42 protein-coding genes and 1 tRNA gene are annotated in these 46,793 nt (G+C 70.8%); 15 read left to right on the top strand and 28 right to left on the bottom strand.

The genetic code is table 11. From position 1 onward, the window contains the following. Window positions 1-210: hypothetical protein (locus tag A7B20_RS17105; protein WP_216641219.1), on the bottom strand; the 210-nt coding region annotated here is incomplete at its 3' end. 192 nt (window positions 211-402) lie between these two features. On the opposite strand from A7B20_RS17105, the gene A7B20_RS17100 reads away from it, so the two are divergent. From A7B20_RS17100 to A7B20_RS17080, 5 genes are all read left to right on the top strand, one after another. After that, window positions 403-478 (top strand) — tRNA-Thr (locus A7B20_RS17100). A 281-nt stretch (window positions 479-759) separates the two neighbouring features. After that, on the top strand, window positions 760-1,884 hold the full coding sequence (locus tag A7B20_RS17095; RefSeq protein ID WP_102109798.1) for a glycosyltransferase family 4 protein: 1,125 nt from the start codon (window positions 760-762) through the stop codon (window positions 1,882-1,884). Next, window positions 1,881-2,714, top strand: coding sequence for a glycosyltransferase family 2 protein (locus tag A7B20_RS17090; protein WP_102109797.1), 834 nt, complete (start codon window positions 1,881-1,883; stop codon window positions 2,712-2,714). Before A7B20_RS17095 ends, A7B20_RS17090 begins: the two co-directional genes overlap by 4 nt. Before the next feature lie 16 nt (window positions 2,715-2,730). Continuing rightward, complete coding sequence (locus A7B20_RS17085; protein ID WP_216641218.1) at window positions 2,731-4,017, top strand: hypothetical protein; 1,287 nt, start codon at window positions 2,731-2,733, stop codon at window positions 4,015-4,017. Then, window positions 4,017-4,592, top strand: a complete 576-nt coding sequence (locus tag A7B20_RS17080; protein WP_102109801.1) for an LbetaH domain-containing protein — start codon at window positions 4,017-4,019, stop codon at window positions 4,590-4,592. The genes A7B20_RS17085 and A7B20_RS17080 overlap by 1 nt, the downstream gene beginning before the upstream one ends. A gap of 16 nt (window positions 4,593-4,608) precedes the next feature. On the opposite strand, the gene A7B20_RS17075 is transcribed toward A7B20_RS17080, so the two are convergent. The 3 genes from A7B20_RS17075 to A7B20_RS17065 are packed head-to-tail and all read right to left on the bottom strand — an operon-like array spanning window position 4,609 to window position 8,329. Then, window positions 4,609-5,790 (bottom strand): glycosyltransferase, encoded by a 1,182-nt coding sequence (locus tag A7B20_RS17075; protein ID WP_102109796.1) that lies wholly within the window; start codon window positions 5,788-5,790, stop codon window positions 4,609-4,611. After that, the gene (locus A7B20_RS17070) at window positions 5,787-7,082 is read right to left on the bottom strand and encodes a glycosyltransferase family 4 protein (protein WP_102109795.1); all 1,296 of its coding nucleotides are present in this window, start codon (window positions 7,080-7,082) and stop codon (window positions 5,787-5,789) included. Before A7B20_RS17070 ends, A7B20_RS17075 begins: the two co-directional genes overlap by 4 nt. After that, window positions 7,082-8,329: a glycosyltransferase family 4 protein gene (locus tag A7B20_RS17065; protein WP_102109794.1), complete on the bottom strand. Its 1,248-nt coding sequence runs from the start codon at window positions 8,327-8,329 to the stop codon at window positions 7,082-7,084. Before A7B20_RS17065 ends, A7B20_RS17070 begins: the two co-directional genes overlap by 1 nt. A gap of 236 nt (window positions 8,330-8,565) precedes the next feature. Here A7B20_RS17065 and gmd point away from each other — a divergent pair, with 236 nt between their 5' ends. Together gmd and A7B20_RS17055 are read left to right on the top strand one after the other, a co-directional pair. Beyond that, window positions 8,566-9,639: a GDP-mannose 4,6-dehydratase gene (gene gmd, locus A7B20_RS17060; protein WP_102109793.1), complete on the top strand. Its 1,074-nt coding sequence runs from the start codon at window positions 8,566-8,568 to the stop codon at window positions 9,637-9,639. Beyond that, window positions 9,626-10,633: a GDP-L-fucose synthase family protein gene (locus A7B20_RS17055; protein WP_102109792.1), complete on the top strand. Its 1,008-nt coding sequence runs from the start codon at window positions 9,626-9,628 to the stop codon at window positions 10,631-10,633. The genes gmd and A7B20_RS17055 overlap by 14 nt, the downstream gene beginning before the upstream one ends. Here A7B20_RS17055 and A7B20_RS17050 read toward each other — a convergent pair. The 7 genes from A7B20_RS17050 to A7B20_RS17020 form a co-directional block, all read right to left on the bottom strand. Beyond that, window positions 10,614-11,858 (bottom strand): polysaccharide biosynthesis/export family protein, encoded by a 1,245-nt coding sequence (locus A7B20_RS17050; protein WP_102109791.1) that lies wholly within the window; start codon window positions 11,856-11,858, stop codon window positions 10,614-10,616. The genes A7B20_RS17055 and A7B20_RS17050 overlap by 20 nt on opposite strands. Window positions 11,859-11,862: 4 nt before the next feature. Then, window positions 11,863-14,103 (bottom strand): GumC family protein, encoded by a 2,241-nt coding sequence (locus A7B20_RS17045; RefSeq protein WP_102109790.1) that lies wholly within the window; start codon window positions 14,101-14,103, stop codon window positions 11,863-11,865. Between the two features lie 49 nt (window positions 14,104-14,152). Beyond that, complete coding sequence (locus A7B20_RS17040) at window positions 14,153-14,911, bottom strand: LuxR C-terminal-related transcriptional regulator (protein ID WP_102109789.1); 759 nt, start codon at window positions 14,909-14,911, stop codon at window positions 14,153-14,155. Between the two features lie 458 nt (window positions 14,912-15,369). Next, window positions 15,370-16,068 (bottom strand): Crp/Fnr family transcriptional regulator, encoded by a 699-nt coding sequence (locus A7B20_RS17035; protein ID WP_102109788.1) that lies wholly within the window; start codon window positions 16,066-16,068, stop codon window positions 15,370-15,372. Window positions 16,069-16,238: 170 nt separating this feature from the next. After that, window positions 16,239-16,892, bottom strand: a complete 654-nt coding sequence (locus A7B20_RS17030) for a PIG-L deacetylase family protein (protein WP_102109787.1) — start codon at window positions 16,890-16,892, stop codon at window positions 16,239-16,241. Then, a complete protein-coding gene (locus A7B20_RS17025; protein ID WP_102109786.1) occupies window positions 16,889-17,704 on the bottom strand; it encodes a sugar phosphate nucleotidyltransferase in 816 nt (271 codons plus the stop codon). The genes A7B20_RS17030 and A7B20_RS17025 overlap by 4 nt, the downstream gene beginning before the upstream one ends. Beyond that, on the bottom strand, window positions 17,701-18,990 hold the full coding sequence (locus A7B20_RS17020) for a class I SAM-dependent methyltransferase (RefSeq protein ID WP_102109785.1): 1,290 nt from the start codon (window positions 18,988-18,990) through the stop codon (window positions 17,701-17,703). Before A7B20_RS17020 ends, A7B20_RS17025 begins: the two co-directional genes overlap by 4 nt. Before the next feature lie 227 nt (window positions 18,991-19,217). Between A7B20_RS17020 and rfbC the strand changes: the two genes are divergently transcribed. After that, the gene (gene rfbC / locus A7B20_RS17015; RefSeq protein ID WP_102109784.1) at window positions 19,218-19,769 is read left to right on the top strand and encodes a dTDP-4-dehydrorhamnose 3,5-epimerase; all 552 of its coding nucleotides are present in this window, start codon (window positions 19,218-19,220) and stop codon (window positions 19,767-19,769) included. 21 nt (window positions 19,770-19,790) lie between these two features. On the opposite strand, the gene A7B20_RS17010 is transcribed toward rfbC, so the two are convergent. Genes A7B20_RS17010 through galE form a run of 3 tightly spaced genes read right to left on the bottom strand, consistent with a single transcriptional unit; the run spans window position 19,791 to window position 23,344 of the window. Continuing rightward, the gene (locus A7B20_RS17010; RefSeq protein ID WP_102109783.1) at window positions 19,791-21,104 is read right to left on the bottom strand and encodes a DUF4910 domain-containing protein; all 1,314 of its coding nucleotides are present in this window, start codon (window positions 21,102-21,104) and stop codon (window positions 19,791-19,793) included. 2 nt (window positions 21,105-21,106) lie between these two features. Beyond that, window positions 21,107-22,159 carry an NAD-dependent epimerase/dehydratase family protein gene (locus tag A7B20_RS17005; protein ID WP_102109782.1) on the bottom strand — a complete coding sequence of 351 codons (1,053 nt, stop codon included), beginning with the start codon at window positions 22,157-22,159 and terminating at the stop codon, window positions 21,107-21,109. Window positions 22,160-22,195: 36 nt separating this feature from the next. Then, window positions 22,196-23,344 carry a UDP-glucose 4-epimerase GalE gene (galE, locus tag A7B20_RS17000; protein WP_245867047.1) on the bottom strand — a complete coding sequence of 383 codons (1,149 nt, stop codon included), beginning with the start codon at window positions 23,342-23,344 and terminating at the stop codon, window positions 22,196-22,198. Window positions 23,345-23,606: 262 nt separating this feature from the next. Between galE and A7B20_RS16995 the strand changes: the two genes are divergently transcribed. Together A7B20_RS16995 and A7B20_RS16990 are read left to right on the top strand one after the other, a co-directional pair. Then, a complete protein-coding gene (locus tag A7B20_RS16995; protein ID WP_172961047.1) occupies window positions 23,607-25,085 on the top strand; it encodes an oligosaccharide flippase family protein in 1,479 nt (492 codons plus the stop codon). After that, the gene (locus tag A7B20_RS16990; RefSeq protein WP_102109780.1) at window positions 25,082-26,074 is read left to right on the top strand and encodes a glycosyltransferase family A protein; all 993 of its coding nucleotides are present in this window, start codon (window positions 25,082-25,084) and stop codon (window positions 26,072-26,074) included. Before A7B20_RS16995 ends, A7B20_RS16990 begins: the two co-directional genes overlap by 4 nt. Here the strand turns inward: A7B20_RS16990 and A7B20_RS16985 are convergent. Next, window positions 25,987-27,288: a polysaccharide pyruvyl transferase family protein gene (locus A7B20_RS16985; RefSeq protein WP_157937714.1), complete on the bottom strand. Its 1,302-nt coding sequence runs from the start codon at window positions 27,286-27,288 to the stop codon at window positions 25,987-25,989. The genes A7B20_RS16990 and A7B20_RS16985 overlap by 88 nt on opposite strands. A gap of 235 nt (window positions 27,289-27,523) precedes the next feature. Between A7B20_RS16985 and A7B20_RS16980 the strand changes: the two genes are divergently transcribed. The 4 genes from A7B20_RS16980 to A7B20_RS16965 all read left to right on the top strand — a co-directional run bounded on the left by A7B20_RS16980 (window position 27,524) and on the right by A7B20_RS16965 (window position 32,338). Further along, window positions 27,524-28,759, top strand: coding sequence for a glycosyltransferase family 4 protein (locus A7B20_RS16980; protein ID WP_102109778.1), 1,236 nt, complete (start codon window positions 27,524-27,526; stop codon window positions 28,757-28,759). Continuing rightward, entirely contained in the window at window positions 28,756-30,138 is a 1,383-nt protein-coding gene (locus A7B20_RS16975; RefSeq protein ID WP_102109777.1) for a glutamate-1-semialdehyde 2,1-aminomutase, read from the top strand. Before A7B20_RS16980 ends, A7B20_RS16975 begins: the two co-directional genes overlap by 4 nt. Further along, entirely contained in the window at window positions 30,138-31,487 is a 1,350-nt protein-coding gene (locus tag A7B20_RS16970) for a glycoside hydrolase family 140 protein (RefSeq protein ID WP_172961046.1), read from the top strand. Before A7B20_RS16975 ends, A7B20_RS16970 begins: the two co-directional genes overlap by 1 nt. Before the next feature lie 77 nt (window positions 31,488-31,564). Continuing rightward, on the top strand, window positions 31,565-32,338 hold the full coding sequence (locus A7B20_RS16965) for a carbon-nitrogen hydrolase family protein (protein WP_102109775.1): 774 nt from the start codon (window positions 31,565-31,567) through the stop codon (window positions 32,336-32,338). Between the two features lie 12 nt (window positions 32,339-32,350). Here A7B20_RS16965 and A7B20_RS16960 read toward each other — a convergent pair whose 3' ends face one another. The 13 genes from A7B20_RS16960 to ccoN all read right to left on the bottom strand — a co-directional run bounded on the left by A7B20_RS16960 (window position 32,351) and on the right by ccoN (window position 46,168). Beyond that, window positions 32,351-34,018, bottom strand: coding sequence for an amidohydrolase (locus A7B20_RS16960; RefSeq protein ID WP_102109774.1), 1,668 nt, complete (start codon window positions 34,016-34,018; stop codon window positions 32,351-32,353). A gap of 105 nt (window positions 34,019-34,123) precedes the next feature. Next, window positions 34,124-35,143, bottom strand: coding sequence for an extracellular solute-binding protein (locus A7B20_RS16955; protein ID WP_102109773.1), 1,020 nt, complete (start codon window positions 35,141-35,143; stop codon window positions 34,124-34,126). Between the two features lie 31 nt (window positions 35,144-35,174). Next, window positions 35,175-35,981 carry an ABC transporter permease gene (locus A7B20_RS16950; RefSeq protein WP_102109772.1) on the bottom strand — a complete coding sequence of 269 codons (807 nt, stop codon included), beginning with the start codon at window positions 35,979-35,981 and terminating at the stop codon, window positions 35,175-35,177. Further along, window positions 35,974-36,888 carry an ABC transporter permease gene (locus A7B20_RS16945; protein ID WP_102109771.1) on the bottom strand — a complete coding sequence of 305 codons (915 nt, stop codon included), beginning with the start codon at window positions 36,886-36,888 and terminating at the stop codon, window positions 35,974-35,976. Before A7B20_RS16945 ends, A7B20_RS16950 begins: the two co-directional genes overlap by 8 nt. Beyond that, complete coding sequence (locus tag A7B20_RS16940) at window positions 36,885-37,955, bottom strand: ABC transporter ATP-binding protein (RefSeq protein WP_216641217.1); 1,071 nt, start codon at window positions 37,953-37,955, stop codon at window positions 36,885-36,887. The genes A7B20_RS16945 and A7B20_RS16940 overlap by 4 nt, the downstream gene beginning before the upstream one ends. A 160-nt stretch (window positions 37,956-38,115) precedes the next feature. Next, on the bottom strand, window positions 38,116-38,277 hold the full coding sequence (ccoS, locus tag A7B20_RS16935; protein ID WP_102109769.1) for a cbb3-type cytochrome oxidase assembly protein CcoS: 162 nt from the start codon (window positions 38,275-38,277) through the stop codon (window positions 38,116-38,118). Then, entirely contained in the window at window positions 38,274-40,412 is a 2,139-nt protein-coding gene (locus A7B20_RS16930; RefSeq protein WP_102109768.1) for a heavy metal translocating P-type ATPase, read from the bottom strand. Before A7B20_RS16930 ends, ccoS begins: the two co-directional genes overlap by 4 nt. Beyond that, window positions 40,409-40,855, bottom strand: coding sequence for a FixH family protein (locus A7B20_RS16925; protein ID WP_102109767.1), 447 nt, complete (start codon window positions 40,853-40,855; stop codon window positions 40,409-40,411). The genes A7B20_RS16930 and A7B20_RS16925 overlap by 4 nt, the downstream gene beginning before the upstream one ends. Then, window positions 40,852-42,387, bottom strand: coding sequence for a cytochrome c oxidase accessory protein CcoG (gene ccoG, locus A7B20_RS16920; protein ID WP_102109766.1), 1,536 nt, complete (start codon window positions 42,385-42,387; stop codon window positions 40,852-40,854). The genes A7B20_RS16925 and ccoG overlap by 4 nt, the downstream gene beginning before the upstream one ends. Window positions 42,388-42,603: 216 nt before the next feature. Beyond that, a complete protein-coding gene (gene ccoP / locus A7B20_RS16915) occupies window positions 42,604-43,491 on the bottom strand; it encodes a cytochrome-c oxidase, cbb3-type subunit III (protein ID WP_102109765.1) in 888 nt (295 codons plus the stop codon). After that, window positions 43,491-43,739: a cbb3-type cytochrome c oxidase subunit 3 gene (locus tag A7B20_RS16910; protein WP_102109764.1), complete on the bottom strand. Its 249-nt coding sequence runs from the start codon at window positions 43,737-43,739 to the stop codon at window positions 43,491-43,493. Before A7B20_RS16910 ends, ccoP begins: the two co-directional genes overlap by 1 nt. Window positions 43,740-43,749: 10 nt before the next feature. Beyond that, the gene (gene ccoO / locus A7B20_RS16905; protein ID WP_102109799.1) at window positions 43,750-44,487 is read right to left on the bottom strand and encodes a cytochrome-c oxidase, cbb3-type subunit II; all 738 of its coding nucleotides are present in this window, start codon (window positions 44,485-44,487) and stop codon (window positions 43,750-43,752) included. An 85-nt stretch (window positions 44,488-44,572) separates the two neighbouring features. Next, window positions 44,573-46,168 (bottom strand): cytochrome-c oxidase, cbb3-type subunit I, encoded by a 1,596-nt coding sequence (ccoN, locus tag A7B20_RS16900; RefSeq protein WP_102109763.1) that lies wholly within the window; start codon window positions 46,166-46,168, stop codon window positions 44,573-44,575. A gap of 286 nt (window positions 46,169-46,454) precedes the next feature. Between ccoN and A7B20_RS16895 the strand changes: the two genes are divergently transcribed. Further along, on the top strand, window positions 46,455-46,793 hold a 339-nt coding region (locus A7B20_RS16895), incomplete at its 3' end, for a hypothetical protein (protein ID WP_216641216.1).

The following is a 46,793-nucleotide window of genomic DNA, read 5'->3' as shown; positions in this document are numbered from 1 at the left end:
CGCGGCGGCCTGCTCCTGCACGGAGGAAGACCCGGTCGCGGCGGGATCCGTCGTCGGCACGGCGACGAGCGAGGTGGCGGTGGGTTCCGGCCCGCCGCGTCCGCCATCGCGCGGGGCGAAGGCGACATAGGCGGCGGCCACGGCGAGGAGCGCCGCCCCCGCGCCGCCGACGAGCCGCGCCGCCTTCCGCTGTCCCCCTTGTCCGTTCATTCCGAAGCTCCGCACGCCCTGGTTGGCCGAGCATTATGCATTGCATCGCGTCCTGTCAAAACGCGAGGGATCGGCAGGGGGAAAAAGCGTCTTGTCACAACGGAATCGCGCTGCTAAGCCGCCGGGGTCTGCTGCCGGACGGGCCGTCGTGCCGCGTCGGCCAGGACGCCGGGGATGCAGGCAACGCCCCTGGCCGGCATAGCTCAGCTGGTAGAGCGCGTGATTTGTAATCACGATGTCGGGGGTTCGAGTCCCTCTGCCGGCACCAGTTCCCGCCTCTCTCCACCACCGTCCCCCCCACCCATTTCCGCGTGCGCGCCTCCGCCCTCCGGTGATCCCCCCTCACCGATTGGCGGAGGGGTCTCCTGCATCGGCCATCCATGCCCACCCGCGGGAGACCCGCCCGGTCGAATTGATGATCCCGCCGCGCTGCCCGGCCGGGCCAGCGTCACGGTGTCGGTCCGATGTCTGCTCAGGGCCGATGTCCCGTCCGCGGCCCCGGGGGCCGCCCCGGGGCGACCGAGACCTTTCGGGTGGGGGAACGTGATCTTGGCACCGCTGGAACTTCTGCTTGTCTTTTCCGTCACGCTGATCGCGATCCAGGCGATCCGGCCGCTGGCACCATGGCTGGGCCTGATGGACCGGCCCGGCGCGATCAAGCTGCACGGTGCGGCGGTGCCCAGTTGCGGCGGCCTAGCCATCGTGCTGGCGTTGGGCCTCGCCCTGGTGCTGGGCCTCGTCGCGGCGCCGCCGGCGGCCTGTCTCTGGGTCGGGACCGTCGCCATGCTCGGGGCGCTCGACGACCGGCTTGGCCTGATGGCGCGCAACCGGCTGGCGGTGCAGGTCGCCGCGGCGACGATGCTGCTGGCCTTCACGCCCTACGGATTCCCGAGCTTCGGCGAGGTGCCGCCCGACCTGCTGCCCGCCCTGCGGCTGATCGGCCTGGCGATCTGCCTCGCCTTCGCGGTCGGGCTGGTGAACGGCGTCAACATGATCGACGGGGTCGACGGGCTGGCCGGGTCGGTGGCGCTCGGCAGCCTGGTCTGGCTGATCGCCATCGCGGACCTGGTCGGCCGGGCCGACGTCGCGAACGATGCCGCCCTGGCGATGGCGGCGACGGCCGGGTTCCTGGTGTTCAACCTGCGCAGCCCGTTCCGGGCCCGCGCCTCGGTCTTTCTCGGCGATGCGGGCAGCACCGCGCTTGGCGCGACGCTGGCCTGCCTGATCCTGGCGCTCGCCGCGTCGCCCCATCCGGGCGGGCTGCCCGCCCTGCTGTGGCTGGTCGCCCTGCCGGTGATCGACATGGCCAGCCTGATCGTGCGCCGCACCCTCGCCCGCCGCAGCCCGTTCTCGGGCGACCGCTGGCACCTGCATCACCTGCTGCAGGACATGGGCCTGTCGCCGGCGAAGACGACCGCGGCCATCGCCGCCGCCTCGGCGGCCTGCGGCGGCATCGGCTACCTCGGGGTCCGCGTCGAGGTCCCGGCGGTGGTCATGCTGTTCGGGCTGGCCGTGCCGCTGGCGCTGCACACCGCCTTCGTGCTGGCCGTGCGCCCCGATGACCGCGCGCGCATCGCCGAGCGCATGGCCCGCCTGACCGGGCGCGCGGCGCCGCGCGAGGTCGCCGCCGTCGGCGGCGAACCCGCGGTCGCGGCACAGGGAGAGCGGGGATGAGCATCTCGACCCTCATCATGACGCTGAACGAGGAAGAGAACATCGGCCGCTGCCTCGCCTCGCTCGGCTGGTGCGACGACATCGTGGTGCTCGACTCCTTCAGCACCGACCGCACCGTCGAGATCGCCCGCGCCGCCGGGGCCCGCGTCGTCCAGCACCGCTATGAGAGCGAGCTGGACCAGCGGATGTTCGGGCTGACGCAGGTCGAGTTCCGCCACCCCTGGGTCTATACCCCCGACGCCGACGAGGTCACGCCGGACGACCTGCGCGACGAGATGCTGGCCATCGCCGCCGATCCCGACCGCCCCGAGGCGATCTTCCAGGCCCGCTACAAGAACATGTTCATGGGCCGGTGGATCCGCCGCAGCTCGCTCTACCCGACGTGGATCACGCGGATGGTGCGCCCCGAGTTCGTCCGGTTCGAGCGCAAGGTCCATTCGCGCTGCGTCAGCGACCGGCCCACGGGACGGCTGAAGTCGCATTTCATCCACTACAGCTTCAACAAGGGGCTGAGCGCCTGGTACGACAAGCACAACCGCTATTCGAGCGTGGAGGCGGCGCTGGCCACCTCGAAGGGCCGTCACCCGCCGATCGACTGGGGCGGCCTCGTCTCGTCCGAGGGCGCGGACCGGCGCGCCGCGATCAAGGCGATCGCCGCGCGGATGCCGTTCCGCCCGACGCTGCGCTTCGTCTACATGTACCTGCTCAGGGGCGGCTTCCTCGACGGCTGGGCGGGCTACACCTACTGCCGGATGATCGCGAGCTACGAGCTGATGATCGAGATCAAGACGGCCGAGCGGTTGCGCCGCGACGCGGGCCTGCCGATATGAGCGGGCCCGCCGTGCCATGAGCGAGGTGCTGACGGCGCTGCTGGCGGTGATGGCGGCGGGGTGCCTGCTGCACGGGTTCGCCCGCCGGCAGAACGCCTATACCTTCCCGTTCCTCTGCGGGCTGATCGTCGTCTCCTTCGTGCTGCCGCAGCTGCCGGGGCTGATGCACGCGCCGTTCCTGCCGCCGGGGGGATATGACAAGACGGTGCTGATGGCCTGTCTCTGCCTCGCCTGTGCGCTGCTGGGCTGGCGGGCCTCGCGTGCGCCCTTCGCGACGCTGCGGATCGGCTTCGACGAGGGGCGGCTGAAGATCGTCGCCACCCTGTTCGCCCTGATCGGCGCCTATTTCTACTACGCGCTGTCGCAGCTGCCGGGCGAGCAGATCGTCGGCGTGCAGATCTCCGGGGCGCCTGTGACCTATCTCTTCTTCGGCCGCCTGCTGACCTACAGCCTGGCGATCGCCAGCATCCTCTACGCCTGGCGGCCCAGCCGGTGGATGCTGGCGGTGATCCTGTTCGACCTCGTCTTCTACCTCGACCGGATCCTGGTGACGGGCAAGCGGGCCGAGGCGGCGGAGCTCTGGCTGATCCTGGCGCTGTCGCTGTGGTTCCAGCGGCGGTGGGCGATGCCGCGCGGCGCGCTGGCGCTGATCCTCGTCGGCGCGGTGATCGGCACCACCAGCATGTCCGACTACCGCGATGTCACCCGCGCCCATTCCGGCGTCGTCTGGAACGAGATCGCGCAGATCGACGCCGAGGACAACTTCGCCCGGATGCTGCAGGAGGGCGGTCCCGAGCTGCGCAACGCCATCCTGCTGATCAGCGCGACGGACCGGACCGGGCAGTTCGACTACGGCGCCTTCCACTGGAACCAGGTGATCTGGAACTACCTGCCCTCGCGCATCGGCGGCTCCGAGTTCAAGCAGGCGCTGATGTTCCGCACGCCGAAGGATCCGCGCGACTTCAACCCGCTGACCGGCACGACGATGACCGGCATGGTGGATGCGTTCCGCTCGTTCTGGTACGCCGGCGCGCTGAAGTTCCTCCTGCTCGCCTATGTCCTGCGGCGGATGTGGAACTCGGCCATGGAGGGCCAGCTGCTGGGCCAGTTCCTCTACATGCTGAGCGCGGTTCCGGCGATGCACGCCTTCTCGCACACGACCGACTGGGTGGTGTCGGCCTGGACCCACATGGTGTTCTTCTGCATCCCGGTCTTCGCCTGGGCGCGGGTGCGCCCCGCCGCGCGGGCGGCGCCGCCGTCCGCCGTCCTGCTTCTCCCCGCCTCAGCAAGGGTCATGCCATGATGGAATCCCGCTTCGCCCGCCCCTCCCCCGCCGCGGCGCCGCTGCCGATCGAGGGGGGGCCGACCTTCGCCCTGCGCCAGCGCGCGATGCGGGCGCTCTGGGGGCTGGCCTGGCGGCTGGGCGCCGCCTGGACGCCGCCTTCATGGATGGCGCCCCGGCGATTCCTGCTGACCCTCTTCGGCGCCCGGATCCACCCGACCGCCATGGTGCGCGGCAGCGCGCGGATCTGGTGGCCCGGGCATCTGACCATGGGCGCCCACGCCTCGCTCGGGCCCGGCGCGATCTGCTACAACGTCGCGCCGGTGACGCTCGAGGCCCATGCCATCGTGTCGCAGCGCAGCCATCTCTGCGCCGCGGGCCACGACATCGAGGATCCGGCCTTTCCGCTGCGGCCCCGGCCGATCCGGATCGGCCGCGACGCCTGGATCGCGGCCGAGGCCTTCGTGGGACCGGGCGTGAACGTGGGCGAAGGCGCGGTGCTGGGCGCGCGCGGCGTCGCGGTGTCGGACCTCGACCCCTGGATCCTCTACGGCGGCAACCCCGCCCGCGCGCTCCGCCAGCGCCGCCGCCACTGAGCGCGGCAGCCGCCCTTCAGGCCACCCGCGCCGCGGGGCCCGGGCCGAAGGCGGCGTAGGCCTCCAGCATCTGCGCCGCGGTGATCGCCCAGGTATAGCGCTGCTCGACCAGTTGCCGGCCTGCCGCGCCCAAGGCGGCGGCCCCGGCAGGATCGTCGAGCACCGCTTCCATCGCCGCCGCGAAGGCCTCGGGCGAAAGCGGCAGCACCCGGCCCGCCCCGGCGGCGGCGACCTCGGGGAAGTGGCAGCCTTCGGAGATCAGGACCGGCGCGCCGCAGGCCAGCGCCTCGGTGATCGCGATGCTGAAGCCCTCCTGGCGGCTCGGCAGGCAGAAGCAGGCGCAGTCGGCCATCGCCTGGAACTTGCGCGCCCCAAAGACGGGACCGAGGAGGTGCACCCGCCTGCCGAGGCCCGCCGCCGCGATGCGGGCGCGGAAATCATGCTCGGCCCCGCCGTCGGGGCCGATCACCACCAGGTCCACGCCGGGGCGGCGACGCGCGAGCCGGGCGAAGGCGGCGGCCAGCACGTCGAGCCCCTTCTTGCGGTGCAGGCGCGACAGGAACAGCACGAAGGGCCGGTCTCCAAGCGCGGGCAGCGAGGCGCGGAAGCGTCCGCGCACGGCCCCCGCCCCGATCTCGCCGAGGTTCACGCCGTTGGCCACCGTCACGGTCGGCAGGTTCAGGCCCAAGGGCGCGATCAGCGCCTCCTCGTCGCGGTTCAGAGTGTGCAGGAACCGCGCGCCCGCGATCATCTGGCGATGGGTGGCACGGAGCGCGATGCGCTTCTTCAGCCACTTCTGGCTGAGGCTCCAGGGGTCGAGCATCCCGTGGGGCGTGATGCAATAGGGGACGTGCCGTGCGCGGGCGATCCGCGCCGCCTGGATCAGCACCGGCTCCCAGATGCCGTGGAGGTGAACCCAGTCCGCCCGCTCGACCAACGCGGGAAGCGAAGCCGCCGCCGACAGCGCGAGCGGCCGGCCAAGCAGGCGCTCGCGCGGCAGGGTGTGGATGACGACCTGAGACCGTTCCCGCGACAGCGCGACCTCCTGCGCCACGCGGGCCCGCGCCGCGGGGTCGAGATAGCTTGCGATTCCCACCCCGGCCCCCAGCCGCGACTGCGCGGCGGCGTGGTGGATGATGGCGCATTGCGGACCGCCGTGGCGGGGGTCCAGCGAGGCGATGACGTGCAGGATCCTCACGGGCTCACCCTTTCCAGACGCATGCCCCGCGCGGCCTGCGGGGCGTGGGGGCGCAGCGGCACCGGCTGGCACGGCGCCGGCAGGGCCGCGAGCAGCCGCGCGCCGTAGCGCTCGACGCTGAAATCCAGCGCACGCGCGCGGGCGTTGCGGCCGAGGCTGCGCAGCAGGTCGCGGTCCGACGCCAGCAGGCGCAGCTTCTCGACCAGCGCCGCGCCGTCGCCCGGGGCGGTGACGAAGCCCTCCTGCCCGTCCCGCACCACGCTTCCCGTGCTCGAGGTGACCACGGCGGGCAGCCCCGCCGCCAGCGCCTCGTAGACGACGGTGGCCGAGCCTTCGCAGACCGAGGGCAGCAAAAAGACGTCGGCCCAGGCATACTGTGCCCGCATCTCGCCGCGCGGCACGATGCCCGGCGCGTCGGCCACCACCCTGAGCCGCCTGAGCTGCGCCCCGGGCACCGCGGTGGGCCCGACGAGGCGGAAGGTCGCGATGCCCTGCAGCGCCTCGGCGGCGGCCAGGACGTGGGGCGTGCCCTTGCGCAGCCCCAGCGCGCCCGCGGTCAGCACCCTGAGCGGACCGCGGTCGCGCAGCCGCGCCGGCGGCGCTTCGCCGGGATCGACCCCGTAGGGCACGACGACGCATTTCTCCACCGGCCCGCCGCAGTCGCGCACGCCCTCGCGCACGAACTCGGAGGGGCAGACGATGAGGTCGGCCAGCGCCCATTCCGCCCGCTCGCGCGCGGCGAAGGCCCGGGCGACGCCGCTGTTGTCGGCGACCCCCTCAACCCATTCCGGGAAGCGCGCCCGCTCGGCGTTCACCAGCCGGTCCAGCACCTCGCGCGGGGCGTTCATCTGCTCGACCGCCACCCAGAGCCCCTGGCGCTTCGCCGCGCGGATCTGCTCCAGCCCGTCGCCCGCGAAGGTGTAGAGCCCCGCGGCCCCGGCATAGCCCCGGCGTGCCACCAGCGACGAAAACCGCGCGCCCGCCCAGAGCGCGTGGCGCGTCACCGCGGCATCGTCGCGGTTGCGCAGCCGGATCAGCGCCGAGTGCAGGCCGAACAGTGGGAAGGTGACGATCCGCTCGGGCGGCACGCCCTCGGGCACCCGCCCCGCCAGCCGCTTCAGCGCCGGTGCCGCCGCGCCGCCGAGAGGCAGCCGCCCGAGCCGCCCGGCGAGGGCGTCGGTGGCGCAGATGTCGGTGTAGAAGCGCGCCAGCCGGTCGGCCGAGGCCAGGATCCGCGGCAGGGCATAATGCATCCGGGCGCCAAGCTGGCTGACCACGACATCGCCCGACATCATGCCGTCCTTTCCGCCGTGTGCGTCACCGCCCGTTCATCCAGGGCCTCGACCAGCGCGCGCCACTCGGCAAGACCGCGGGCATCGCGGTAGTCCGACAGGAACAGCTGCCGCGCCCGGCGTCCCATCCCGAGGCGGGCCTCGGGATCGTCGCGCAGGGTGCGGATGTGCGAGACCAGTCCGGCCACGTCGCCCACGGTCACGCCGAAACCGCAGCCATGGCGCGTGGCGACGCGGGGCACCTCGCCCTCCGCCGCGCCCACGAACAGCGTCGGCCGCCCGGCGGCGAGGACGCCGTAGAACTTGCTCGGGACGATGCAGGTCTCGAGCGGCGGCAGGAGCGAGACGAGGTGAACGTCCGCGACGCACAGGCTCTGGGCCAGCACCTCGCGCGGCTGGAGCGGATGGAAGCTCACGCTGGTCAGCCCGCGGCGCGTCACCTCGGCCTCGACCGCCTGACGCCTGGCGCCGTCGCCGATCATCACGAAGCGGATGTCGCGCTCGCCCTTCAGGGCCTCGGCGGCGCCGATCAGGGTGTCGAAGTCGTGCGCCCGGCCGAAGTTGCCGGAATAGCCGACGACCAGCTCGTCGCCGAAGCCCCATGCGCGGCGCAGGGCGTTGTCGGCGCGCGCCACCGGGGCGATGCCGTCCTCGTCCGACCAGTGATGCAGCACGGTCACGCGCGACGGATCGAGCCCGCGCGCCGCCAGCCGGTCGCGCATGGCGTCGATCGGGCAGACGATGCGCGCGGCCCGGCGCAGCGACAGGTCGCGCAGCGCCAGGGCCAGTCGCGTCGTCGCCCGGTCCGTCCGCGCGAAGCCGAGCTCGATAGCCACCTCGGGGAACAGGTCCATCACCCAGTTCACCAGCCGCGCGCCGCGCAGGGCGATGGCGGGCGCCGCGCTGACCGTGTGCAGCGGCGGATCGGTACAGACGACGCAGATGTCGCCGCGGCGCAGGATTGCGGCAAGCCGCAGCGCGATGCCCGCATGCAGCGCCAGATCGTCCAGCAGCCGCCCCGCCAGGCGGTTGCGGTCCGTGCGCAGGGCGGCGACGCGGTGCACCTCGACTCCGCGGATCCGCTCGCGCGCGGGCGGCAGTGCGCCCGCGCCGTCGCGCCGACCCCGGCCGCAGACCGCGACCACCTCGTATCCCTCGGCGGCCAGGTTGAAGGCGAGGCTCGACACCATGCGGCTGGTCGCCGACTGGTCGGGATGGAAGTAGCGGTTCACGAGAACGATCTTCATGCCTGTCCCTTCCGGCCCCGCCCGGTCTGTCCGGGCCCGGCACCGAGAAGACCGCCGATCCCGCCCCCAAGGGGATCGGCAAAACGATACCCCCCTCCTCCGATCGGTCAGAACCGGCATCGAATGGAGGGCCGACCGGTTGCGACGGTTCGCCCCATTCTGCCCTCGGGTTTCGGCTGACGCGGCTTGCCGCGCCCCGGGACACGCGGAATCGCAACGTGGGAAAGGCGAATGGCATGGGCGGAAAGACGGCGCTGATCATCGGGGTGACGGGCCAGGACGGCGCCTACCTCAGCGAGTTCCTGCTGGGACGCGGCTATGTCGTGCACGGGGTGAAGCGGCGCTCGTCCTCGTTCAACACCGGGCGGATCGACCATCTCTACCAGGATCCGCGGAAGACCCCGGCGAAGTTCTTCCTGCACTTCGGCGACCTGACGGACGCCACCAACCTGGTGCGGATCATCCAGGAGGTCCAGCCGGACGAGATCTACAACCTCGGCGCCCAGAGCCACGTCCAGGTCAGCTTCGAGACGCCGGAATACACGGCCAACGTCGATGCGATCGGCGCGCTCCGGGTGCTGGAGGCGATGCGCATCCTCGGGATCGCGAAGACCTGCCGCTACTACCAGGCGTCCACCTCCGAGCTGTTCGGCAACAGCAGTTCGGAACCGCAGAGCGAGAGCACACCGTTCCGCCCCCGCAGCCCCTACGCGGCGGCCAAGCTCTATGCCTACTGGATCACGACCAATTACCGCGAGGCCTACGGGATGCACGCCTCGAACGGGATCCTGTTCAACCACGAAAGCCCGCTGCGCGGCGAAACCTTCGTGACCCGCAAGATCACCCGCGGCGTCGCCGCGATCCGCTGCGGCTTCCAGACCCACCTGCGGCTCGGCAACCTCGAGTCGCGGCGCGACTGGGGCCATGCCCGCGATTACGTCGACGGCATGTGGCGCATCCTCCAGCAGGACAGCGCCGACGATTACGTCCTGGCCACGGGCGAGTGCCACACGGTGCGCGAGTTCGTCGAACGCTCGTTCGAGATCGCGGGCCGCCCCATCGCCTGGGAAGGCTCGGGCGTGGACGAGGTGGGGCGTTGCCGCCACTCCGGCGAGCCCATCGTCATCGTCGACCCGAGCTATTTCCGGCCGACCGAGGTCGAGTTCCTGCACGGCCGCGCCGACAAGGCGCGCGAGAAGCTGGGCTGGACGCCGAAAGTGTCCTTCGACGATCTCGTGGCCGAGATGGTCGAGGCAGACCTCGCCGCGGCCCGCCACGCGATGAAGGGGAACCTCCATGCGGAATGGTGAGGGCGCGTCGCCGCGGCTCGATCTTGCGGGCCGCCGGGTCTGGGTCGCGGGGCACAGGGGGCTGGTCGGCTCGGCCATCGTCCGGCGGCTTGGGCGTTCGGGCTGCACGGTGCTGACCGCCCCGCGCGAGGAGCTCGATCTCGTGCGCCAGGCCGATGTCGAGGCCTGGGTGCGCCGCAACCGCCCCGAGGTGATCTTCATCGCGGCCGGCAAGGTGGGCGGGATCATGGCCAACAGCACCTTTCCCGCGGATTTCCTCTACGAGAACCTGATGATCAACGCCAACATCATCGCCGCCGCCCACCGCTTCGGGGTGGAGAAGGTGGTGGTGCTGGGGTCGAGCTGCATCTACCCCCGCGACAGCGCGCAGCCGATCGTCGAGGAGGCGCTGCTTCGGGGCGCCTTCGAGCCCACGAACGAGGGCTACGCGGTGGCGAAGGTCGCGGCGCTGAAGCTCGGGGAGTTCTTCGCCCGCCAGCACGGCTGCCGGATCATCGGGCTGATGCCCACGAACCTCTACGGCCCGGGCGACAATTTCGACGCGACGACCTCGCATGTCATGCCCGCCCTGATCCGCCGCTTCGACGAGGCGGTGCAGACCGGCGCGCCCTCGGTTACGATCTGGGGCAGCGGCACACCCCTGCGCGAGTTCCTGCATGTCGACGACCTGGCCGAGGCCTGCGTGTTCCTCGCCGAGACCCACGAAGACCCGGCGCCGATCAACGTCGGCTCGGGCGAGGAGGTCTCGATCGGCGATCTCGCCCGCCTGATCGCCGGGGTCACGGGCTTCCGCGGCACGATCGAGTTCGACCGCGGCAAGCCCGACGGCACCCCGCGCAAGAAGCTCGACACCACCAGGCTCGCCGCGCTCGGCTGGCGGCCGCGCATCGTGCTGGCCGACGGCATCCGTGAGATGCACGACATCTGGCTGGCGCAGCAGGCGCGCGGCACGGCCGCCGCCGCACCGTCGGCGATCAGCGTACCGGCGCGCTGAGGTCGGCCGAGGCCCGCTCGACCCGCAGCACGTCGCCGGGTTCGAGCGGCGCGTTCTCGGCGACCGCGGTTTCCACCAGCCCTTCCGGCCCGGCGCGCAGCACGCTCAACTCGGGGATCGCCGAGCGATCCGCCAAGGACTTGCCGGGCGCGGCGGCGTAGGAGGTCAGCGTCTTCTCGACTCCCGCCAGCGCCAGCCGCAGGGAGGCAAGTTGCAGCTCGGCCTGGCGCAGCCCGTCGCCCGCGGCGGTGCGGAAGGCGGCGGCCGCATCGTTGCGCCGCCGTGCCACGTCGAGGCTGCCCTGCCGCGCCCGCGCCAGCGCCGCCTGCAGATCAAGCGCGTCGCGCCGGGTGGCCGACTGCGTGCGCTGCACCTCGCGCAGTTTCGCGGGCGTCGACAGGCCGCGCTCGACCAGCTGCGTGGCGGCCTTCACGTCCTCGTCCAGCAGCCGCAGCTCCTCGTCGTGGAGCGCGATGCTCTTCTGCAGGAAGGCGATCTCGCTCTCGAAGCTCTCGGCCTGGGCGGCCAGCCCGGCATCCTCGGAGGTGCGCGCGTCGCGCCGCAGGCCGAGGAGCCGCCGCTCGTTCTCGAGGATCGCCGCCGCGTCCTCGCGTCCGACCACCGCCGGGGGCCGCACGTCGATCGCCGCGTCGCCGGCGCCGAGTTCGGCCCGGAACCGGGCCATCGCCACCTCCTCGCTGAAGATGCGCAGGGAGATGTCGGCATAGTCCCGCTCGGCCGAGATGATGGCGAGGGCGCCGTCCTTCTCGGGCAGCACCAGCCGCCGCGGCCCGCCGGCCATGGCGAGGAGCTGGAGCGCGGTCATGCCCGGACGGTACGTGAACTCGCCGTTCTGCTCGGCGTCGCCGACGACATAGACCGGGGCATAGGCGGCGATTCCGACGGCCAGCGAGGGGTTCGGGATATAGGCGCCCAGCCGTTCGGCCAGGTCGGACTGCACATCGGTCAGGCTTCGCCCCAGCGCCTGGACGGCCCCGGCCAGCGGGTGGGTCACGGTGCCGTCGACGTCGACGGGAAACTCGCCGGACTGGTCGGGGGCGCCGAACACCCGGATCTCGATCCGGTCGCCCTGGTGGATGAGATAGGGCGTCTCCTCCGCCGCGCCGGGCCCCGCCAGCAGGCAGAACGCGGCCAGGACGCGGGCGAGGCCCAGGCCGGGGAAACGGGCGATGGAACGGGCGGCGGTGTCGCAAGGATGGGTCATGGGATCAGGCTCCGACCGGGCGGGCCATGGGCCCCTGGATCATCGGGAAACGGTGGGCGCCGGGATCGAACCGGACGAAGGCCACGCCCACGCGCCGCTCCGCCACGATCCCGCCCAGCCGACGCACGGCCGCCCGCACCTCGGCCATGCGCGAGCGCGGCCAGCGCACAACGTGGACGGCCCGGTCGGCGAGTTCCGCCAGGTGTTCGGCCTCGGGGTGATCGTCCAGCGCCGGGCAGTCGAGGATCACCAGGTCATAGGCCTTGCGGGCCTCGCGCATCAGGGTCGCCAGGCGGCGGTACTGGACGGCGAAGGATTCCGGCCTGCCGCCGGCGGCCAGCGACAGGACATCGCTGTTCCAGGGCGTGCGGTGCAGTTCCATGTGTTCGAGGTGGCGCAGGCTTTCGGGATCGGCGGCGGCGTTCGCCGGACGCCGCCCGATGGCGAGCAGGCGGGCGATCTGCGGCTGTCGGATGTCGCAGTCGACCAGAAGCGGGTTCAGCCCGGCGGCAACGGCGGACTGCGCCAGGCCGATCGCCACCGTGGTCTTGCCGTCGCCGCGCCGGACCGAGGTGACGGCGATCACGGTGCAGGCGCCCGGCGCCTTCTGGCGCAGCGCGTTCATCTGCAACAGGGTGAAGGCCGCGCTCCAGTCGCTGCGCGGGTCCGGCAGGGCGCGGCTGTAGCGGCGCAACCGGCCCCGCGAGACACGCGGGATGAAGCCGATGACGGCGGCGCCGGTTTCGGCCGCGACGGCGTCGGGGCTGGCCTTGCGCGACTCGAGCGCCCCGCGTCCAAGCGCGGCCACCCCGCCGACGGCCGCGCCCATCACGAGACTGGCGAGCAGCCACTTGACCATCCGCCCCGCTCCGTCCCGCGCGCCCGGCTCGGCCGCCGAGATCAGCCGCGCATCGGGCACCGCGATCCCCTGCTGTTCGATTGTCTCCTTGTAGCGCGCGAGGAAGCTCTCGTAGATCGCGCTGGAGGCCTCCACCTCGCGGTCGAGCTGCACGATCTCGATCTGGGCCGAGGCGTTGCGGTCGAGCGCCTGGCGCATCCTCTCGATGTCGGCGTCGATAATCGCCTTCTTGCGCTCCTGCACCACGATCTCCTGTTGCAGGCGGCCGAGGCTGCGCTGGTATTCCTCCGCGATCTCGCGATTGACGCCGTCGAGCTGGAGATTGACCGACACCAGGGCCTGGCCGCGCACCGCGCCGTTCTCGACGTAGTTCGCGCGCGCCCGCTCCAGCTTGGACTTCTCCGACAGGAGGGCCTGGAGCTGCGGCGACTCGATGCTCGACCCCGCGTCCGGTGTTCCCTTCTGCGCCGTCTCGAGCCGCGCGCGTGCCTCGGCGATGGCCGAGCGCACCTTCGCCAGCTCCTGCCCGAGGTCGGTCAGCCGCTGGGTCAGGAGGCTTGCGTCGCCATCGGCGGTCAGGCCCGCCTCCTGCCGCCGCGCCTGCCGCTTCAGCTCGGTCGCCTCGAGTTGCGCGCGTAGGCTCTCTACCCGGGGGCCGAGGAAGTCGCGGGCCCGGGCGGCGGCGCTGTCGTAGATCTCGACCTGCTTCTCGAGATAGGCATCGGCGAAGGCGTTGGCGGCGGCGGCCGCGAAGTTGCGGTCGGGCGAGACGTATTCGATGAAGATCGTGTAGGACCGCCCGTCGTTCGACACGCGCAGCCCGGCGAGAAGGTCGTCGATGGCGGCCTCGGTCCCGCGGCGCGCCTGCGCGGAGGGCGGCGCGGCGGATGGCGCGGTGGTCGCCGGAGGCGCGAGATCGGCCGGCGCCGCGGACGGTGCCACGACAAGCGGTGCGGAGGGCGGCGCGTTCTGGATCGACTCCGCCGCGTCGGTGGCCGAGGCGACAAGCTCGCTCACCGAGCGCACGAACAGCCGCGCCGGGTGCACCTTCTCGGCGGGCGGAACCAGCGGGATGCCGCGCTGGCGCAGCAGCTCCAGCACATGCGCCGCGGTGTTGCGCGAGGAGATGATGTCGAGCTCGGTCTTCACCACCGGGTTTTCCTGGGGCAGCGACGAGATCACGGATTCCCCCGGCATCAGCTGGCGCTGGCGCACGTCGATCACCAGGACCGCCTGGGAGGAATACTGCGGCGGCACGTTGCTGTAGACCGCGATCGCGGCGAGCCCGCAGAGCATCATCGGGATGCAGATCGTGTATTTCCAGTGCCAGAGCCACCTGAAGACCCTGGTGATGCCGTCCTCTTCTCCGCTCGTCTGCACGATCATGTCCGTCTTTCCCCCGACCCTGGCCACGTTTTGCCGCGACGCCGGAGCGTCACGACTTTCCGTTCATCAGCTCGTGCAGCTTGAAGGCGGCCTCGGTGCGGTTGCTGGCCTTGAGGCGCTTCATGATCGTGCGGATGTGCACCTTGACGGTGCTCTCGCACATGCCGAGTTCGTAGGCGATCAGCTTGTTTGCCTTGCCGCGGCGCAACGCCTCGGCCACGGCGGCCTGCCGCTTGGTGAACAGGGCGTCGCCGTTGCCCGTATCCTCGGCCGCGGCCTTCAGCATGTCGCGCGCGGCGCTGACCGAGGGCGCGGGCAGGAACATGCCGCCGTCCGCGGCCAGGCGCACGGCGTCCAGCGTCACCGCCATGCCCACGCTGGCCGGAATGTAGCCGCGCACGCCGTATTCCAGCGCATCGAGCATGTCCTCCAGCACCTCGGAGACCGCCAGGACGACGACCGGCACCGGCCCGGCGAGGCGGACCAGCCGCGTCAGGTCGGCGCGCACGCCGCTGTCGCCGATCCGGCGGCCGCCGATGTTGAACAGGATCACGCGCCTGCCCTCTTGGGCGCCCGCCGCGGCGCGCCAATCCTCGACCGAGCCGAATGCCTTGATCTCGGCTCCGGGCCAGAAGCTGCCGACGGACACCTCGAAGCATTCCCGCTCGAAGGTGCGGGGATCGATCAGGTGCAGTGCGGGATTGGCGCCATGGGATTTCGGCGGGGCGTCGCGGTGCTTGGTCTCGTCCTTCGGGCCGGAATATTCCGTCGCAACGGAATGAAGATATCCTTTTGCGGAACCGTCCATGGTTCAGCCTCCTGTGGCGCTGGCGTCGGCAGTCGTGAACCGGGCGGAAAAGCGGTACGATCCCGCGCTTCACGCTGCAGACGCATTTCTGATTTCAGGGACTTCCGACGCTGTGCGGTCGGGAATCCGAATACCTCGAGACCATGCAAAATAGGTACTTCGAAGCGTAACAATTCACGGCGGCCGCGGACGGCGCACTAGAAAACCGGAATTGAGAACTACAAACCCTGGCGATAAATAATGTTATCTGCGGATTTCCGATCTCACCCTAAGCAAAGCATCGATTCGCTCATCGACAGTCCAAGGATAGCGATTCTCCGCCGATGATCATTAACTTGGGTTAATGCTTTGGTCGAAATCGATAATTATGCAACTCATGGTAGAGTAAATAAAATGTTTCTCGCGCATACTGGCGGATCTCGGAAGATTTCTCACACGGCATGGTTGAACACCGCCGTTCATTCCAGGTAGCCGCGCTCGAAGCCGGCGAATCGGGTGATCGCGTCGAAGTCTTCGAAGGTCACCATGCTGTTCTGGAAGCTGACCAGCTTCGACTCGCGCAGCTTGCGCAGGACCCGGTTGAGGTGGATCGCGCTCATGCCCAGCGCGTCGGCCAGCATGCTCTGGGTCAGTGGAAAGCGGAACCGATGGGCATCGCCAAGTCCCACCTTCTCGGCCCGCACCGCAAGTTCGAGCAGCATGTGCGCGGTCCGCACCGCCGGGTCGCGACGCCCGACATTGACGAGATGCTGCGTGATCACTTGCCGGTCACGTGTTACCTCGGCCATCATGGCAGAGGCCAGCCGGATCGAGGTGGCCCGCAGCAGCGCCTCGGTCGACAGCCGGAACTCCCGCAACCGGACCTCGGTGACGGCGACATATTCGAGCCCGACCGAGCTGCCGAGGTTGCCCTGATCGTAGAGGAAGTCGCCGGGCAGCCGGATGTCCACGACCTGGCTCGCGCCGTTCGCGAGATAGTGCGAGGCGAGGACCCAGCCGTCGGAAATGACGAAGACCGCGCCGGGGACCGACCGGTTCCGCCCGATGACCGCACCCGGCGGATATGTGCGCGGAGGTTCGACGAACCCGTTCAGGTCCGCGACTTCGGCCTGCAACTCGGGGTGGTGCAGCAAAAGTTTTTTGAATAATGAATGCATGCAACAGGCTTAGATGCTTTTTAATCAAAATGGTAAATTAATTTGAAGAACTTTACCAGAGTCATCGTTTCTGGATGGCGACCGAGGAACTGACGCCTCAGGAATATGCATTCGCACCAGCCTCTGTCCTGCCCGACGACGATCCGGGGGAGCGGACCGGCTCTCCGCGCCTAGAGGAGGCGCAGCTTGCGCAGGGTGAAGGCCTCGGCAAAGCGTCCCGGAGCGCGACATTCCATGCCCCGCAGGCGGGCGAGGCCGCGAAAGGTGTCGGCGTCGAACCAGTCCTTCGACCGCTGGCTGCCGAAGTGGCGCTCCAGCAGCTCGATCTTGCGCTCCAGCACGGCCGGCTCGAGCGCGGCATAGGCATTGGGACGGCCGAGGTCGCCGTCCCACTTCGGGATCTCGTATTCGAGAATCAGCTGGTCACGGAACAGGTTCCAGGCCAGCGCGGACAGCTCGCGGTGATCCTGGTGGGCATCGTCGCGGCCGTGGACCAACACGACATCGGCGGCAAAGCGGCTGCGTACGTCGGCAAGCCAGGCCTTGATCGCCGGACTCTGGCTCGGGAACAGCGAATCCTCGAACCGGCCGCAGTCGACGGTCCGCGACGCGGCCCCGGCCAGGAAATCCGCGGCCGAGGCGCGCGCCTCGTCCTCCCTGACGCCATTGGCGCTCAGCACGCACCAGTGGACGTCCACGGCGAGGCCCGAGGCGAGCAGCGACAGGATCAGGCCGCCCGCGCCGATCTCGATGTCGTCGGAGTGGGCGCCGATGCACAGCAGCGAAAGCCGCGTCCGCCCCGCCCCCAGAGCGAGAGGGATCAAGACGCCTCGGCCCGTTTCACGTCGCCCCGCACCGCCACGCCGTTCCGGTCGAGCCAGGGCGTCTCGCCGCGCTCGACCATGTCCTGGAGCGACTGCCAGTCGCGCAGCGTGTCCATCGACCGCCAGAACCCCTCGTAGCGGTAGGCCAAAAGCTGGTCGTCGGCGATCAGGCGGCTGAACGGCTCCAGCACCAGCTCCTCGCCCTCGCGCATGTAGTCGAAGATTTCCGGGCGGAAGATGAAGAAGCCGCCGTTGATCCAGATGTCCGAGGCGGCGGACGAGCGGAACTCGCGCACGTTGCCCGATTCGTCCGCGTCGACCAAGTGATAGGTCAGCGGCGGGCGCACGGCGAGGAAGCAGGCCACCTTGCCGCTGTCCTTGAAACGGCGGATCATGTCGTCAAGGTCGAGGTCGCTCAGCCCGTCGCTGTAGTTGGCGAGGAACATCGGCTCGTTCTCGACGTGCTTGCGCACCGCCCAGAGCCGCTGGCCGATGTTGCGCCAGATCCCCGTGTCGATCAGCGCCACCCGCCAGTCCTCGGCCGCCTCGCCCAGCATCTCGACCTTCTGGCCGCCCGCCGAAACGACGCAGTCGGTGAAGGTCTGCGGCCGGGTCTGCAGGAAGAAGTCCTTGATGACGTTGGCCTTGTAGCCGAGGCAGAGCACGAAGTCGTTGTGCCCGCGGTCCGAATAGTACTGCATCAGGTGCCGGATGATCGGCTGCGGCCCGAGCGGGATCATCGGCTTCGGCACGTTCTCCGAATATTCGCGGATCCGGGTGCCGAGGCCCCCGCAGAACAGTACGACCTTCATGGCTTCATCCTTTCGGGAGTGATGATCTCGAGCCGGGGAATGGGAACAACGAAGGTTCCGCCCCAGTCCGCGACGTGGCGCATCTGGTCCACGATCTCGTCCCGGAGGTTCCAGGGCAGGATCAGGATGTGGTCGGGCCGCGCGGCGTCGATCGCCTCGACAGGCCGGATCGGGATCCGCATGCCCGGCGTGAAGCGGCCGTGCTTGTAGGGGTTGCGGTCCACCGTGAAGTCCAGGAAATCGGTGCCGATGCCGCAGTAGTTCAGCAGCGTGTTGCCCTTGCCCGGCGCGCCGTAGCCGCAGATGCGCCGTCCGGCATCCTTCGCCTCGATAAGGAACTTCAGAAGCTCGCGCTTGGTCCGGCGCACCTTCTCGTCGAAGGCCCGGTAGGCAGCCAGCCCGTCCAGCCCCTCCTCCCGCTCGATCCGGCGCATCTCGTCGAGGTTCGCCGTCGGCGCGTGCGCGGCGCCCTCGCGCGCCAGGTACACCCTCAGCGATCCGCCGTGGGTCGGCAGCCGCTCCACGTCGAAGACGTACATCCCGTGGCGGGCGGCCATGTGCTCGATCGTGGTCAGCGAGAAGTAGGAGTAATGCTCGTGGTAGATCGTGTCGAACTGGCTTTCGGCCAGCAGGCGGCCGACATGGGGGAACTCGAAGGTGGCGACGCCCTCGGGCTTCAGCAGCCGCGCCACCCCTTCCACGAAATCGTTGAGGTCGGGCACCTGCGCCAGAACGTTGTTGCCGATGACGAGGTCGACCGACTGCCCCTCGGCGCGCATCCGGTCGGCCATCGCGGTCCCGAAGAACTCGACGCGTGTGGGAATGCCCTTGCGCACGGCGGCGGCGGCGACGTTGGCCGCGGGCTCGATCCCCAGGACCGGCACGCCGAGCGGGCCGAAATGCTGGAGCAGGTAGCCGTCGTTGCTGGCCAGTTCGACCACGAAGCTGGTGTCGTCCAGCTTGAACCGCTCGGTCACCATCACCGCGTAGCGGCGCGCATGCTCGACCCAGCTGGTCGAGAAGGACGAGAAGTAGGCGTATTCGGTGAAGATCTCCTCGGGCTGGACGTAGTCGCGCAGCTGCACCAGCATGCAGCCCTCGCAGACCATGACGTGCAGCGGATGGTAGACTTCGGCCGCATCCACCAGCTCGGGCGGCAGGAAACTTTCGCAGGGCGGCGACATCCCGAGATCGACGACGGTGTGGTGCAGCGGCGCGCCGCACAACCGGCAGGGCGACGCCTGCCTCACCTCGGTGAAGTGGCCGGACTCCTTCAGTGCATTCATCGGTGATTTCCCATCCTGTCGACGCCCGGTCGTCCGGCGCAGGTCCGACGCTACGGTGCGGCGATGCCCCCGCGCACTCCGCGAAACGGCGGGGGCCCGGCAAAACGGATGAAGGGAGCTACCACTTTGGGACAGTCCGCCGGTCGCCCCGCAAGGAGCGTTGAGGCGCGACGCTTCGGACGTAACGCTGTTCACAGGGCGCGCACCGCGCCCCACGGTGAAAGAAGATGAAGTTCGTAGAATCCGGAATCGAAGGTCTGTGGCTGACCGAACCCGAGCCGTTCAGGGATGCCCGCGGCTCTTTCGTGCGCACCTTCTGCGCCGAGGTCTTCGCCGCCCGCGGACTCGAGACGAACTTCGTGCAGCACAGCCGCTCGACCTCGGTCGGCCGCGGCACCGTGCGCGGGCTGCACTTCCAGCGCCCCCCGGATGCCGAGGTCAAGCTGGTGTCCTGCGTCGCCGGGGCGATCTGGGACGTGGCCGTTGACCTGCGCAGCGGCTCGCCCACCTACGGCGCCTGGCGCGCGTTCGAGCTGAGCGCGGCGAACGGGCGGCAGCTCTACATTCCCACCGGATTCGCCCACGGCTTCCAGACCCTGACCGACGAGGCGGCGACGAACTACCTGATCTCCAGCGCCTATGCCCCGGGTTCGGCCGACGGCCTGCTGTTCGACGACCCCGACATCGGCATCACCTGGCCCGCCCCCGTGACCACGCTCAGCGAGCGGGACCGACGCTGGCCCTGCCTGCGCGACACGATCCCGGCCGACATCGCCTGAGAAATCCTCGGGTGTGCCCCGTCAGGCCAGCAGCCCGACCTCGCGCAGCCGCCGGGCGGCCGCGGCGACGGCGCGGAACCTCAGGCCCGCCCGCTCGGCGATGTCGAGAAGGCTGTGCCGCCCGTCGGCAAGGCTTAGCACCCAGCGGATCGACTCGATGTCCACCGTCTGCGCAGCGCCGCCGATCTGGGTGTAGAGCCCGCGCCGCCCGAGCTGCGGCTCGCCCATGGGCGAGAGGTTGCGGGGCACGTGGTCGGCCTCGACGATCTCGATCGCCTCCAGGAGGATGTCGTGGGAAGCGGCCAGGTGTTCGGGCCGGATGAAATCCAGGTTGTCGGCCGAGGTGTGGTATTCCCGGAACGTCCCGTGGCGGCTCCTCTGGAACAGCCCGAACGGCAGGTCGTAGCCGGGCGAGCAGAACTGCCGCTCGTCGTATCCGTCAGGCGCGAAGTCGCGCACCGCGCCCCGCGGCGTCCCGTGGGCAAGGACATGGGCCATCACCCGGTCGATCTGCGCGTTGCCCCTGCGGCTGCGCTTGTAGTTCGGCCCGCCCCCGTCGCCGAGACAGGAAACGACGAGCCCGTGGTCGATCCGCGCCACCGTGTCGGGGTTGCGCTCGAGCCAGGCGAGCGCGCCCAGCGTGGCGGGGGCGAAGATGAAGCGGTAGGTCCAGTTCAGCCGCCGGCCCGCCAGGGTCCGGGCGAGTTCGGCCAGTACCGCGATCCCCGAACAGTTGTCGTTGGCAAGCGACGGGTGGCAGATGTGGGTGGTCAGAACGAACTCGCGCGCGCTCGCGCCGCGCAGCACGTGCTCGCCGTGGCTCATCGCGCCGTCGACATGGGCGGTGTCGACGCAGACCTCGTACTCGCCCCTCTCCGGCAGCCGCAGGAAGTCGTCGTGGCGCAGGCAGAAACCCCACTGCGGCTCCCAGTAGGCGGTGCGATAGGGGATCAGGCCGGGTTGCTCCGGCAGGCTGAAGAGGTGCGGACGCAGCGCGTCGAGCGTCATTCGCCCGCGGAACGGCACGCTGTAGTTCAGCAGGTGCAGGTTGTTCTCGGCGAAATCGACCACGATCCGGCCGTCAGGGTCGCGGATCCAGGCCTCGCGGACCTGCCATTCCCGCGGCACCGTCCAGTCGTGGGCCGAGGCGCCGCTTGGCGTCTCGACCCGCTGAAGCGCGATGCGCCGCGCGATCACGTCGAGCGTGGCGCGGGCCCCGGGCCCGGCCAGGCTGCGGCAGATCGGGAACAGCTCGGCCGCCGTGGCATGGATCCGCTGGCCCAGGCCGGGATCGGACCGGGCCTCCGGCCGCTCCGGCGACGTCGCCGTGTCCATGCTCAGACCGCGATCGGCTCGGCCGCTTCGCGGAAGCGCAGGTCGGGCCCGATCACGCCGGTGTCCATCAGCCTGCGGATGCAGCCGACCCGCTGATAGCGCGGCCCCTCGAACTCGGCCACGTTCAGCGGCGCCCTGCGGTAGGCGGTCAGCAGCTCCTGCGCGCCCAGCCGGGCGTCCCAGTTCGGCAGCGCCTCGGGCAGCAGGCGTTCGAGCTTCGAGAAGTCGACGCGGTAGGAGCGCGTGTCGGGCCCGGCGTCCGAGGCAAATTCCACCCGGCAGCCCGGCACCGTCTCGGCGACGATCTGCGCGATGTCGCGGATCCGGTAGTTCTGCCCCGAGGAGCCGACGTTGATGGCCTGCATCCAGACCTTCGGCGCGGGCGCCTCCAGCGCGGCGAGGAAGACGCGCGAGATGTCCTCGATATGGACGATGGGGCGCAGCGGGCTGCCGTCGGATTTCAGCAGGATCACGCCCTCGGCCACGGCCCAGGCGGTGAGGTTGTTCAGCACGATGTCGAAGCGCTGCTTCGGCGACAGGCCATAGGCCGTGGCCGGACGCAGGAAGGTCGGGCAGAAATCCGCATCCGCCAGCTTCGCGATGTCGCGCTCGGCCATCACCTTGGACCGGCCGTAGGCGGTGACCGGGTTCAGCGGGCTCGTCTCGTCGACCATCGCATCGCCGGCGCGGCCGTAGTTGCTGCACGACGAGGCGAAGAGGAACCGCCGCACCCCCGCCGCCTTGGCCATCCGGGCCAGCCGCACGCTGCCCTTGTGGTTGATGTCGTAGGTCACCGACTCGTCGAGATTGCCCAGCGGGTCGTTCGACAGCGCGGCCAGGTGGATCACCGCGTCGAAGCCTCGGAGCGTCGCGACGTCGACATCGCGCACGTCCTGCCTCAACGTCGGTGTCTCGGGCATCGCCCCGCCCGGCGCGTAGGCGCAGTCGCGGTAGAGGTCGATGTCCAGCCCGACCACGTCATGGCCCGCCCGCTCCAGCAGCGGTGTCATGACCGAGCCGATATATCCCCGATTTCCTGTGACGAGTACGCGCATGGGCCTGTTATCTCCGGTTTGGTGAATGTGGATGGTCTAGCCGCGAACGGCGTCGCGGAAGGTCTGTTGCGCCTCCCCGGCGGGGACCGGCGCAATCGGTGGCATCTCGTCGGCGGCGGTGGCCAGAACCTCGCGGCCGCGGTAGCCGTCGGGGTTCAGCAGCCGCCAGCGCCACATGTCGCGGCACATGGCGTCGAGGTCGCGGCGCGGGTGCCAGTTCAGAAGCTTCATCGCACGGGCGGGATCGGCCACGCATTCGGCCACGTCGCCGGGTCGGCGCGGAGCCTCCACCGTGCGCACCTGCTGCCCCGAGACCCGCTCGAAGGCGGCGATCGCCTCGCGCACGCTGACGCCCCGCCCGACCCCGAGGTTCACCGGCAGCGCTTCCCCGCGCGCCAGGTCCGTCGCAAGCAGCTTGTCGAGCGCGGCCACATGCCCCTCGGCCAGGTCCTCGACATGGATGTAGTCGCGGATGCAGGTGCCGTCGGGCGTGTCGTAGTCGGTACCGAAGACGGAAAGCGGCCGGCCGCCCCCCTGCACGCTGCGCGCGATCAGCGGGAACAGGTTGGCAGGTTCGCCCACCGGATCCTCGCCGATCAGCCCGCTCGGATGCGCGCCGACGGGGTTGAAGTAGCGCAGCATCACAGTCCGGCTGCCCGGTCGGGCCCGCGCGACGTCGGCCAGCATCGTCTCGATCATGTGCTTGGTGCGCCCGTAGGGATTGGCGGGGCGCAGCGGCGCGGTCTCGGGGATCGGCACCGTGTCCGCCAGGCCATAGACGGTGGCGGAGGACGAAAAGACCAGCCGCTCGACCCCGTGCCGCGCCATGGCCGCCAAGAGGCAGGCCGCCCCGGCGATGTTGACGCCGTAGTAGTGTTCCGGCCGGGCGACGGAGTCGGCCACCGCCTTAAGCCCGGCGAAGTGCACCACGGCGTCGAACCGGTGGGCGCGGAAAAGCGCCTCGAGCGTCGCCGCGTTGCAGACGTCGCCGCGCAGGAACCGGGCGCGCCGCCCGCGGGACAGCCGGTTGATCCGCCGCGCCGCCTCCTCGTGGGAGTTGCTGTAATCGTCGAGAACGACCACGTCGAAGCCGCGTTCGAGCAGCGCGATCACGACGTGCGAGCCGATATAGCCCGCGCCGCCGGTGGCGAGGATCTTCGGGGGGATGGGTCCGGGTGCGTTCAACGGCGCGTCTCCCTCGTGGCGCGGGGTTGCTGGGGCGTTCCCTGCAGGCTGTCCCGGCGCGGCACGGGGATCGCGTCGCCAAAACGAACAGCGCCCTACGCCAATCGGTCGAGCCCCCCCGGCCGATCCGCCCCGCGCCACCCCGCCTCCGCCATTCGGTCGAGGTCGCGCCCGAATGGTGCAAGGGCGCGCCGTGCGAGGCCTGATAGACGGGTCCCATCCCGCGCGCACCGCGACGGGGACCGGATCGGGGGCAGCAGGCGTGCGGCGGGCGTTCTTCTTCGCGAACATCGAACAGTACGTCGTCGCCATCGTCGGCCTGATCGGAATCGCCGTGACCTCGCGCCTGCTCGGCCCGGCCGAGATCGGCGTCGCGGCCATTGGGCTCGGGGTGTTCACCGTCGCCTTCGCGGCGCGCGAGTTCGTGAGCGCCGAATTCCTGATCCAGCGCCCCGAGATCGCCCCCGGCGACATCGACACCGCCTTCACCGTCGCGGCACTGTCGAGCCTCGCCATCGCCGCCCTGCTGTCGCTTCTCGCGGGGCCGGTCGCCGACGCCTACGGCGCGCCCGAGGCCGCGGGCTTCCTGCGGGTGCTCTGCCTCGTCGGGCTGGCCGACGCGCTGTCGGCGCCGACCCTGGCCCTGCTGCGCCGCGAGATGGCCTTCGACCGCCTCGCAAGGGTCAACATCGCCGCCTCCCTGACGACGGTCGGCGTGACCGTGGGGCTTGCGGGCACCGGCTTCGGGCTGATGAGCATCGCCTGGGGTCACGCCGCGGGCGCGGCGATGCGCGCCGCCTTCTGCCTGGTGAACGGCCCGCAGCGGGGGCCGCGGCGCCCGTCGCTGGCCGCCTGGCGGGCGATGCTGGCCTTCGGCGGCAGCAAGGGGGCGATCACCGTCATCGACCGGATCTACGAATCGCTGCCGCAGCTGGTGCTGGGCCGGACGATGCCCGCCGCCGCCGTCGGCATGTACAGCCGGGCAAGCGTGCTGGCCAGCATCCCCGACCGCTTCCTGATGGCGGCCGTCTTCGCCTTCGCCTTTCCCGCCCTCGCCGCGCAGGTGCGCGAGGGGCGCGACCCGCGCGCCGCCTACCTGAACGCGCTGAGCTATGTCGCCGCCGTCTACTGCCCGGCCCTCGCCCTCGTCGCGCTGCTGGCCGGACCCGTGGTCGAGCTGGCTCTCGGCCCGGGCTGGGAAACGGTGGTGCCGCTGCTCCAGCTGATGACGCTCGCGGCGATGTTCTGGGTGCCGATGATCATCACCTCCCCCACCCTCTTCGCCCTCGGCGCCAACCGCGACGCCTTCGTGCTGAGCCTCACCGGCCGCCTGCTCGGCGCCTCGGTGATGGTCGGGGCAAGCTTCTTCGGCCTGATCGCCATGGCGGCAAGCCAGTTCTTCACCCTGCCCGTCTATGCCGTCCTGTCCCTGCGCGCCGCGCAGCGGCGGATCGGCTTCGGCTGGCGCGCGCTGGCCGAGGCGACCTGGCGCAGCGTCGCGGTGATCGCCTCGGCCCTCGTGCCGCCCTGCCTGTTCACGCTGCTGGCGGGCCACGGGCTGTCGCCGACCTTGGCCGAGGCGCCGCTCTGCACCGTCCTCGCGGCGGCGGGATGGTTCGCCGGGCTGAAGCTGGCCCGCCACCCGCTGCTGCTGGAGGTGACGCTGATCCTCGCCCTGCTGCGCCGGCGGCTGCCCGGCCACAGCCTTCCCGCGGCGCTGAACACAGGAGCGGACCGATGACGAGCTTCGACGTGGCGATCCCGAACTACAATTACGGCCGCTACCTGCGCGCGTGCGTCGAGAGCGTCGCGTCGCAGGATGTCGAGGCCCTGCGGATCCTGATCATCGACAACGCCTCGACCGACGACAGCGCCGAGATCGCGCGCGACCTCGCCGCCGCCGATCCCCGGATCGAGCTGCGGCTGCACGCGCGCAATCGCGGGCCCCACGCCTCGTTCAACGAGGCGGTGGACTGGGCGCGGTCGGACTGCTTCCTGATCCTGTGCACCGACGACCTGCTGTCGCCGGGCGCCCTGCGCCGCGCGGGCGAGGTGCTGGCGCAGGATCCGGGCCTCGCCTTCTGCTACGGCCGCGACGTCGGCTTCCTGCGCGACGAACCCGTTCCGCGGGTCGACAGCGGACCCGAGGCGCCGCGCTGGCACCGGATGAGCGGGCGCGCCTTCATCGAGGGGTTCTGCCGCCTCGGCGTCTTCCAGATCCCCGGCCCCACCCTTGTCACCCGCACCAGCGCCCACAAGGCGGCGGGCCACTACCGCGAGGAGCTTCCCCACAGCGACGACTACGAGCTCTGGCTGCGCCTCGCGCTGGTCGGGGACGTCGCGGTGCTCGACAACGTGCAGGGGCTGATCGGCAACCACGAGGACAACCGCTCGGGCAGCCTGCGGGCGCGCCAGCTGCTGCACATCCGCCAGACCGAGGCGGCGGCGGATTCGTTCTTCGCCCGCGATGCCGCCACCCTGAAAGGACTCGGGCGGCTGCGCCGCCTCGCGCGGCGCGGCTTCGCGGCGCGGGCCTACTGGGCGGCGCTCGGGGCGTGGTCGAGGGGCGATCCGGGGGCGCGGGACCTGATCCGCTATTCCTTCGGCAAGGCCCCCGAGATGGCGCTCCTGCCGCCGATCGACTACATGATGCGGCGGCCCGATGCCCGGGCGCGGCTGACCGAGGGGCTGCGCGCCAGGCTGGCACGCCGGGGCAGCGCGGCGGGCTGACCGGGCGCGCCGCGCCCCGCGGCCGCGCGGTCGAGGAAGCTGCGGATCGCCTCTTCCTGAACCGCCAGCCGCTCCGCCGCCCCGGCGACGAAGCGCTCGATCTCGGCCGCGTGGTTTCCCTGCGCCCGGCGCAGCAGCCGGAACCGCGCCTTCAGCGTCTCCACCTCGAAGCTCTCGATATCCAGGCAGAAGGCTCCGAGGCCCGCCTGCGTCATCAGCGCGCGGTTCTTGTCGGCGTAGCCGATGGAGAGCGTCGGACGCAGCACCCGGAGCGCACAGAGCACGTTGTGGAAACGCGAGGCGACGACGAGGTCGCACCGCGACAGCTCCTCCATCACCGTCTCGAGGCTGCGGCCCGCCCCCACGCTCACCCCGCCCGCGCGGCGCAGTGTGCCGTCGGCGTCGATGCGCTCCAGGAGCGCCGCCACGGCCTGCCCGTCGCTGTCGTCTCCGCCGATCAGGTGGACGCGGCAGCCCTCGGCGATCAGCCAGCGCACGAAGTCCTCCATCTTCCCGAGGTAGGCGCGGAACAGGTCCTCGCCGCCGGGGTCGTCCTTGCGCCAGCCGCGATAGGTCATCATCCCCACCGCCACGGTCGGCGGAAAACCCCGCGGGCGTGCCACCGCCGGCGCGGGCAGGCCAAGGGCGAGGTCGGGAAAGACCGGCTCCTGCGTCGTGTCGAAGCCGAGCGTGGCCATGAAGTCACGCGAAACCTCGTCGCGGTAGCTGCGCATATCGGCCAGCGCGGCGGCCGAGCGCAGGAAGCGGCGGCTGAGGGCGCCGCGGATCGGTCCCGCGCCGATGCTGACGAAGGCAAGCCGCGCGCCCGACAGCCGCGCGGCGAGGCACCAGCGCAGCAGCACGAAGGGCCAGCCCATGGCGCGGTCGTTGAAGTCGTCGAGGATCCCGGTGCCCGGAACGATGACCGCATCCACCCCGCGGCAGGCCGCCAGGGCCGCGCGCAGCCCGCGCAGGCGCTGCGGCATGCGCAGGGCCAGCCGGTTCAGCCGCCGCGCCCCGGCCGAGGCGAGGGGCGGCGCGCCGATCGGCACCGCCGCGATCCCGAGCCGCCGCGAGATGTCGCCGGGCCCCGAACAGATGCACATCAGTTCGGCCCCCGGCGCGATGCGCCGCAGCGTGGCGACCATCGCCGTCAGCGACCCGTCGTTGCCGTAGTTGCCGGAGCCGAACTGGCCGAGCAGCGCGATCTTCATGCGGCGGCCCCCTTCCGTTGCTGCGTTCCCTGCCAGCAATGCGCCGAACCCCGAACCGGCGGTGCGGTTTTCGCGGTGCCGCCCCTCCCCCATTCGGCCAGTGTCCTACCGCCTTTTGCGCCCGCGGCGTCCGAAGGCGGGCCGCCGGACGGCGCCCGACCGTCCTAGCGTGGATCCAGCGACTCGCCCCGGTCCGCGCCGGGGCGGGATCCGCCCGTCCTGCGGAGAGGTCCGGATGCCGAAGTTCGCGTTCTTCGTGACGCCCCATACCGGCGGCACCTTCACGGTGTTCCGGAGCCTGCGTGCCGAGCTTGCCCCGCGGGGGGTCGAGCTGCGGTGGATGGGCCCCTGTGCGCGGGCGCGGCTGCTGGCCGATCCGCACTGGGCCGGGGAAGCCGACCGCGGCGAGGCGATCGACGTCCCCGGTGCCATCGACGACCTCGCCCAGGCCCGCGCCATGGCCGCGCGGCTGGAGGCGGGCGGCTACGACGGCGTCTTCGTCAACGTCCTGAGCGACCGGGCGGCGACGAACCTGGTGCGCCACCTGCCGGAACGGCTCGTGCGGATCATGATCGTTCACAACATCACGCCCGGCACCTATGCCGCCGCCGCATCGATCCGCGTTCACGTCCACGCGACGGTCTGCGTCTGCCAGCGAGCCCGCGACGACCTCTGCCGGCACCACGGCTTCCGTCCCGGCCGGACGCTGGTGATCCCGAACGCGGTGACGCTGCCCGATGCCCTGCCCCACCCCGCGCCGCATCTCGAGGACCGCACGCTGCGGGTCCTGTTCCTCGGCCGGATCGAGGACGCCTCGAAGGGGGTGATGCTGCTGCCCTCGATCCTGCACCGCCTCCCGCCGACGGTCACGCTGACCGTCGCCGGGGACGGACCCGACGCGAAGCGGCTGAAGGCGGCACTGGCGCCCTTCGCCGGGCGCGCAAGGATGCTCGGCGCCGTGCCCTCGGCCGAGGTGCCCGCGCTGCTGGCCCGGCACGACGCCCTGCTGATGCCCTCGCGGTTCGAGGGAATGCCGATGGCGCTGATCGAGGCGATGGCGATGGGCTGCGTTCCCGTGGCCTCGCGCATCGAGGGGGTGACGGACACCATCGTGCACCACGCCCACAACGGGTTGCTGTTTCCCATGGGCAGCGCGAAGGCCGCGGCCGAGTGCATTGCCGCGCTCGCCGCGGATCCCGCGTGGCGGGTCGGGCTGGCCGCCGCCGCCCGCGGGACGGCGCGCAACCTCCACTCGGGGGCGGAGATGGGCGCGGCCTACGCCCGGCTGATCGCCGAGGTGCAGCACCGCCGCCCCGCGATCGCCGATCCGCTGCCCTTCGAGGACTGGAAACTGCCGCGCGGCCTGCGCGCGGGGCTGCGCACGCACCTGCCGCGGCCGGTGAAGAACGCCCTGCGCCTGGCGCGGGAAAGGCTGAGAACGGGATTTCTACCGAGAGAGGACTGGCGATGAACGATCACTCCGCAGGACCGCTGCCCGCCACCCCCGTCGCCGACGCGGCGCGCTTCGCCCGGTCCGAGGCGCTGCGCTGGCGCGCCCACGCGATGATCCCGGGCGGCGCCCACACCTATGCCAAGGGGGACGACCAGTACCCGGTGCTGGCGCCCGGCTTCATCCGCCGCGGGGCGGGCTGCCGGGTCTGGGACGTGGACGGCAACGAATACGTCGAATACGGCATGGGCAACCGGGCGGTGGGCCTCGGCCATTGCCACCCGGAGGTGCTGGCCGCGGCGCGGGTGGCGCTGGAGTTCGGCTGCAACTTCACCCGGCCCTCGCCCCTTGAGGCGGAATGCGCCGAGATGTTCCTCGACTCCGTTCCGGGGGCGGAGATGGTGAAGTTCTGCAAGGACGGCTCGGACGCGACCTCGGGCGCGGTGCGGCTGGCGCGGGCCTATACCGGGCGAGACATGGTGGCGATCTGCTCGGACCATCCGTTCTTCTCGACCGACGACTGGTTCATCGGCACCACGCCGATGACGGCCGGGATCCCGCTCGCGGTGCGCGAGCTGACCACCGGCTTCCGCTACGGCGATCTGGCCGACGCGCAGGCGATGTTCGACCGCCACCCGGGGCGCATCGCGGCCCTGATCCTCGAACCCTCCCGCGGCGAGGATCCGCCGCCGGGCTACCTCGCCGCGCTGCGCGACATGGCCCACCGGGAAGGCGCTCTGTTCGTCCTCGACGAGATGATCACCGGCTTCCGCTGGAGCCGGGGCGGCGCGCAGGAGGTCTATGGTGTGGTGCCCGACCTCGCCACCTTCGGCAAGGCGCTCGGCAACGGCTTCTCGGTCTCCGCGCTCTGCGGGCTGCGCGAGATCATGCGCCTCGGCGGGATCGAGCACCGCGACCGCCCGCGCGTGTTCCTCCTGTCCACCACCCACGGGGCGGAAACCCACGCCCTGGCCGCCGCGACCGAGACGATGCGGATCTACCGCGACGAGCCGGTGACGGCGCGGATGCACGAGACCGGCGCGGCACTGCGGCGCGAGCTCGAGGACGTGATCGCCGCGCACGGGCTGGAGGATGCGGTGCGGATCGTGGGGCGCGACTGCTGCCTCGCCTACCAGTCGCTCGACGGCAGCGGGCAGCCCTCGCAGGCGTTCCGCTCGCTGCTCCTGCAGGAGACGATCCGGCGCGGCGTGCTGGCCCCCTCCCTGGTGGTGAGCTATGCCCACGGCGCCGAGGACATCGCGGCCACCGTCGCCGCCTTCGACGGCGCGCTCGGGGTCTACCGCAAGGCGCTGGACGAGGGCGTGGGGCGCTACCTGGTCGGCCGCCCCTCGCAGGTGGTCTTCCGCAGCCACAACACGGCGCCCGCGGACCTTCCATGATGGCGGCGCTGCGACCCTGGCTTGCGGCGCTGCTGCTGGTCGCGGGGGTGCAGGCGGCCCCGGCCTGGCCGACGACGGAGTTCCCGCTTTCGGTCTCCGCCGACCGGACGCACCTTCGGGACGGCAGCGGCCGGCCGGTCCTGCTGGTCGGGGACGCCGCCTGGTCGCTCCTGGTGCAGCCCGGCGACGACGACATCGAGCTGTACCTCCGGGACCGCCGGGCGCGCGGGTTCAACGCGCTGCTCGTGAACCTGATCGAGCACCAGTTCAGCGATCATCCCCCGGCCAACGCCCATGGCGAACGCCCCTTCGCGGGCCAGCCCTTCGAGGCGCCGGACACCGCCTATTTCGACCGCGCGCACCGGGTGCTGGAACGGGCGCGCGCGCTGGGGTTCACCGTGTTCCTCGCCCCCGCCTACATCGGGTCGGGCGGCGGCGGTCAGGGCTGGTGGGTCGAGATGGCGGCGGCGGGCCCCGAGCGGCTGCGCCGCTATGGCACCTTCCTCGGGCAGCGGTTCGGCGATCTGGACAACATCGTCTGGACCGAGGGCGGCGACGAGGACGCGCCGGATCCCGCGCTGGTCACGGCCCTGGCCGAGGGCATCCGCGCGGCCGATCCCGGGGCGCTGCAGACTGTCCACTCCCGCCGCGACACCGTGACGGCGGCGCTCTGGGCCGATGCGCCCTGGCTCGACCTCGACACCGCCTACACCTACGGCGACGTCTACGCGAAGGTCGCCGAGCAGCGGCGCGACGACCACGACCTGCCGGTGGTGATGATCGAGAGCCGCTACGAGAACGAGCGCGACGCGACCCCGCCCTCCCTGCGCGAAGCGGGCTATGGCGCGGTGATGGCGGGGGCGGCGGGCTTCGTCTTCGGCAACAACCCGATCTGGCACTTCGACAGCGTCGGGCTCTTCGCCGCGGCGAACGGGTGGAAGGCCGAGCTCGGCGGCGCGGGATCGGTCGCCATGGGCCACATGCGCGCCTTCTTCGAGCCCCTGGCCTGGTGGCGGCTGCGCGACGACGCCGAGGGGCGCGTCTGCGGCTGGCGGTCGCGCTTCGGCGGGGCGAAATGCGCGCTGGCCGACGACGGCAGCTTCGCCGTCGTCTATTCGCCGGGGGGCGGGCCGCTCAGGATCCGGACCGACGCCTTCGCGGGCGGGCCGGTCTGCGCAACCTGGTACGCGCCGCAGGACGGCAGCCGCCATCCCGCGCCCGCGCCGCTGGCCGAGGGCGAGGACCTGGTGACGCCGCCGCTGCGCGCGGACGACTCCGGGGGCGATTCCGACTGGGTGCTCCTGCTCGCCTCCTGCGCCGCGCCGAAGGCGGCGGGCGGGCGCAGCTGACCCCGGCCGATGCGGGCTTGCCTCCGCCGCGTCGCGGTGGATGATGGGCCTGGCGTCGGCGGTACGGGAGGGGCACGATGGGTCTGGAACTGGCGATCTGGCAGGGGGCCGGGGTGCCCGGCGATCTCGACGCGACGCTGGCCGAGGTCGCTCGGGTCGCGGGCGAGGCCGCGCGGGCCGGCGCGGATCTGCTGGTCTTTCCCGAAGGCTTCCTGACCGGCTATCACATTCCCGGCCTCGCGCCCGGCGGCCTGCCGGGGGTCGAGGCGGCGCTGGAGCAGGCCGGGCGGATCGCGGCGGAGACGGAGCTGGCGATGGTCCTCGGCACCCATCTCGACACGCCGCGGGGGCTGAGGAACTCGGCCGTGGTGTTCGACGCCCTCGGCGCCGAGATCGGACGGTATCACAAGCGCACGCTGTTCGGGGCCTGGGAGAAGGCGACCTTCCTGCCCGGCGACGCGCCGCTGCGCTTCGACTGCGGCGGGCTGCGCGTCGGCGTCGCCATCTGCTATGACGTCGAGTTTCCCGAGCTGATCCGCGCCGAGGCGCAGGCGGGGGTCGAGCTGGTGGTGGTGCCGACGGCGCTGATGACCCCGCACGAGCGGGTGGCGGAGGCGATGGTGGCGGCGCGGGCGCTGGAGAACCAGATCTTCGTCGCCTACTGCAACCGCAGCGGCCGCGAGCCCGAGTTGGAGTTCGTCGGCCTCTCCTCGATCCGCGACCCGCGGGGTGCCGCGCTCGCGCAGGCGGGCGCGGGGCCCGAGCTGCTGCTGGCCGGGATCGACGGCGCGCTGATCGCCCGCGAGCGGGCGGCGAACTCCTACCTCGACGATCTGGGGCGGTTCCTCTGACCGCCGGGCGGCTCAGGCGCGGTAGGTGATCCGCCCGCCCGAGATCGTCACCGCGGCCCCGGTCGTCTCGAACCGGTCGGGCTCCATCCGCTCCACGTCGTCCTTCATCACCACGATGTCCGCCATGAAGCCCGGGGCAAGGCGGCCCTTGCGGTGTTCGTTGAACTCCACCCAGGCGTTGTCCCGGGTCATCGAGGCGAGCGCGTCCATCAGCCCCTGCCGCTGGTCGCCCCAGGGCGCGGGCAGCGCCACGGGGGCGCAGGCGGCGCGCAGGGTCGACATGGTGTCGACGCGGATCACCGGCCAGTCGGTCGAGAAGACGACGAGGGTTCCTGCCGCGCGCAGGCTCTGCCAGCCGTAGGCCAGCGGCTTCTGGGCGTCGTGCAGGTGCGGCGCGATGGCCTCGGCCGGGTAGATGTGGCCGAACGGCGCGTGGCCCGGCTGGTAGGAGGCGACGACGCCAAGCTCGGCGAAGCGCGGCAGGTCGTCCGGGTGCAGCGTCTCGATATGCTCGATCCGGTGGCGGGCATCCCGCGCCCCGTTGGCAGCGCGCGCCGCGCCGTAGCCGTCGAGCGTGCGGCGCACGGCGAGATCGCCGATGGCGTGGGTGGCGATCTGGAAGCCGCGCCGGTCGGCCTCGACGCAGGCGGCGTCGAAGTGGTCGGGCGTGAATACCGCATCGCCGGTGTGGTCGGAGCCGGGATAGGGCTGGATCATCAACGCGGTGCGGCTTTCGATCACGCCGTCCATGAACATCTTCACCCGGTGGCACCAGAGCCGGTCGCCCGCCCAGCGGCGGCGCATCTCCTCGGCGTCTTCGAACCGCTCCAGGCTGTCAACGGACTTGTAGTGGAACGGCACCTCGGTGCGGCAGATCAGGTCCCCGGCGGCGTCGAGCTCGGCCAGCAGCTCCATGGTGTAGAAATTGCCGTCCATGTTGTGCAGGCCGGTGATGCCGTGGCTGGCACAATGTCTCAGCCCCCGGCGCAGCGCGTCGAGGTCGCGCGCCCGCTCGGCGGCGCTGGCCGGCGGCTCGGGGTTCCTGCCCGTCACCAGCCCCGCCAAGTCGCGCCCGCCGTAGGGCGTCAGCGCCAGCACCCGGGCATAGGCGCCGGGCTCGCGCAGCTCGCCCTCCGCGCGGCCGTCCGGGCCCATGACGATCTCCGAGCCGGGCTCGGTCGCGCCGCCGCCGAGGATCCCGGCAAGCTCCAGCGCGGCCGTGTTGGCCCAGATCGTGTGGTGGTCCGAGGCGAACATCGCGAAGGGGCGGTCGGGCAGCACCCGGTCGAGATCGTGGCGGGTGGTGCGGTGGCCCCGGCCGAACATGCCGTAGTCGGCCTGCACCGCGAAGATCAGCCGTGCGGACCTGTCCCGCGCGGCGCGGGCGCGGACGGCTGCCGTCACTGCGTCGAAGCCGGTAACGCCGGAAAGGTCGAGATAGTCGAGCTCGACCGAGCCGCCGAAAAGGTGCACGTGGCTGTCGATGAAACCCGGCAGGACGGTTCCGCCCCCGGCGTCGATCACCTCCGTCCCCTGCCCCGCCATGGCGCGGATCGCCCCCTCGTCGCCCACTTCGAGGATCCGGCCGTCCTTCACCGCCAGCGCCGCGGCGCGGGGCCGCGCATCGTCGAAGGTGAGGACGGAGGCGTTGAGGATGACGAGATCGGGACCAAAGGACATCGCGGAGCCTTCGCTGGGGCGCCGGGCCGGGATGCGCGGCGGGGTCTGGAAATCGCGGAAGCCGGCCGCTTGGGCGGCCGGCTTCGCATCGCGCAGGACGCAGCCCTACTTCTGCAGCTCGGTCCAGATCGCGGTGTAGTACTCCAGCGACTTGGCCGAGCAGGTGGGCAGGAACTTGCCCGCATCCGCCAGCTCGGGCGGGATGTTCACCATGGGCGAGGTCTTCATCTGCTCGTCCATGAACTCGTCCGACCCCTCGATGCCGTTGGCATAGCGCGCGAATTCCGAGATCAGCGCGGCGTTCTCGGGGACCATGATGAAGTCGAGGAACTTGTAGGCCTCCTCGACGTTCTGGGCGTCCGACAGCAGGGCGACCGAATCCATGAACAGCGGGAAGCCTTCCTGCGGATAGCCGAACTTCACCTTGTCGTTCTTCAACGCGGCGCGGAACACCGCCCCGTTCCAGTAGACCGAGGCCATGGTGTCGTTCGCCGCCAGCTTCTCGGTCATGCCGTAGTCCATGGACTGCCAGTCGGGTTTCGCGGCCAGCAGCGCGTCGCGGGCCGCCTTCAGCTTCTCGGGGTCCTCCGAGCAGGGCTCGCCGCCGACGTACCAGAGGGCGAGCGACAGGATGTCGTTCATCTCGGGCGTGACGTTGACCTTGCCCTTCAGCTCTTCCGGCGTGTCGAGGAAGATCGCGCTGGTGTTGATGTCGCCCTCGTAGGCGTCGGAGTTCACGGCGATCCCGGTCGCGCCGATCTGCCACGGGATCGAGTATTTCCGGCCCGGATCGAAGGGCACGTCGACCCACTGGTCGGCGATGTTCCCGTGGTGCGGCAGCTTCGACAGGTCCAGCTCCTGGATCAGCCCCTTCTCGCGCCAGATCGGGATGTAGTTCGCCGACGGCACCACCAGGTCGAAGCCATGGCCCCCCGCCTCGACCTTCGCCAGCGCGGTGTCGTTGGAATCGTAGTCGGTGACGGTGACCTTGATCCCGGTCTCCTTCTCGAACTTCTCCAGCAGCTCGGGCGAGGTGTAGTCGCCCCAGTTGTAGAGCTGCAGCTCGCCCTCGGCCTGGGCCATGCCCGCGGCAAGGATCGCCACGGTGGTCAGCAGTTTCTTCATCGTCTTCTCCCTGTTGGTTGTTGTTGTCCGGTCACGAACGCTTGCGCGTCAGCAGAAAGAACGCCGTCAGCAGCACCACCGTCAGCAGCAGAAGCAGGGTCGAGATCGCGTTGACCTCGGCACTGACCGAGCGGCGGATCTGCGCCAGCATGTAGGTCGGCAGCGTATCCTGCCCGGCGGATTTGACAAACAGCGTGATCACCACGTCGTCGAGCGAGGTGACGAAGGCCAGCATCAGCCCCGCCACCGCGCCTGGCGCGACCAGCGGCAGCGTCACGTGGCGGAAGGTCTGCCAGCGGTTCGCGTAGAGGTCCGAGGCCGCGGTCTCCAGCGTCAGGTCCATGCCTTCGAGCCGCGCGCGGATCGGCAGGTAGGCGAAGGGGATGCAGAAGGCGGAATGGGCGAGGATGAGATAGCCGAGCCCCTGGTAGCCGGTGGCGACCTTGATCGTCGAGAAGAAGATCAGCAGCGCGACGCCGGTCACGATCTCGGGCACCATCAGGGGCTGGTTGATCATCACGTAGACGAAGGTCTGCCCCCTGGTCGCCCGCCGCCGCGTGGTGCCGAGGGCGGCCATGGTGGCGACCGTGGTCGAGATCAGCGCGGCGGCCGTCGCGATCTTCAGCGAGCGGAAGGTGACGTCCTTCACCTCCTCGTTCTGCCAGGCCTCGGGATACCAGCGGAACGAGAAGCCCTCCCAGATCGCCACGCTGTCGCCCGCGTTGAACGAGAAGACCACCAGCATCGCGATCGGCAGGTACAGAAGGACGAAGACAGTCACCGCGACGGTTGCGAAACCCGGCAGGCGCGAGATGTCGAAGCTGGAGCGCTCAGCCATGGCTCTTGTCCTGGCTTCCGGCCGCGAAGCGGGTGTAGACGATCAGCGCGATGGTCACGACCACCAGCAGCACCACCGAAAGTGCCGCGCCGAGCGGCCAGTTCCGCCCCTGCCCGAACTGAAGCTCGATGAAGTTGCCGATCATCATGTTGCGCCCGCCCCCGAGGATCCGGGGCGTGACATAGGCGCCGAGCGCGGGGATGAAGACGAGGATCGACCCGGCGATGATCCCGGGTTTCACCACCGGCACGATGACGTGGCGCAGCAGCTGCCAGCGGCTGGCGTAAAGGTCGTATCCCGCCTGCAGCAGCCGCATGTCGAAGCGGTCGATGGCGGCGAAGAGCGGCAGCACCATCAGCGGCAGGTACACGTAGGTCATGCCGACGAAGACCGCGAAATCGGTGTAGAGCATGACGATGGGTGCGTCGATGATGCCGGTCCATAGCAGGAAGGTGTTCAGGAACCCCTCGTTGCGGATGATCTGGTTGATCGCGAAGGTGCGGATAAGCAGGTTCGTCCAGAACGGGATGGTGATGAGGAACAGGAACGCCGTCCGCGCGCCGGGGCTGCGGGTGGCGATGAACCATGCGGTGGGGAAGCCGACGAGGAAGGCGAAGAGCGTCGTCAGCAGCGCGAGCTTGGCCGAGCGCCAGAAGATCGTCAGGTGCGCGTCCGCGAAGCCGAGGGTGCCGTCGAAGATGTCCCGCGTCATCACGACGTTGAACCATGCCTTGAAGGACAGCGCCCATTCGACGTTGCCGTACTGCCCCGGCTCGAGGAACGAGTAGACCAGCATGATGAGGAGCGGCCCCGAGGCGCCGACGACCAGCAGCACCAGCGCGGGCGCCGAGAGGAGCCAGCCGCGCCGGGCCTCGTCCCGCGCCTTCGGATCGTCGGGCGCGCTCATGTCTCCTCCGGCAGCACGATCAGCGCGCCGGGCTCGAACCTCAGGTGCACGTCCGAGCCGGGATGCAGGCCGACGTCGCCCGAGACGGGGCTTTGCAGGCGCACGGTGATCTCGGTGCCGTCCGACAACGTCGCGACGCAGTGGGTGTCGGTGCCGAAATAGACGGTGTCGCGGACCTTGGCGGGGATGCCGCCCCCGGCCGCGATGCGGATCTGCTCGGGCCGGATCGCGGCCGTCACCGGGCCGGCGGCGGGCGCGTTGTCGCCCTTCTCCACCGGCAGGACCGGCCCGGCGTCGAGCGTCATCTCGTTGCCCCTGAGCGTGCCGTGCAGGAAGTTCGATTCGCCGATGAAGGAGGCGACGAAGCGGTTGGCGGGACGGGTGTAGATCGCGCGCGGATCGCCAACCTGGAGCAGCCGGCCGGCCTGCATCACGCCGATGCGGTCGGACATGGTCAGCGCCTCCTCCTGGTCGTGGGTGACGAAGATGAAGGTGATGCCGGTCTCGACCTGGAGCCGCTTCAGCTCGATCTGCATCTCCTTGCGCAGCTTCAGGTCCAGCGCCGACAGCGGCTCGTCCAGCAGCAGCACCTTCGGCGCGGGGGCAAGCGCGCGGGCCAGCGCGACGCGCTGCTGCTGCCCGCCCGAAAGCTGGCCGGGCTTCCGGTCCGCCATCTGCTCCATCCGCACCAGCGCCAGCATCCGCTTCACCGTCTCGGCGATCTCGGCCTTGGGGCGGCCCTGCATCTTCGGGCCGAAGCCGATGTTCTCGGCCACGGTCAGGTGGGGAAACAGCGCGTAGGACTGGAACACGGTGTTGACGGGCCGCGTGTTCGGCGGATCGAAGGTGATGTCGCTGCCGTGGAGCAGGATCTGCCCGGCCGTGGGGCTTTCGAACCCCGCGATCAGCTTCAGAAGCGTGGTCTTGCCGCAGCCCGAGGGGCCGAGCAGCGTGAAGAACTCGCCCTTCCTGATCGCCAGCGACACGCCCCCGAGCGCGGTCACCGCCGCCGCCCCCTGCCCATAGACCTTGCGCGTTTCCCGCGCCTCGACGGCTGTTTCGCTCACGTGATCCCTCCGGCCCTGTGCCCAACAGAGCCAAAGATCCGAGGGATTGCAAGACAATGGGCTGGTGCGGCGCGTCCCGGACAGGCGGCGATGCATTCCGCGGCAGCGCCGCGCAGCGCGCGGGCAGCCCGTGCGCGGCCTCCGCGCGGCCGCGGAAACCTCACCTCTTGCGCGGCCGGTCGTCCCAGCGAGGGTCGAGGATGCGGTTCCGGTCGCCCTCGGCATCGTCGTACTGCGACGCGCGCATCGTCCAGACGAAGCCGAGCAGGCCAAGCCCGCCGAGGATCAGCGACACGGGGATCAGCACGACGAGGACGTTCATTTCAGGCTCCGCAGCGAGTTGAGCGAGACCGTGACCGAGGAGAGCGACATCGCCAGCGCCGCGAGGAACGGCGTGGCGAGCCCGGCGAGGGCGACGGGCACGGCGACGAGGTTGTAGGCGACGGAAAGCAGGATGTTCTGCCGCATCCGCCCGACGCCGTGGCGGCTGACCGAGAGCAGTTCGGGGATCTGCGCAAGCCGCCCCGACAGGATCACCACGTCGGCGGCCGAGCGCGCGGCGTCGAGCGCCGAGGCCGGCGCGACCGAGGCATGGGCGAGCGAGAGCGCCCCCGCGTCGTTCAGCCCGTCCCCCGCCATCAGCACCCGGCGGCCCTGCGCACCTTGGGCGCGGATCCAGTCGGCCTTGCCCTCTGGGGTCATCGCGCTCTGCACCTCGTCGATGCAAAGCGCCGCGGCGACCCGCGCGCAGGCCGCCGCGCCGTCGCCCGACAGCAGCGCGACCGACAGCCCCTGCGCCTTCAACGCCGCCACCGCCTCGGCGGCGTCGGGGCGGATGTCCTCGGAGAAGGCGAAGAGCGTCGGCGCGTCCCCCCCGGCGTCCAGTGCCACGCCCTCGCCCGCGGCACCAAGCCATGCGGGACGTCCCAAACGGACGGTGCGCCCGTCGCGGCGCGCTTCGATCCCGAGGCCGGGGCGTTCGGCGACGGCGTCGAGCGCCGGGAGGACAAGCCCCCGCGCCCCGGCCGCCGCGACGATCGCGCGGGAATAGGGATGGGCGGAGCGGCGCGCCAGAGCGGCGGCCAGCGCCAGGGCGGCGTCGGGCGGCGTGCCCGTCAGCCGCGCCTGCCCGGTGGTCAGGGTGCCGGTCTTGTCGAAGGCGACGCTGTCGACCTGGGCCAGCCGCTCCATCGCGGTGCGCGACTTCACCAGGAGGCCGCGCCGGAACAGACGCCCCGTCGCCACGACCGACACGGCCGGCACGGCAAGGCCGAGGGCGCAGGGACAGGTGATGACCAGCACGGCGATGGCCACGTCGACCGCGCGCCACACGTCGCCCGTCGCCGCCCACCACCCGGCGAAGGCAGCGGCGCCCAGCAGGTGGACGAGAGGCGCATAGGCGCGCGCCGCGCGGTCGGCGAGGCTGGCGAAGCGGGTCCGCTGGGTTTCGGCGACGGCGACGAGATCGGCAAGGCGGCTCAGCGCCGTGTCGCGGCCCGCGCGCACGACGCGCACCGTCAGCGGGCCCGAGAGGTTGATCTCTCCCGCCGCCACCTCGCCGCCGGGCGCGACGGCGAAGGGCGCGGATTCGCCGGTGAGGGCCGAGCGGTCGATGTCGCTCTGCCCCTCGGTCACGATGCCGTCGGCGGGCAGCCTGTCGCCCGCGACAAGCGCGATGGTGTCGCCGGGCTTCAGCGTCTCGGCCCGCACCACGCGGCGTGTGTCGCCCTGAAGCAGCACCGCCTGCGGCACCGCCAGCGCGGCGAGTTCCGCGGCGGCCGAGCGGGCGGCGCTGCGGCCCGCGTGATCGAGCGTGCGGCCGATCAGCAGGAAGAAGGTCAGCGCGAGGGCCGCGTCGAACCAGCTTGCCCGGTCCGCCCCCTGCAGCGCGCCGATCAGCGACACCAGCGCGGCCAGCAGGATCGCGAGCGAGATCGGCACGTCCATGTTCAGCCGCCCGCCCCGGAGCGCGCCGAGGGCCGAGGCGAAGAAGGGCCGTGCCGAGAAGGCGACGGCGGGCAACGCGATGGCGGCGGAGATCAGGTGGAACAGCCGCTCGGTCTCGTCCGCGGCGCCCGACCAGACGGCGACGGAGAGCAGCATGACGTTCATCATCGCGAAGCCCGCGACGCCGGTGCGCATGAGGAGGCCGCGCATCTCGGCCCCCTGCCCGGCCAGCAGCCCGGTGTCGAGTTCCTGCGCCCGGTGCCCCGCCGCCGCCAACCGGTCGATCAGGGTGGAGGGCGCCAGCCCGGCGCCCGCGACCCTGACCTGCCTGCGCGACAGGTTCACCCGCGCCTCGCGCACCCCCGGCAGGCCCGAGAGCGCGGTCTCGACCGAGGCGATGCAGGCGGCGCAATGGATGTCGGGCAGGTGCAGAACGATGTCGGCGGCCGCGTCGGGGGGCGGCGCGATGTCGGGCATGGCCCCCGCGCAGGCGGGACAGGCGGCGGTCATTCCTGCACCGTGATCGAATAGGCGCGGGTGAACACCGGCTCCGGCCCCGCGTCCTGCAGGTCGAGGCGCCAGTTGCCCTTCGGCAGATCCAGCCGCTGTTCACCGTTGGCGTCGAAGGACAGCGCGCGGTCCTGGGCGCGGGTCGTCGGCCGGCCGATGGTGCCGGTGAAGCGGGCGGGATCGACGGCGCGCCCCTTCCGGTCGGTGACGGCGAGGGTCAGGACGCCATCGGCGTACTCCACCCGCACGTCCCAGCCGAGCGCGTCCTGCGCGGCGCGGCGGGCGTCGAATTTCTGGCTCTCGACATAGGAGTTGGCAACCTCGAGGCCGGGGAAGGTCTTCACCGCCTCGACGGCGAGGGCGACGTTGACCGCGATGATGATGGCGAAGCCGCCGGTGAACATCGCCAGCACGTGCCAGCCCGTGAGCTTTCTGTCGGTCATTCCGGGTCTCCGTTGAAGGTGGTTTCGACCGTCGCGCTTTCGCCGGTCACGGTGTCGCGCACGGTCAGGGCGATCTCGGTCCGGTCGGACTCGGCCGCGGGCGTGTCGTCGGCGGCGGTGACGTAGACGCGGATCAGCCGCTGGGAGTCGGCCTCGACCGCGACGGTGGTGTCGTCCACGCCCTCGACCCCGAGGCTCATGCCCGGCGCGCCGGCGAGGCTGAAGGCGATGTTTTGCAGGCTGCCCTCGCGGTTCCTGACCCGCACGTCATAGGCGTTGCGGATCGCGCCGTCGGAGAGGGTGACGAAGGTCGGGTTGCGCACAGGCGCGACGGTCAGCTCGATCGTCGGGCGCAGCACCAGCGCCAGGAGCAGGCCCACGCCGATCGCCGCCCAGAGCCCGGTATAGACCAGGTTGCGCGGCCGCAGGACGTGGCGCCAGACCGATTGCGGCGCGCCCCCGGCCCGCTCGCGCGGGGCGTCCGACAGGGCGAGGTAGTCGATCAGGCCGCGGGGACGGCCCACCTTCTCCATCACCTCGTCGCAGGCGTCGATGCAGAGCGCGCAGGTGATGCAGGCCATCTGCTGGCCGTCGCGGATGTCGATGCCCATGGGGCAGACGTTGACGCAGGCGTTGCAGTCGATGCAGTCGCCCGGACCTTGCGCGGCGCCTGCCTGGGGTTCGGGCAGAACCACACGGCCCTCGCGGAACTGCATCGGCAGCACCGGGGAACGGCCGCCGATCTGCGGCCCGGCGGCGCGGGTGATGGCCCCGTCGCCCGCGTGCCGCTTCATCCCCCGGCCCCGCGGCTCGCCCCGCCAGCTGCGGTAGGCGACGGTCAGCGTGCCCTCGTCCATCATCGCGCCCTGAATGCGCGGCCAGGGGCACATGTAGATGCAGACCTGTTCGCGCATGAAGCCGCCGAAGGTGAAGGTGGTGAAGGTCAGCACGGCGATGGAGATCCACGCGACCGGCGGCGCCTCGAAGGTCGCAAGCTCGCGCGCCAGCGTCGGCGCATCGGCGAAGTAGAAGACCCAGGCGCCCCCGGTGGCCATGGCGATGACCAGCCAGATGGCCCACTTGGTCAGCCTCAGCCGCCACTTGCGTGCGTCCCAGGGCGCCTTGTGGAGGCGCAGGCGGGCGTTGCGGTCGCCCTCGACCTTTCGCTCGACCAGCAGGAACAGGTCGGTCCAGACCGTTTGCGGACAGGCGTAACCGCACCAGACACGGCCCAGCGCCGCGGTGAAGAGGAACAGCCCGAGCCCCGCCATGATGAGAAGGCCCGCGACGAAGTAGAACTCGTGCGGCCAGATCTCGATCATGAAGAAGTAGAAGCGGCGGTGCGCGAGGTCGACCAGCACCGCCTGGTCGGGCAGCGCCGGGCCGCGGTCCCAGCGGATCCAGGGCGTGATGTAGTAGATGCCGAGCGTCACGGCCATGATCTGCCACTTGAGCCGCCGGAACGCGCCGGAGACCCGGCGCGGGAAGATCGGCTCGCGCGCGGCGTAGAGGGAAGTCTGTTCGTGGGTCATGAGTATGGTTCCTGTTCGCGCGCCCCTTCTGCGGGGGATCGGCCCCCGGCGCGTTGACATGGATCAAGGGGGGCGGGGAAAAGCGGCGGTCGCGGCGTCACGGCCGGATCGGACCGGGCGAACGGCGGCGGCATCACGAGCGACGGGCGGCGGATGGTCGATCCGCCGCCCGTCAGGGGGTTCGCCGCCACTGGTGCGAACAGGGCGCGGCGCCCCCTACTCCTTGGGCTGCCCGGGTGTCGGTTCGGGCGTCGGCTCGCCCCCGCCCAGCTGGTGGACATAGGCGGCCAGCGCCCGGACCCCCGCCTCGCCAAGACGGTCGCCCCAGGGCGGCATGACGCCGAAGGGGCCCTTCGAGATCAGGGTCGTCAGGCTCGCGTCGTCGTGGGCGTTCAACCAGATCGCGTCGGTCAGGTTCGGCGCGCCGACGTCGCGGTTGCCGCGGGCGTCCTCGCCGTGGCACGAAGCGCAGTTGTCGGCGAACAGCGCGCCGCCCTCGCCGCCCAGCGGATCGTTCCCCTCGGGCAGCGACTGGACGTGCTGCACCAGCGTCTCGATCTCGGCCGGGGCCAGGATCTCGCCGAAGGCGGGCATCTGGCTGTAGCGGGCGTCGGGATCCACCTCGTTGCGGATGCCGTGGCGGATGGTGAAGGCGATCTGGTCGATCTGCCCGCCCCAGAGCCAGTCGTCGTCGAGCAGGTTGGGATAGCCGTCGGCCCCCGCCGCCCCCGAGCCGTGGCACTGCGAGCAGTTGGTGCGGAACAGCGCCGCCCCCGCCTGCACCGCGAAGCCGTTCAGCGCCTCGTTCTGCGGCAGGGTCGCGAGGTCGGCATCGACGAGCGCCGCGCGCATGTCTGCCTGCCCCTCGCGCACCGCCTGGATCTCGGCGGCGACATCGCCCCGGGTCGACCAGGCCATGACGCCGGTGGTGGCGCCGTGGACCAGCGGCCAGGCCGGGTAGAGGATGGTATAGAGGAGCCCCCAGGCGATGGTCGCGTAGAAGGTCCAGAGCCACCAGCGCGGCAGCGGGTTGTTGTACTCCTCGATCCCGTCCCAGCTGTGGCCGGTGGTCTCGACGTGGTCCTTGTCGTGCGGACTGGCCATCAGAACCCCTCCGTCTTGCCGCAGGCGCAGGTCGCGCACTGGCGGTCGCAGGCGGCCTTCGGCAGCGCGGGCGGCGCGGCCAGCGGTGCCGCGACGTCCTCGCGGAAGATCGAGCGCGCGGCGTCCTCGTGGAGCGCCCGGCTGTGCGGCCGCCAGACCCAGAGGAAGGCGCCGAGGAAGAAGACGAACAGCGTCAGCAGCGCCCAGCTGTCGGCGAATTCGCGCATCAGGGAATAGGTGTCGTGCATGGGGCGGTCCTCAGCGGCTGGTGTCGGCGATGAAGGTCGAGAAATCGACCGAGGTGCCGAGCATCTGGAGATAGGCGATCAGGGCGTCGAGCTCGGTCAGCTGCGGCTGGCCGTCGAAGTTGCGCACCTCGGCGCCCGGGTAGCGGTCGAGCAGGCCGTCGATGTCGCCGAACGGGTCCACCTGGACGCGGAAGTCGGCCGCGGCGTTGGCGATCATCTCCTCGGTATAGGGGACGCCGACCATCGCGTGGGTCTTCAGCAGGTCCTCGATGTGCTCGGGCCCGATCTTCGTGCGGGCCAGGTAGTCGTACTTCGGCATCACGCTTTCCGGGACGACCGCCTGCGGGTTGGCGAAGTGGTCGACGTGCCATTCGTCGGAATAGCGGCCCCCCACCCGCGCCAGGTCCGGCCCCGTCCTCTTGGAGCCCCACTGGAACGGGTGGTCGTACATCGACTCCGCCGCGAGCGAGTAGTGGCCATAGCGTTCGACCTCGTCGCGCATCGGCCGGATCATCTGGCTGTGGCAGACATAGCAGCCCTCGCGGACGTAGATGTCGCGGCCCGTGAGTTCGAGCGGGCTGTAGGGGCGCACGCCCTCGACCTTCTCGATCGTGTTCTCGATCCAGAACAGCGGCGCGATCTCGATGATCCCGCCGATGGTGACGACGAGGAAGGAGAAGACCAGCAGCAGGGTCGCGTTCTTCTCCAGGATCGCATGGCGGTCGATCAGCCGGGTCTGGTGCGGCATCTCGTTGGGGATGCCGCCGTCGCCGGGGCGCACCACCTTCGGATCCTCGGCCGCGGGGGGAATCTTGTCGTTGCTCATGGGGTGTTCACTCCGCAGGCAGGGGGGTGGTGACGGCGCTGGACTGGGGGCTGCGGATGGTCATCCACATGTTCCAGACCATGATCAGCGCGCCGGAGAGGTAGAACAGGCCGCCGGTGGCGCGCACCAGGTACATCGGGAACTTGGCGGCGACGGTGTCGGCGAAGGAGTTGACGAGGAAGCCGTTGGCGTCGACCTCGCGCCACATCAGCCCTTCCATGATCCCCGTGACCCACATCGAGGCCGCGTAGAGGACGATGCCGATGGTGGCGAGCCAGAAGTGCCAGTTGATCGCGGGGACCGAGTACATCTGCGCGCGCCCCCAGAGCTTCGGCGTCAGGAAGTAGAGGCAGCCGAAGGTGATCAGCCCGTTCCAGCCGAGCGCGCCGGAGTGGACGTGGCCGATGGTCCAGTCGGTGTAGTGGGAGAGCGAGTTGACGGCGCGGATCGACATCATCGGGCCCTCGAAGGTCGACATGCCGTAGAAGGCGAGCGAGGCGACGAACATCCGGATGATCGGGTCGGTGCGGATCTTGTCCCAGGCGCCTTCCAGCGTCATCAGGCCGTTGATCATGCCGCCCCAGCTGGGCATCCAGAGGATCACCGAGAACACCATGCCCAGCGTCGAGGCCCAGTCGGGCAGCGCGGTATAGTGCAGGTGGTGCGGACCGGCCCAGATGTAGAGGAAGATCAGCGCCCAGAAGTGGATGATCGACAGCTTGTAGCTGTAGATCGGGCGGTTCGCCTGCTTCGGCACGAAGTAGTACATCATGCCGAGGAAGCCCGCCGTCAGGAAGAAGCCAACGGCGTTGTGGCCGTACCACCACTGGGTCATCGCGTCCTGCACGCCCGAGAACACCTGCACCGACTTCGAGCCGAGGATCGACACGGGGATCGACAGGTTGTTGACGACGTGCAGCATCGCCACGGTGACGATGAAGGCGAGGAAGAACCAGTTGGCGACGTAGATGTGGGGCTCGCGCCGCTTCACCAGGGTGCCGAGGAAGACGGCGAGGTAGGCCAGCCAGACGACGGTCAGCCAGATGTCGATGTACCACTCGGGCTCGGCGTATTCCTTCGACTGCGTCGCGCCGAGCAGGTAGCCGGTGGCGGCCAGCACGATGAACAGCTGGTAGCCCCAGAAGACGAACCAGGCCAGGTTGCCGCCCCAGAGCCGCGCCGCACTGGTGCGCTGGACGACGTAGAACGACGTGGCGATCAGGGCGTTGCCGCCGAAGGCGAAGATCACCGCCGAGGTGTGCAGCGGGCGCAGGCGGCCGAAGTTGGCGAAGCCCTCGGACCAGTCGAAGTTCAGCTCGGGGAAGGCCAGCTGGAGCGCGATGAAGGTGCCGACGAGGAAGCCCGCGATGCCCCAGAAGGCGGTGGCGATGACGCCCGCGCGGATCGGGCCGTCCATGTAGCCCGAGAGGTCGGTCGCCGCCACGGGCTCGCCGAAGCGCCGGATCTCCCACAGGCAGAGCCCGCCGGCGATCAGCATCACCAGCACGGCGTGGAACGAATAGGCCAGGTCGCGCCCCCAGTCCGCCGCGATGGCGGCCAAGAGCGCGACCATGGCCAGAACGATCATTCTGAAAATTGCCATGTATCCCTCGCATCGGCTTTCGCGCCGACGGAGGGCCGACGCGTGTTTTTCCGCGGCGGTTCTGGCATCGCGGGGCGCGGGCGACATTGACATGGATCAACCCTGCCGGAGCGCGGTGCAGAAAGCGGGCCGGGACAGGGGGGCAGCCTGCCCATGCGAGCGCTCCAAATGTGCCCCATTCCGGGCACTTTGTGCGGTTAGGCTCGGCGCAGGCTGTTCCTGCGGCGTCCTGTCACCCGGAGGATCGCGCAGGAAGGCGGCTCGTGGAAACAGGGGATCTGAACAGGTGAACAGGATGATCGACCGGATCGAGGCCCGACCGGACGCGGCGACGGCCCTCGCGGCGGTGCTGCTGGTGCCCGCGACGACGGCCGATGCGCTGCCGCGACAGGCGGTGCGGCTGATCGCGGCGTTGCGGACCCTTCCCGACGTGTCGCTGACGCTGATCGCGGCGCCACCGCCCGAGGCCGAGCCCGTCTCGTCCGGGATCGCGGCGCTGCTGCGGCTCGAGCGGCGGCTGATCCCCCTGCCCCGGCGCACGCGCCTGCCGAAGCTTCCGCCGCTCGCGATCCTGCCGCCCGGGTCCGCCGCGACGGCGGCGGGGGAGCTGGTGATCGACCTCGGC

The organism is Oceaniglobus roseus, from assembly GCF_002869745.1.
GTDB lineage: Bacteria > Pseudomonadota > Alphaproteobacteria > Rhodobacterales > Rhodobacteraceae > Oceaniglobus > Oceaniglobus roseus.
Note: the sequence above shows the minus strand (reverse complement) of the source record. Positions and strands in the feature narration are given on the sequence as shown.

What these genes read in the sequence shown, in the direction of transcription:
- A7B20_RS17090 (WP_102109797.1), top strand. Translation starts at nt 1,881, where the DNA reads ATGAGCATCTCGACCCTCATCATGACGCTGAACGAGGAAGAGAACATC.
- A7B20_RS17085 (WP_216641218.1), top strand. Translation starts at nt 2,731, where the DNA reads ATGAGCGAGGTGCTGACGGCGCTGCTGGCGGTGATGGCGGCGGGGTGC.
- A7B20_RS17080 (WP_102109801.1), top strand. Translation starts at nt 4,017, where the DNA reads ATGGAATCCCGCTTCGCCCGCCCCTCCCCCGCCGCGGCGCCGCTGCCG.
- A7B20_RS17070 (WP_102109795.1), bottom strand. Translation starts at nt 7,082, where the DNA reads ATGTCGGGCGATGTCGTGGTCAGCCAGCTTGGCGCCCGGATGCATTAT.
- A7B20_RS17065 (WP_102109794.1), bottom strand. Translation starts at nt 8,329, where the DNA reads ATGAAGATCGTTCTCGTGAACCGCTACTTCCATCCCGACCAGTCGGCG.
- gmd (WP_102109793.1), top strand. Translation starts at nt 8,566, where the DNA reads ATGGGCGGAAAGACGGCGCTGATCATCGGGGTGACGGGCCAGGACGGC.
- A7B20_RS17055 (WP_102109792.1), top strand. Translation starts at nt 9,626, where the DNA reads ATGCGGAATGGTGAGGGCGCGTCGCCGCGGCTCGATCTTGCGGGCCGC.
- A7B20_RS17050 (WP_102109791.1), bottom strand. Translation starts at nt 11,858, where the DNA reads ATGACCCATCCTTGCGACACCGCCGCCCGTTCCATCGCCCGTTTCCCC.
- A7B20_RS17045 (WP_102109790.1), bottom strand. Translation starts at nt 14,103, where the DNA reads ATGATCGTGCAGACGAGCGGAGAAGAGGACGGCATCACCAGGGTCTTC.
- A7B20_RS17040 (WP_102109789.1), bottom strand. Translation starts at nt 14,911, where the DNA reads ATGGACGGTTCCGCAAAAGGATATCTTCATTCCGTTGCGACGGAATAT.
- A7B20_RS17035 (WP_102109788.1), bottom strand. Translation starts at nt 16,068, where the DNA reads ATGCATTCATTATTCAAAAAACTTTTGCTGCACCACCCCGAGTTGCAG.
- A7B20_RS17025 (WP_102109786.1), bottom strand. Translation starts at nt 17,704, where the DNA reads ATGAAGGTCGTACTGTTCTGCGGGGGCCTCGGCACCCGGATCCGCGAA.
- A7B20_RS17020 (WP_102109785.1), bottom strand. Translation starts at nt 18,990, where the DNA reads ATGAATGCACTGAAGGAGTCCGGCCACTTCACCGAGGTGAGGCAGGCG.
- rfbC (WP_102109784.1), top strand. Translation starts at nt 19,218, where the DNA reads ATGAAGTTCGTAGAATCCGGAATCGAAGGTCTGTGGCTGACCGAACCC.
- A7B20_RS17010 (WP_102109783.1), bottom strand. Translation starts at nt 21,104, where the DNA reads ATGGACACGGCGACGTCGCCGGAGCGGCCGGAGGCCCGGTCCGATCCC.
- A7B20_RS17005 (WP_102109782.1), bottom strand. Translation starts at nt 22,159, where the DNA reads ATGCGCGTACTCGTCACAGGAAATCGGGGATATATCGGCTCGGTCATG.
- A7B20_RS16990 (WP_102109780.1), top strand. Translation starts at nt 25,082, where the DNA reads ATGACGAGCTTCGACGTGGCGATCCCGAACTACAATTACGGCCGCTAC.
- A7B20_RS16985 (WP_157937714.1), bottom strand. Translation starts at nt 27,288, where the DNA reads ATGAAGATCGCGCTGCTCGGCCAGTTCGGCTCCGGCAACTACGGCAAC.
- A7B20_RS16980 (WP_102109778.1), top strand. Translation starts at nt 27,524, where the DNA reads ATGCCGAAGTTCGCGTTCTTCGTGACGCCCCATACCGGCGGCACCTTC.
- A7B20_RS16975 (WP_102109777.1), top strand. Translation starts at nt 28,756, where the DNA reads ATGAACGATCACTCCGCAGGACCGCTGCCCGCCACCCCCGTCGCCGAC.
- A7B20_RS16970 (WP_172961046.1), top strand. Translation starts at nt 30,138, where the DNA reads ATGGCGGCGCTGCGACCCTGGCTTGCGGCGCTGCTGCTGGTCGCGGGG.
- A7B20_RS16965 (WP_102109775.1), top strand. Translation starts at nt 31,565, where the DNA reads ATGGGTCTGGAACTGGCGATCTGGCAGGGGGCCGGGGTGCCCGGCGAT.
- A7B20_RS16960 (WP_102109774.1), bottom strand. Translation starts at nt 34,018, where the DNA reads ATGTCCTTTGGTCCCGATCTCGTCATCCTCAACGCCTCCGTCCTCACC.
- A7B20_RS16955 (WP_102109773.1), bottom strand. Translation starts at nt 35,143, where the DNA reads ATGAAGAAACTGCTGACCACCGTGGCGATCCTTGCCGCGGGCATGGCC.
- A7B20_RS16950 (WP_102109772.1), bottom strand. Translation starts at nt 35,981, where the DNA reads ATGGCTGAGCGCTCCAGCTTCGACATCTCGCGCCTGCCGGGTTTCGCA.
- A7B20_RS16945 (WP_102109771.1), bottom strand. Translation starts at nt 36,888, where the DNA reads ATGAGCGCGCCCGACGATCCGAAGGCGCGGGACGAGGCCCGGCGCGGC.
- ccoS (WP_102109769.1), bottom strand. Translation starts at nt 38,277, where the DNA reads ATGAACGTCCTCGTCGTGCTGATCCCCGTGTCGCTGATCCTCGGCGGG.
- A7B20_RS16930 (WP_102109768.1), bottom strand. Translation starts at nt 40,412, where the DNA reads ATGACCGCCGCCTGTCCCGCCTGCGCGGGGGCCATGCCCGACATCGCG.
- A7B20_RS16925 (WP_102109767.1), bottom strand. Translation starts at nt 40,855, where the DNA reads ATGACCGACAGAAAGCTCACGGGCTGGCACGTGCTGGCGATGTTCACC.
- ccoG (WP_102109766.1), bottom strand. Translation starts at nt 42,387, where the DNA reads ATGACCCACGAACAGACTTCCCTCTACGCCGCGCGCGAGCCGATCTTC.
- ccoP (WP_102109765.1), bottom strand. Translation starts at nt 43,491, where the DNA reads ATGGCCAGTCCGCACGACAAGGACCACGTCGAGACCACCGGCCACAGC.
- A7B20_RS16910 (WP_102109764.1), bottom strand. Translation starts at nt 43,739, where the DNA reads ATGCACGACACCTATTCCCTGATGCGCGAATTCGCCGACAGCTGGGCG.
- ccoO (WP_102109799.1), bottom strand. Translation starts at nt 44,487, where the DNA reads ATGCCGCACCAGACCCGGCTGATCGACCGCCATGCGATCCTGGAGAAG.
- ccoN (WP_102109763.1), bottom strand. Translation starts at nt 46,168, where the DNA reads ATGGCAATTTTCAGAATGATCGTTCTGGCCATGGTCGCGCTCTTGGCC.